43 protein-coding genes (1 of these 43 only partly in view) are annotated in these 57,671 nt (G+C 73.7%); 20 read left to right on the forward strand and 23 right to left on the reverse strand.

What is annotated here, in order from left to right; translation table 11 throughout:
• Positions 1-86: 86 nt before the first annotated feature.
• Together ACFVS9_RS25645 and ACFVS9_RS25650 are read right to left on the reverse strand one after the other, a co-directional pair.
• The gene (locus tag ACFVS9_RS25645) at positions 87-1,982 is read right to left on the reverse strand and encodes an AAA family ATPase (RefSeq protein ID WP_383117525.1); all 1,896 of its coding nucleotides are present in this window, start codon (positions 1,980-1,982) and stop codon (positions 87-89) included.
• Positions 1,983-2,349: 367 nt separating this feature from the next.
• Positions 2,350-2,964, reverse strand: coding sequence for a uridine kinase (locus ACFVS9_RS25650; RefSeq protein ID WP_383117523.1), 615 nt, complete (start codon positions 2,962-2,964; stop codon positions 2,350-2,352).
• 185 nt (positions 2,965-3,149) lie between these two features.
• Here ACFVS9_RS25650 and ACFVS9_RS25655 point away from each other — a divergent pair, with 185 nt between their 5' ends.
• The 3 genes from ACFVS9_RS25655 (at position 3,150) to ACFVS9_RS25665 (ending at position 6,509) form a co-directional block, all read left to right on the forward strand.
• On the forward strand, positions 3,150-4,508 hold the full coding sequence (locus ACFVS9_RS25655) for a peptidase C39 family protein (RefSeq protein ID WP_383117522.1): 1,359 nt from the start codon (positions 3,150-3,152) through the stop codon (positions 4,506-4,508).
• A gap of 171 nt (positions 4,509-4,679) precedes the next feature.
• Positions 4,680-5,264 carry a TerD family protein gene (locus ACFVS9_RS25660; protein WP_383117521.1) on the forward strand — a complete coding sequence of 195 codons (585 nt, stop codon included), beginning with the start codon at positions 4,680-4,682 and terminating at the stop codon, positions 5,262-5,264.
• Between the two features lie 288 nt (positions 5,265-5,552).
• Positions 5,553-6,509, forward strand: a complete 957-nt coding sequence (locus ACFVS9_RS25665; RefSeq protein WP_389935887.1) for an ion transporter — start codon at positions 5,553-5,555, stop codon at positions 6,507-6,509.
• A 270-nt stretch (positions 6,510-6,779) separates the two neighbouring features.
• Here ACFVS9_RS25665 and ACFVS9_RS25670 read toward each other — a convergent pair whose 3' ends face one another.
• The 9 genes from ACFVS9_RS25670 to ACFVS9_RS25710 form a co-directional block, all read right to left on the reverse strand.
• The gene (locus ACFVS9_RS25670; protein WP_389935808.1) at positions 6,780-8,072 is read right to left on the reverse strand and encodes an MFS transporter; all 1,293 of its coding nucleotides are present in this window, start codon (positions 8,070-8,072) and stop codon (positions 6,780-6,782) included.
• Between the two features lie 436 nt (positions 8,073-8,508).
• Complete coding sequence (locus ACFVS9_RS25675) at positions 8,509-9,165, reverse strand: molybdopterin-dependent oxidoreductase (protein WP_389935811.1); 657 nt, start codon at positions 9,163-9,165, stop codon at positions 8,509-8,511.
• A gap of 232 nt (positions 9,166-9,397) precedes the next feature.
• Positions 9,398-10,681, reverse strand: coding sequence for a methyltransferase domain-containing protein (locus tag ACFVS9_RS25680; protein WP_389935813.1), 1,284 nt, complete (start codon positions 10,679-10,681; stop codon positions 9,398-9,400).
• A 140-nt stretch (positions 10,682-10,821) separates the two neighbouring features.
• On the reverse strand, positions 10,822-12,771 hold the full coding sequence (locus tag ACFVS9_RS25685) for an ABC transporter permease (protein WP_389935815.1): 1,950 nt from the start codon (positions 12,769-12,771) through the stop codon (positions 10,822-10,824).
• A 76-nt stretch (positions 12,772-12,847) separates the two neighbouring features.
• Entirely contained in the window at positions 12,848-13,657 is an 810-nt protein-coding gene (gene modA / locus ACFVS9_RS25690) for a molybdate ABC transporter substrate-binding protein (RefSeq protein ID WP_383117516.1), read from the reverse strand.
• Between the two features lie 98 nt (positions 13,658-13,755).
• Entirely contained in the window at positions 13,756-14,151 is a 396-nt protein-coding gene (locus tag ACFVS9_RS25695) for a molybdopterin-binding protein (RefSeq protein WP_383117515.1), read from the reverse strand.
• Between the two features lie 177 nt (positions 14,152-14,328).
• The gene (locus tag ACFVS9_RS25700; RefSeq protein ID WP_383117514.1) at positions 14,329-14,820 is read right to left on the reverse strand and encodes a molybdopterin-dependent oxidoreductase; all 492 of its coding nucleotides are present in this window, start codon (positions 14,818-14,820) and stop codon (positions 14,329-14,331) included.
• Positions 14,821-14,944: 124 nt separating this feature from the next.
• Complete coding sequence (locus ACFVS9_RS25705; RefSeq protein ID WP_389935818.1) at positions 14,945-17,707, reverse strand: molybdopterin-dependent oxidoreductase; 2,763 nt, start codon at positions 17,705-17,707, stop codon at positions 14,945-14,947.
• Positions 17,704-18,528, reverse strand: coding sequence for an FAD binding domain-containing protein (locus ACFVS9_RS25710; protein WP_383117512.1), 825 nt, complete (start codon positions 18,526-18,528; stop codon positions 17,704-17,706). Before ACFVS9_RS25710 ends, ACFVS9_RS25705 begins: the two co-directional genes overlap by 4 nt.
• Before the next feature lie 240 nt (positions 18,529-18,768).
• Between ACFVS9_RS25710 and ACFVS9_RS25715 the strand changes: the two genes are divergently transcribed.
• Positions 18,769-20,289, forward strand: a complete 1,521-nt coding sequence (locus ACFVS9_RS25715) for a helix-turn-helix domain-containing protein (RefSeq protein WP_389935820.1) — start codon at positions 18,769-18,771, stop codon at positions 20,287-20,289.
• Between the two features lie 101 nt (positions 20,290-20,390).
• Here ACFVS9_RS25715 and ACFVS9_RS25720 read toward each other — a convergent pair whose 3' ends face one another.
• The 4 genes from ACFVS9_RS25720 to ACFVS9_RS25735 form a co-directional block, all read right to left on the reverse strand.
• A complete protein-coding gene (locus ACFVS9_RS25720) occupies positions 20,391-20,798 on the reverse strand; it encodes a molybdopterin-binding protein (RefSeq protein ID WP_389935823.1) in 408 nt (135 codons plus the stop codon).
• 203 nt (positions 20,799-21,001) lie between these two features.
• Complete coding sequence (locus tag ACFVS9_RS25725) at positions 21,002-22,021, reverse strand: hemolysin family protein (RefSeq protein ID WP_383117509.1); 1,020 nt, start codon at positions 22,019-22,021, stop codon at positions 21,002-21,004.
• On the reverse strand, positions 22,018-23,355 hold the full coding sequence (locus ACFVS9_RS25730; RefSeq protein WP_389935826.1) for a hemolysin family protein: 1,338 nt from the start codon (positions 23,353-23,355) through the stop codon (positions 22,018-22,020). The genes ACFVS9_RS25725 and ACFVS9_RS25730 overlap by 4 nt, the downstream gene beginning before the upstream one ends.
• Before the next feature lie 772 nt (positions 23,356-24,127).
• A complete protein-coding gene (locus ACFVS9_RS25735) occupies positions 24,128-25,393 on the reverse strand; it encodes a glycoside hydrolase family 18 protein (RefSeq protein ID WP_389935829.1) in 1,266 nt (421 codons plus the stop codon).
• A 353-nt stretch (positions 25,394-25,746) separates the two neighbouring features.
• Here ACFVS9_RS25735 and ACFVS9_RS25740 point away from each other — a divergent pair, with 353 nt between their 5' ends.
• On the forward strand, positions 25,747-26,919 hold the full coding sequence (locus ACFVS9_RS25740; protein ID WP_383117506.1) for an acyl-CoA dehydrogenase family protein: 1,173 nt from the start codon (positions 25,747-25,749) through the stop codon (positions 26,917-26,919).
• Positions 26,920-27,391: 472 nt separating this feature from the next.
• On the opposite strand, the gene ACFVS9_RS25745 is transcribed toward ACFVS9_RS25740, so the two are convergent.
• Positions 27,392-27,811, reverse strand: coding sequence for a hypothetical protein (locus ACFVS9_RS25745; protein WP_383117505.1), 420 nt, complete (start codon positions 27,809-27,811; stop codon positions 27,392-27,394).
• Between the two features lie 203 nt (positions 27,812-28,014).
• On the opposite strand from ACFVS9_RS25745, the gene ACFVS9_RS25750 reads away from it, so the two are divergent.
• The 4 genes from ACFVS9_RS25750 (at position 28,015) to fxsA (ending at position 32,130) form a co-directional block, all read left to right on the forward strand.
• The gene (locus ACFVS9_RS25750; protein WP_033304241.1) at positions 28,015-28,455 is read left to right on the forward strand and encodes an Lrp/AsnC family transcriptional regulator; all 441 of its coding nucleotides are present in this window, start codon (positions 28,015-28,017) and stop codon (positions 28,453-28,455) included.
• A gap of 66 nt (positions 28,456-28,521) precedes the next feature.
• Positions 28,522-30,162 (forward strand): amidohydrolase, encoded by a 1,641-nt coding sequence (locus ACFVS9_RS25755; protein WP_389935832.1) that lies wholly within the window; start codon positions 28,522-28,524, stop codon positions 30,160-30,162.
• A gap of 534 nt (positions 30,163-30,696) precedes the next feature.
• The gene (locus ACFVS9_RS25760) at positions 30,697-31,464 is read left to right on the forward strand and encodes a polyprenol monophosphomannose synthase (RefSeq protein ID WP_383117503.1); all 768 of its coding nucleotides are present in this window, start codon (positions 30,697-30,699) and stop codon (positions 31,462-31,464) included.
• A 66-nt stretch (positions 31,465-31,530) separates the two neighbouring features.
• Positions 31,531-32,130 carry an FxsA family membrane protein gene (gene fxsA, locus ACFVS9_RS25765; protein ID WP_383117502.1) on the forward strand — a complete coding sequence of 200 codons (600 nt, stop codon included), beginning with the start codon at positions 31,531-31,533 and terminating at the stop codon, positions 32,128-32,130.
• A gap of 95 nt (positions 32,131-32,225) precedes the next feature.
• Here fxsA and ACFVS9_RS25770 read toward each other — a convergent pair whose 3' ends face one another.
• From ACFVS9_RS25770 to ACFVS9_RS25785, 4 genes are all read right to left on the reverse strand, one after another.
• A complete protein-coding gene (locus ACFVS9_RS25770) occupies positions 32,226-32,600 on the reverse strand; it encodes an RNA polymerase-binding protein RbpA (protein WP_014044757.1) in 375 nt (124 codons plus the stop codon).
• Positions 32,601-32,863: 263 nt separating this feature from the next.
• On the reverse strand, positions 32,864-34,228 hold the full coding sequence (locus tag ACFVS9_RS25775; RefSeq protein WP_389935836.1) for an MFS transporter: 1,365 nt from the start codon (positions 34,226-34,228) through the stop codon (positions 32,864-32,866).
• Between the two features lie 46 nt (positions 34,229-34,274).
• Positions 34,275-35,039 (reverse strand): glycerophosphodiester phosphodiesterase, encoded by a 765-nt coding sequence (locus tag ACFVS9_RS25780; protein ID WP_389935890.1) that lies wholly within the window; start codon positions 35,037-35,039, stop codon positions 34,275-34,277.
• Between the two features lie 38 nt (positions 35,040-35,077).
• Positions 35,078-35,701, reverse strand: coding sequence for a YitT family protein (locus ACFVS9_RS25785; RefSeq protein WP_383116908.1), 624 nt, complete (start codon positions 35,699-35,701; stop codon positions 35,078-35,080).
• A gap of 101 nt (positions 35,702-35,802) precedes the next feature.
• Here ACFVS9_RS25785 and ACFVS9_RS25790 point away from each other — a divergent pair, with 101 nt between their 5' ends.
• Positions 35,803-37,302 carry a PLP-dependent aminotransferase family protein gene (locus ACFVS9_RS25790; protein WP_389935839.1) on the forward strand — a complete coding sequence of 500 codons (1,500 nt, stop codon included), beginning with the start codon at positions 35,803-35,805 and terminating at the stop codon, positions 37,300-37,302.
• A 35-nt stretch (positions 37,303-37,337) separates the two neighbouring features.
• Here ACFVS9_RS25790 and ACFVS9_RS25795 read toward each other — a convergent pair whose 3' ends face one another.
• A complete protein-coding gene (locus ACFVS9_RS25795; protein ID WP_389935842.1) occupies positions 37,338-38,939 on the reverse strand; it encodes a hypothetical protein in 1,602 nt (533 codons plus the stop codon).
• Between the two features lie 37 nt (positions 38,940-38,976).
• Positions 38,977-39,171 carry a hypothetical protein gene (locus ACFVS9_RS25800; protein ID WP_056787333.1) on the reverse strand — a complete coding sequence of 65 codons (195 nt, stop codon included), beginning with the start codon at positions 39,169-39,171 and terminating at the stop codon, positions 38,977-38,979.
• A gap of 323 nt (positions 39,172-39,494) precedes the next feature.
• Between ACFVS9_RS25800 and ACFVS9_RS25805 the strand changes: the two genes are divergently transcribed.
• The 9 genes from ACFVS9_RS25805 (at position 39,495) to ACFVS9_RS25845 (ending at position 55,962) form a co-directional block, all read left to right on the forward strand.
• A complete protein-coding gene (locus tag ACFVS9_RS25805; RefSeq protein WP_383116911.1) occupies positions 39,495-39,887 on the forward strand; it encodes an ankyrin repeat domain-containing protein in 393 nt (130 codons plus the stop codon).
• A 242-nt stretch (positions 39,888-40,129) separates the two neighbouring features.
• Entirely contained in the window at positions 40,130-41,548 is a 1,419-nt protein-coding gene (locus ACFVS9_RS25810; protein ID WP_389935846.1) for a HEAT repeat domain-containing protein, read from the forward strand.
• A gap of 133 nt (positions 41,549-41,681) precedes the next feature.
• Positions 41,682-42,812 carry a glycosyltransferase family 4 protein gene (locus ACFVS9_RS25815; protein ID WP_389935849.1) on the forward strand — a complete coding sequence of 377 codons (1,131 nt, stop codon included), beginning with the start codon at positions 41,682-41,684 and terminating at the stop codon, positions 42,810-42,812.
• A complete protein-coding gene (locus ACFVS9_RS25820; RefSeq protein WP_389935852.1) occupies positions 42,809-43,960 on the forward strand; it encodes a glycosyltransferase in 1,152 nt (383 codons plus the stop codon). The genes ACFVS9_RS25815 and ACFVS9_RS25820 overlap by 4 nt, the downstream gene beginning before the upstream one ends.
• Positions 43,957-44,964 carry an SGNH/GDSL hydrolase family protein gene (locus ACFVS9_RS25825; protein WP_389935855.1) on the forward strand — a complete coding sequence of 336 codons (1,008 nt, stop codon included), beginning with the start codon at positions 43,957-43,959 and terminating at the stop codon, positions 44,962-44,964. The genes ACFVS9_RS25820 and ACFVS9_RS25825 overlap by 4 nt, the downstream gene beginning before the upstream one ends.
• On the forward strand, positions 44,961-48,575 hold the full coding sequence (locus tag ACFVS9_RS25830) for a hydantoinase B/oxoprolinase family protein (protein ID WP_389935858.1): 3,615 nt from the start codon (positions 44,961-44,963) through the stop codon (positions 48,573-48,575). Before ACFVS9_RS25825 ends, ACFVS9_RS25830 begins: the two co-directional genes overlap by 4 nt.
• 57 nt (positions 48,576-48,632) lie before the next feature.
• Positions 48,633-50,159, forward strand: a complete 1,527-nt coding sequence (locus ACFVS9_RS25835) for a hypothetical protein (protein WP_383116917.1) — start codon at positions 48,633-48,635, stop codon at positions 50,157-50,159.
• 67 nt (positions 50,160-50,226) lie between these two features.
• Positions 50,227-51,138 (forward strand): hypothetical protein, encoded by a 912-nt coding sequence (locus ACFVS9_RS25840; protein ID WP_383116918.1) that lies wholly within the window; start codon positions 50,227-50,229, stop codon positions 51,136-51,138.
• 75 nt (positions 51,139-51,213) lie between these two features.
• On the forward strand, positions 51,214-55,962 hold the full coding sequence (locus tag ACFVS9_RS25845) for a hypothetical protein (protein WP_389935863.1): 4,749 nt from the start codon (positions 51,214-51,216) through the stop codon (positions 55,960-55,962).
• 21 nt (positions 55,963-55,983) lie between these two features.
• Here the strand turns inward: ACFVS9_RS25845 and ACFVS9_RS25850 are convergent, their stop codons facing one another.
• The gene (locus ACFVS9_RS25850) at positions 55,984-56,454 is read right to left on the reverse strand and encodes a hypothetical protein (RefSeq protein ID WP_383116920.1); all 471 of its coding nucleotides are present in this window, start codon (positions 56,452-56,454) and stop codon (positions 55,984-55,986) included.
• 508 nt (positions 56,455-56,962) lie between these two features.
• Here ACFVS9_RS25850 and ACFVS9_RS25855 point away from each other — a divergent pair.
• On the forward strand, positions 56,963-57,671 hold the beginning of the coding sequence (locus ACFVS9_RS25855) for a nitrate- and nitrite sensing domain-containing protein (RefSeq protein ID WP_389935867.1). Its footprint extends 2,033 nt past the window's final position; 709 of the gene's 2,742 nt are visible here — the first part of the coding sequence; it begins with the start codon at positions 56,963-56,965; its stop codon lies off the right edge, out of view.

Here is a 57,671-nt window from a genome sequence, read left to right on the forward strand (position 1 = left end):
GCCGCACGGTGGCGGTGCCTACGGCCTTGGCCCCGGTGGCGTGACCCCCGCCGCGGGGGGGTCCGGGGGTCCCGCCCGGCGGCGCCTCACAGGGCGCCGGGCTCCTGGGTGCCCCGGTCCATGGGGCCGCGCCCCGACAGGACCTCGCCGTACGCCTGCATCAGGTCCGGCAGCCGCAGGGTGGCCAGATCGCTCCGCGTCGGCGCCACCGCGTAACCGGAGAGCCGCAGATCGCGGTAGGCACAGCTCTTCTCGTACAGGGTGCGCAGGAAACGGCCGTTGCCCAGCTCGTCGATCCAGCCCTGGCCCACCACGTGCCCGCTGATGCTGCGCAGCTCGTCGAGGGACTCCTCGTCCCACACGTCGTCGTTGTCGGCGGCCAGCACCCCGCCGATCGCGGTGAGTTCGAGGGGGCGGTAGCTCGGGAAGTCGACCCGCGTCGTGAAGCGCGAGGAGAGGCCCGGGTTGGTGGAGAGCAGCCGGTCCATGCCCTCCGGATAACCGGCGAGGATGACCACCAGGTGGTCCCTGTTGTCCTCCGCCCGCTTGAGGAGGACCTGGAGGGCCTCGTCGCCGTACGCGTCGCCCTTGCTGTACCCCGAGTTGGAGAGGCTGTACGCCTCGTCCACGAACAGCACCCCGCCCAGCGCCGAATCGATCAGCTCGTTCGCCTTCACCGCGGTCTGCCCGAGGAACTCGCCCACCAGGTCCGACCGCTGCGCCTCCACCAGATGGTCGCCGCCCAGCAGACCGAGCGCGTAGAACACCCGGCCCAGGATGCGGGCGACCGTCGTCTTGCCCGTCCCGGACGGGCCGGAGAAGACGAAGTGGCGCTTCGGCGGCTGCACCGGCAGCCCCTGCTCCGCACGCAGCCGCGCCATGTTGAGCTGCGCGGACAAGGCCTTGACCTGGCGCTTCACGGGTTCCAGCCCGACCATGCGCTCAAGCTCCGCCAAGGCCTCCGCGAGCATCGCCGGATCGCTCGGCCCGGCGGGGAAGACCGCCCGCGGCGCCCCCCGCTTCTCCCGCGCCCCGCCGCCTGACGGAGGTGTCACCGCCCCGGGCAGGACCTGCGGATCGCCGCCGAGCCAGGGCTCACGGCCGTCCCCCGGATCCGTGCCGAGCGCCGTGTCCCCGTCCGTCCGCGCCTCCACCCCCGTGCCGTCCGCGCCGAAGCCCGCCAGCGAGACCGGGGCCAGATCGACGGACTCGTCGTAACCGTCCCCCTCGGAGATCGCCGCGAGCCTCGCCGAGGTGTCCATGAAGGCCGGGTCCACGCGGTGCACGGCCCGGTACAGCGGCAGGGCCGCCGCGCTGCGCCCGGTGCCCTCGTGGGCCCGCGCCAGCCAGTAGCGCAGCTCCTTGCGCTGCGGCTGCTCGCTGCGGCACCGCATCAGCGCGGCGGACAGGAGGGGCTCCGCCTGCCCGTACATCTCCAGGCGCACCCGGGCCATCCCGCCGAAGAGCCCCGCCTCGATACCGAGCAGCGGATCGTCGATGAGCTGCTCGGTGGTGCGTACGAGCTGCTCCCAGTCCTTGATGAGGTAGGAGCGGCAGGCGTGCAGGAAGCGCACCTGGGGATCCGCGTCCACCGGCGGCAGACCCGCGAGCGCCCGGTCCAGCTCGGGCACATGGCGGCCGTCCAGCCAGTGCGAGGCGTGGGCCAGGAGCAGATCGCGCGGGCTCTCCAGCACCGGCTGCACCCACCAGCCCAGCCAGTACCAGGAGTTGAGCGTGCGACGGTGGCGGGCGCGCTGCTCGCCGAAGCGCTCGCGGTGGCGGTACATGCGCAGCAGCGCCGTGGTGGTGTCGATCCGCAGCGCGTGCAGTCCCAGCCAGCCGTCGGCCATGCCGGGGTCCAGACGCACCGCGGTTCTGAACTCCTCCTCGGCCTGCGGGTACGCGCCCATCGTGTAGGCGTCCACCCCGCGCAGCCAGGCAAGATCGGCCGGGGTCTGCGCGCCCGGCGTGCCGATGTCCATCAGGTCCCCCACAAACCGTGCCCCCAGAATGTCCCGCCCGCACAGCATGCCCAGCTCGGCGCACCTAATCACCGTGCCGGGGACGGGAATTGACCACATCCGGGACGCATCGTACCTGTACGGGGAGTGAGCGGTTAAGTACGTAACCGGCGCTTCGGCCACGGTGACCGAGGGTGAGCGAAGGGCCGGCCGGGCGGGCACGGGAGGGCAGAACGAAGCCCCCGGTCACGGGGGAACGACCGGGGGCTTCGCGTCTGAAGGGGCTCCGAAAAGCCGCACATTGAGAACGTAAGACCTGTACGGGCCCCCGGTCAAGCCGAGTTGGGGAGCCCGTGGGGGCTTTTTGCGGCTGCCGGTGCGGCGGCCCTCAGGCCTGACGCTCCGTGACGGTCCGACTCGTCCCCGCTGCCGGGCGGGGCCCATCCAGCCACCCGTATCCCGTGGGCATCCGCCGTATCACCGCGTCCGCGAAGGGGTACGAGGGATCACGGGCGAAATGCCGCCGCTCGGCGACGGTCCAGCCGTCCCAGAACTCCGCGAGCCCGGGACCGTCGCGGAGCCTGCCCCGCTCCCAGGACGTCTCGCTGTCCCCCTCGATCCACAGCAGCGCCGCGAGGAAGGGCCGCACCGCGGCACGGCCCGCCCCCACCCCTTCGACCAGGACCACGGGCGCCGGGTCCAGCGTCCTCGGCGGCCCGAAGCGCCGGGCCGTCCAGTCGTACGGGGCGTAGCGTGCGGGCTCCCCCCGCGACAGCGGGTCCAGGACCTGCTCGCGCAGCCTGCCCGTCCAGGCGAAGAGCTCCTCGTGCGTGGCCAGGTCGTCCAGGCGCAGGACCGGGCAGTCGTCGAGGGCCACGGCCAGGCGGCCGGCGAACGTGCTCTTGCCGGATCCCGCGTGGCCGTCGACCGCGATCAGCCGCACCGGCCCGCAGGACGGCGCCAGGGAGCGCAGCCGGTGCGCGTGGTCCGCCAGGTCGTTCATGCCCCCAGCGTACGAGAGCGCGCCGGTACACCCCGGGCCCCGCGCAGGTCACATCAGTGGTCCAGACCCATATTGGCGGCGCGGCACGAGGCGAATCACTGGCCGGAGCCGGTCCCGACCCGCGATAGTTGGCCCACCGATCGGCACCCGCAGTCCCATCCGCTCAACGACCGGGGGTCCCGCCCATGACCAGACCGACTTCACGCAGGACCGTGCTCACCGCCGCGCTCGCGGCGGCCGGGGCGGGCGCCGTGGCCGCCGCCGGCCCGTCGAGCGCCGCCCCCTCCCGTACCTCCTCATCCCCGGCGGCCGCCCCACTCGTGGAAAACCGTTTCTGGACGACGTACACCGACTGGCGCTCCGGTACCCAGGCCGGGACCCGCGCGGTCGCCGGCCGACGGCCGGGGCTGGTGATCGCCGCCCCCGCCGGGAGCACCGACTACACCGATCCCCACACGGGCACGACCACCGCCTGGGAGTACGCGACCTGGACCTCCCCGGTCCACCGCTCCGCCGTCCCCGCCACCGAGGTGATCGCGTCCTGGAACGCCGACACCCCGCAGGGCACCTGGATCCAGATCGAGCTCCGGGGCGGCTACTCGGACGGCACGGACACGCCCTGGTACGTGATGGGCCGCTGGGCCTCCGGTGACGGCGACATCCGCCGCACCTCCGTGGACGACCAGACCGACGGCAGGAGCACGGTCTGGACCGACACCTTCTCCCTGGACGACGCGGCGAGCGGTCTGCGGCTGGTCTCCTACCGCCTGCGGCTCACCCTCCACCGGCTCCCCGGCACCCGCCTCACACCCACCGTCCACCGGGCCGGCGCGATGGCCTCGGACGTCCCCGACCGCTTCACCGTCCCCGCCACCGCACCCGGAGCCGCCCGGGAGCTGGCGGTGCCCCGCTACTCGCAGAACATCCACGTGGGGGAGTACCCGGAGTACGACAACGGGGGCGAGGCCTGGTGCAGCCCCACCTCCTCGCAGATGATCATCGAGTACTGGGGCCGCGGGCCCACCCCCGAGGACCTGGCCTGGGTCGAGCCGGGCCTCGCCGACCCCCAGGTGTGCCACGCGGCGCGCTCCACCTACGACTACCAGTACGAGGGCTGCGGCAACTGGCCCTTCAACGCCGCCTACGCGGCGGCCTACAAGGACATGAGCGCCACGGTCACCCGGCTCGCGTCACTCACCGACGTCGAGAAGCTGGTCGGCGCGGGGATCCCGGTCATCACGTCGCAGTCGTTCCTCAAGGGCGAACTGACGGGCGCGGGATACGGGACGTCGGGCCACCTGATGACGGTCATCGGCTTCACGGCCGGCGGAGACGTGATCGCCAACGACCCCGCGTCCCCGTCCAACGACGCGGTCCGCCGTGTCTACCCGAGGCGCGAGTGGGAGAACATCTGGCTCCGCACGAAGCGCTACGACGCCAACGGAGCCGTCAGGAGCGGCACGGGCGGCGTCTGTTACGTCTACTGGCCCGCCGAGCCGACATCCGCCCAGCACCGCGTCCTGCGGTCGCTCGGCCTGGCCTGAGCACCCGAGGACCCACGGCCGCCCCGGCGCCCGGACGGCAGCGCACCCGGCCGTCCCTGCCCTGAGGCGGCCGTGCCGGTCCGCGGTGACCGGGGACCCAGCGCGCACAACTGGGGCGGCGCCAGGCAGACTCTGCGTATCGTAGTTCGCTCAGCAGAGGATGACGCACGCATGATCACGCTCAGCAAAGAAGACGGACCCGCGGACCTGGACGGAGTCACCCACCTGTCCATCGGCGTGTCCTGGGACCCCACGGCCGGCAGCAGCGGAGGGGTCATGGGCATGCTCCGCCGTAAGACGGGCACCGACCTCGACCTGATCGCCATCGCCATGCAGGGCGCGGACCCGGTGCGCCTGGCCGGCCTCGACTCGCTGGACCCCATGGGCAACGGCTCCCTGGTGCACAGCGGTGACAACCAGACGGGGCGCGGCGACGGCGACGACGAGACCGTCACGGTCGAGTTCGCACGCGTCCCCGCCAACATCACCTCGATCGTCTTCGTCGCCGCCGCCTTCAAGAAGAGCAGTTCCTTCCAGAAGGCCCGCAACATCAGCTTCAAGGTCTACGACGCGACCGGCGGCACCACCCAGCAGGTGGCCGACATATGGCCCAGCCTGCTGACCCAGGACAACGGCTGCGCGGTGGCGAAGGCCGTGCGCGTCGGCGGCGCCTGGAAGCTCGAGGTGATCAACGTGACGGGCAAGATCAAGCAGGGTGACGAGCACGCCCTGATGCGCTTCGCCATCAGCAAGTAGGGACCGGCTCCCTCGCGCGGTCCGCGCCCGGGCCCTCCGTCCTCCGCTCTCCTGCGGTGGATCACGACGGCCGGCCCGGGGCGTCGAACTTCCCTCGGTACGAACGATGTTCGCCGCTCTCCGTCGCGCGGTCCGGACGGCCGGTCGGTCCTTGGCGGGACCGTCCGGCGCCGGCCGCGCCCATCCGGCGGACGGGGTACGCACCGCGTGGGCGCGCCCCCTCGGCGCCGGGACCACGGCGCCGCCCGTCGCGCGTCGTCCGGCGCCCCTCGGGGCCCGTAAGATCCAATTCCCGTGAGCACCAACCCGATTCGCTCAGTTCCCTCCGCCAGGCGTGCCTCCGTCGCCGCGCGCTGCCGTGTCGTCACCGAGGCGCGCTGGTTCGCCGTCACCGTCTTCGTGCTGATCCTCGCCAACGCCACCGTGCTCGGCGTGGAGACCTACAGCGGGGTCACGGACCGGTTCCACGACGAGCTGAAGCTGGTCGAGCACGGATTCCTGGCGGTCTTCACCGTGGAGATACTCCTGCGGATCGCCGCCCACGCGGACCGGCCGAAGGAGTTCTTCCGGGACCCCTGGAACCTCTTCGACCTGGTCGTCGTGGCGTGCGCCTTCCTGCCCGCGGTGCGGGAGAACGCCACGGTCCTGCGGCTGCTCCGCCTCGCACGGGTGCTGCGTGCCGCCCGCTTCCTGCCCCAACTGCGCATCGTGCTGGTCGCGGTGGGCCGCAGCCTGCCCGGCACGGTCAGCTTCCTGCTCGTGGGCGGACTGCTGCTGTACGTGTACGCCATGGTCGGCTGGGTCTTCTTCGCCGCCGCGGATCCGGAGCACTTCGGCTCCATCGGCCGTGCCGTCCTCACCCTGTTCCTGCTGATGACACTGGACGGCCTCGGCGACGCGGTCCGCGCGGGCCTGGAGATCTCCCGCTGGAGCATCCTCTACTACGCCTCGTACGTCCTGATCGCGTCCTTCGTCCTGGTCAACGTCCTCATCGGTGTGGTCATCACGTCCCTGGAGGAGGCACGCGCGATGGAGGAGGAGGAGTCCGGGGGGCGGGAACCGGTGCCGGCCGTGCCCGTGCCCGTGGTGATCCCGATGCCGCCCGAAGAGGTGCGGGCCCGTATCGCCGCGGCGCGCAGGGCCCTCGACGAACTGGAGGGGAGTCTGGCGGCGCCGCCCCTGCCCCGCCCCCGTGACGTGGGTGCGGGCGTCCCGACGGGGAGTACCCGGTCCGGACCGGTGTGACGCCTCGGGCCGGGAACCCGGGCCGCTCGCGGTGGCCCCGGCGCCCGGCCCGACGGCAGGGCGCGGGCACGACGCCCCTGCGGCGAACGGCTGCCGCGTGCCCACCGGAGGGCCTCATGGCTGACTGCTGTCCGTACCGCATCGTGACCGGGGCTCCCGGGACCGGCCCGCGCGCGGTGGGACCACGCGTCGCGGTGAAGGCCCGCGCGCGGTGGGACCACGCGTCGCGGTGAAGGCCCGCGCCGGTGGTGCGCGCGTGCCGCGGACCGGTCACGCCGTCTCCGGCTCGCCCGTCGCGGCGGCGTGGGCCGTGCGGCGGCGACAGGCGTCCTCGTCCGTCCGGGCGTCGTAGGTGAGCAGCTTGGGCAGCGCGGCGGCGAGCAGGCCGACCGAGGCGACACAGGCGAGGCCGCCCGTCCAGATCGCCGGGCGCGCGCCGGTCCATCCGGCCATCGCGCCCGCGCGGACCTGGCCGAGCTGGGGTCCGACGCTGTAGGAGAGGACCTCGATACCGGCCAGCCTGCCGCGCAGTTCGTCGGGGATGGTCTGGTTCCAGATGGTCGACCGGCCCAGCCCGCTCAGCATGTCGCCCGCGCCGGCCAGGGCCAGGCACACCAGTACCACCCAGACGTTCGACACCCAGCCGGCGGCCGCGATGGCCAGGCCCCAGCCGGTCGCGCCGAACACGACCAGCAGCCCGTGCCGCTGGGTCCGGGACACCCAGCCGCTGGTCAGGCTCACCAGCACCGAGCCGACCGACCCGGCCGTGTACATCAGGCCCAGGGACCAGTCGGCGTCCAGCTCGTCGGCCAGGAAGGGGAAGATCGTGTTCGGGAAGGCGAAGAACATCGCCGCCAGGTCCACCGCGTAGGTTCCCAGCAGCACCGGGCGCGACCAGGCGTACCGCGCGCCCTCCGCGATGCCCCGCAGCGACGGCTTCCCGGCGTTCTCGGCCGGAGGCACCGGGGCGAGCCGGAGGCACAGGGCCACCGACACGGCGAAACAGGCCACCGTCGTGCTGTACGCCGGAACGTTGCCCGCGTACGCCACGACCAGGCCCGCCAGCGCGGGGCCCGCGATGGCACCGGCCTGCCAGCGGAACGCGTTCAGCGCGGCGGCCGCCGCCAGCTGGTCGTGCGGGACGATCCGGGCCAGCAGCGAGTCCAGCGCGGGCCGTTGGAGCCCGGCCAGTGCCGCCACCCCGGCCGCCACCACGTACAGCGGCCACAGCATCGGCTCCGGCAGCATCGCGTTCACCAGCAGGACGCCCGCCAGCACTCCGAGCCCGGCCTCGGTGAGCAGGATGACCTTGCGCCGGTCCACCGCGTCCGCGAGCGCTCCGCCGTACAGCCCGAAGACCACGAGCGGTACCAGCTCGACGGCGCCCATCGCGCCCACCGCGAGGGGCGAACCGGTCAGTTCCTTGATCTGGAGCGGCAGGGCGACCAGCGCCATGAAACTGCCGAAGTTCGTGATCAGCCCCTGGACCCACAGGAGCCGGAAGTCACGGGAGGACCGCCAGGGCGAGAGGTCGGGCAGGACGGCGGAGAGCTTCGAGGTCACGGGGTGCGGCCTTCCGTCGGCCCGGGAGCGCAGATCCGGCTCCCCGTGACCCGTGGTGACGCGGCGGCCGACGGCCCCGGACGATACGCATGCATGGCCGAACTCCACAGTTACGGGTGCCCGAGGGTGCCGGTCCGTCCACGCCCGGGCACCGGGATGGTTCGTGGAGCATCCAAAGCAAGGTTAGGTAAGGCTTACTTCGCGTTCGTGCAGTGTAGGAGAGGGCTCGGCGGTGTCGCAATCGAGTAAACGGGACACCGCGCGTAGAGATCGGGACAGGCCGGACGCCGGTGGACGGACCGGGATCCGTGCGTGAAGGACGCCGGAGCGGTCCGGCGGGCGCCCTCGTCCTGTCGCGCCGTGCGCGGGTTCCCGGGGGCGCCCGCGTGTGCCGGGCGGCGGGTCCACCGGGCGCCCGTCCCCCGGCCGCCGGTGATCAGTGCGGCCGGTGAGCCGCGGGCGCCGCTCCGTCCTCCTCCTGCTCCTGGTAGGAGTAGCGCTGCTCCTGCCAGGCGTCACCGACGGTGTGGTAGCCGCGTTCCTCCCAGAAGCCGCGGCGGTCCTCGGTCAGGTACTCGACGGCCCGCAGCCACTTGGCGCTCTTGTAGCCGTAGAGGTGGGGGACCACCAGGCGCAGCGGGAAGCCGTGCTCCGCGGTGAGGGACTCGCCGTTGTGGTGCGTCGCCAGGAGCGTGCGGGGGGTGGCGAAGTCGCGCAGGCGCAGGTTGGCGGCGTAACCGTACTCCGCCCAGGCCATCACGTGCGTGACGTCCGGGGCGGGCGGGACCAGGTCCAGGACGGCCCCGGCGGGGATCCCGTACCACTCGTGGTCCGTGGACGTCGGGCCGGTGGCGCAGTGCAGGTCCGCGGTCATCGTGACGTGGGGCAGCGCGCCGAGTTCGCCGAGGGTCCAGACCTGCTCGCGGCCGGTGGCGGTGGCGCCGTGGACGCGGAGGTTCCAGCGTTCGGGCCGGAAGCGGGGGACGGGCCCGTAGTGCGAGACCGGCCACCCGTGCACACGGTGCTGACCGGGGGGAACGGGGTGGGGTGTACGGGGTGTTCCGCCCGGTGCCCCGGGGTGGTCGCTTCCCATGCGGGCTCCCTTGTCTCCGTCGGATCTGCCCCGCGCTCGATCCTCCGGACGGCGTCGGCCCGCTCCTCCACGACGTCTCGCGCTCGGGCAGCGGAGGAACGTCAGGAACGAGGCATACCGCACACTTTACATAGCAGCTGCGACGGGTTCGATCGCGCATGCCTCGTGAATGTGAGAAGCGATCCCTGTGTCTGAGGAGTTACTCCGCCGCGCCGGACGGTCCGTGGGCCTCTCAGCGGGTCAGAGCCGCCAGGGCGAGGAAATGGCCCTCGGCGTCGTCGTACTCCACCAGGTCCCACCCGGCCGCCTGGAGCGCCGGCTCCAGGCTGGGGCGGGCCAGCGGGTCGTCGGCGCTCGGTGTGCGGCCGTGGCGGGCGGCGCGTTCCACGCGGCCCGAGGGGTGGAAGACGGCCAGGGTGCCGTCGGCGGTCGCGACCCGGGCCCATTCCCGGAGCGCCGTTGAGGGGTCCGGCAGGTGGTCCAGCAGCCCCGCGGCGAAGATCCCGTGGACCGAGCGGGAGGCCAGCGGCAGACGGCCGCAGTCCGCGAGCAGGAGGTGCGCCAGCCCCGAACGCCCGGTGCGGGCCGCCGCGCCCAGCATCGCCTGGGTGACGTCGACGCCCAGTACCGTGCCGTCCCGCAGGACCTCGGCCCGCAGCGCCGGGAGCGCGCGGCCGGTGCCGCAGCCCAGGTCGAGGGCCGTCTGACCCGGCTTGAGGCCCATGCGGGCCACTGCCGCCGCGTACGCGGGGGCCTGGTGCGCGAAGCGGTCCTCCCACGCCCCGGCCCTCGGCGTGAAGAAGGCGCGCGTCGCCGTGCGGCCGGAGCGTGCCGCCACCAGCGCGGCGAACCGGCCCAGCACCCGGTCGCGGTGCGGTCCCAGCGCGGCCAGGCTCCCCGGCGTGTCGGGCAGGAGGCCGGGCGCGTGTGCGGCGTCCTCGGGGAAGGCCCGGGCGAAGGCCTCGACGGCCGTGGCGTCGACCTCCAGGTGGAACTGGAGGCCCCACGCACTGCCGTTCACCCGGAACGCCTGTACGGGATAGCGGTCGCACGACGCGAGCAGGACCGCCCGGTCGGTGAGGTCCATGGTGTCGCCGTGCCAGTGCAGCACCGTGAGCCGCTCCGGAAGGCCCGCGAACAGCGGGTCCGTGCCCGCCGACGGGGAGAGGCCGATCCCGCCCCACCCGATCTGCGTCCCCGTCCCGGTCCGGGCCGCTCCGCCCGCCGCCACCGCGAGCAACTGGGCGCCGAGACACACCCCGAGCACCGGGACGTCCGCCGCCAGGGCCGCCCGCAGCAGCGCCAGTTCCGCCTCGCGCGTGGGGAACCCCGCGTCGTCACGGGCCGACATCGGCCCGCCCATCACCACCACCGCCTCGACCCCGGTGAGGCCGTCCGGTACGGGATCGCCCTCCCACAGTCGGCACAGCCTCATGCGCAGCCCCGCCGACTCCAGCGCGGCGGCGATCGCGTACGGACCCTCGCCGGGCACGTGCTGCAGGACTACGACGCTCATCGATCCATCCTTCGTTCGCGCGATCCACGCATGCGAGCGATCCGGCGCGCACACATGGCATCTGCGAATCCTACGAAGGATCTGCCTCGCAGACGGGTGGTTCCGGCCCGCGAGGGGGCCGCGTGGGCACCGGAGGCCGCTCAGACGGCGACCACGGTCGCCTCCGTGGCCTTGACGCTCGTCCAGACGGACGTCCCCTCGGCGAGGCCGAGATCGGCGACGGCCTGGGGCGTGATCTCGGCGACGAGGTCCGGTGCCAGGTCCGACGTGATCAGCACGCGCAGTCGGCTGCCACTGGTGGTGATCTCCCGTACGGTGCCCGGCCAGACGTTGCGGGGACTGCCGGTGGGCCTCTCCCGGTGTACGGAGACGGCCTCCGGAGCGATGACGGCGAGCGCGTCCGTGCCGGGCGTGAGCGGGTCCGCGGCCACCAGGGTTCCGCCGCCGGTGAGCCGAACGCCGTCCTCGGTGGCGGTGCCGGGCCAGGCGTTGCGGCCCAGCATGCGGGCGACCCAGGGGGAGCGGGGGTGGCGGGTGACCTCGGCGGGCGGGGCGTCCTGGAGGGTCCGCCCGTCGTCGAGGACGAGGACCCGGTCGGCGAGCGCCACGGCCTCTACGGGGTCGTGGGTGACGATGAGGCAGACGCCGCCGAAGCCGTCGAGATGACGGCGCAGGGTGTGCCGCACGTGGGCCCGGGTGGTCTGGTCGAGGGCGGCGAGCGGTTCGTCGAGGAGGAGGAGCCGCGGCCGGGCCGCGAGCGCCCGCGCCAGCGCGACACGCTGGGCCTGGCCGCCGGAGATCTGTGCGGGCCTGCGCTCCGCGAGATGGCCCACGCCCAGGCGGTCGAGCCACGCCCGGGCGCTGCGACGGGCCTCGGCGCGGGGGACGCCACGCGCGCGCAGACCGTACGCGGTGTTGGCCAGCGCGTTCATGTGGGGGAAGAGCGCGCCGTCCTGGGGGACCCAGGCGACGCCTCTGCGGTGCGGCGGGAGCGCGGTGACATCCGTGTCGCCCAGGCGGAGTTCGGCGTGGGCCCGGGGGGTGAGGCCGAGGAGCGCGCGCAGCAGGGTGGTCTTGCCGGCGCCGTTGGGACCGACCACGGCGATGGTGGTTCCGCCGTCCGCGTCGAGGGTGAGCGTGTTGAAGCCGGTGACGTCCGCGTGGAGCGGCCAGTGCTCCCCGGCCCCTTCCGCTTCCGGCGCGGCCTCGGGGGTGATCCGCCCGTCCTCCGGCGTGGCGGGGGCGGTGTCGTCCCCCGGAGCCGTCGGCCGGGCGGCGGCGGCGCGAGGCGTGCCCGTCCACCGACCGCGCAGGGCGACGAGCACGGCCATGGCGATGACGAGCAGGAGCAGGGAGACCGAGGTGGCGGCCTCCGGGCTGTCCTGGAGCAGCAGGTACACCTGGAGCGGGAGGGTCTGCGTGGTACCGGGGAGGTTTCCGGCGAAGGTGATGGTCGCGCCGAACTCACCGAGCGCCCGCGCCCAGGTCAGCGCGGCTCCGGCGGCGAGACCGGGGGCGACCATGGGCAGGGTGACGGTGAAGAACACCCGTACCGGCGAGGCCCCGAGGGAGGCGGCGGTCTCCTCGTAACGGGGACGCAGCCCGCCCAGCGCCCCTTCGAGGCTGATGATGAGGAACGGCATGGCGACGAACGTCGCGGCGAGGACCGCGCCGGACGTGTGGAACGGCAGGGTGAGTCCGAACGTGTCCTCCATCCAGGGGCCCAGCAGTCCGCGCCGGCCGAAGGCCAGGAGGAGGGCGACACCGCCGACGGTCGGCGGCAGCACCATCGGCAGGAGCACGAGGGAGCGGACGAACGCCTTCCCGGGGAAGTCGACACGGGCCAGCAGCCAGGCCAGCGGCACACCGAGCACGAGGGAGATCCCCAGGGCCCAGCCGGAGACGATCAGGGACAGCTTCAGCGCCTCGGTCGTCCCGGGGCTGGTGAGATGGGTGCCCAGGTCGGCCCACGAGGTGCGGGCCAGGATCCCGATCAGCGGCATCAGCAGGAAGGCGATGGCCAGCAGTGCGGGGATCGCCAGAGCGATCGGGGCGCGGGGGCCGGTGGTACTGCGGCGGAGGCGTCTCATCGAGGGTCCCTGATGCTGGAGGTGCCCGCGGGCTGCCGGGTCGGGGGACCGGGCAGCCCGCGGGGGGTGACGGCTGTTACGGCTTCTGGAAGCCCGCGCCGGCGAGGATCTGCTGGGCCTCGGGGCTGGACAGCCAGGTCACGAAGGCGGCCGCGGCCTCACTGTGCTTCGAGGTCTTCAGCGTCGCCGCCGGGTAGGAGGCGACGGCGTTCTGCGCGTCCGGGATGTCGACCGTGTCGACCTTGTCGGTCGCCGTCGCCGCGTCCGTCTTGTAGACGAGACCGGCGTCCGCCTCGCCGAGTTCGACCTTGCTGAGGACGGCGCGGACGTTGGGCTCCTGCGAGACCGGCTTCACGACGATCTTCTGGGCGTCGAGGATCTGCTTGCTGTAGCGCCCGACCGGGACCTCGGGGGCCGCGAGGACGACCTTCAGCCCGGGGTCGGCCAGGTCCTTCAGGTCCGCGACCTTCTCCGGGTTGCCCTCGCCCGTGGCGATCACCAGACGGTTCTTCGCGATGACGGTCGGCGTCCCGGTGTCGGCCTTCAGGCCGTCCATCGTCTTGGTGTCCGCGGTGACCAGCGCGTCGGCGGGCGCGCCCTGCTTGACCTGGGCCGCGAGCTCCTGCGAACCGGCGAAGGAGAACGTCACCCTGGTCCCCGGGTTCTTCTTCTCGTAGGCCGCGCCGGCCGTCTTGAAGACGTCGGTCAGCGAGGCGGCGGCCAGGACCGTCAGGTCCGCCCCCGGCGCCCCGGACGCCGACCCGGTGCCCGTGCCGCCCGAGTCCTTGGCCTTGTCGTCGTCGCTGCCGCAGCCGGCCAGCGGGACCAGGAGGGCCGCGGTGAGGATCGCGGCCGAGGTACGACGGCGGGTGAAGATGTGGGACATGAGGGTGGGACTCCTTGGGGACGCGGTCGGCCGGTGCCGTCCGAGCGGATGCTGGAAGCCGCGCCGGGGACGGCGACGCCGCTTTGTGGAGCGGTGGTTCAGGTGCGGTCGATGTGCACGCTGGTCGACTTCACGCGGGCGGTGGCCCGCATGCCGACCTCCAGTCCGAGTTCCTCGACCGCCTCCCTGCTCAGGAGGGAGACGAGCCGGTGCGGGCCCGACTGGACCTCCACCTGGGCCGCGACGTCGCCGAGCCTGACGGCGGTGACGATGCCGGGGAACGCGTTGCGCGCCGAGGTGCGGGACACGCCGTCCTCACCGGGTCCGCCCCGGGCGACCTCGACGGAGAGCGCCGCCAGGTCACGGCCGTCGATGAGCCGGCGCCCGCCCTCCTCGCGGTGGGTCGCGACCCTGCCCGCGTCGGCCCAGCGCCTCGCGGTGTCCGGGCTGACGCCGAGCAGGCGCGCTGCCTGCCCGATGGTGTAGGACTGCATGTGCGACAGATTAGAGGAACTGAGCTTGTATTTACAAAGGTTAATACGAACATCCATGGTAAATGCGCCCGCTGATGGAGGATGGTCCAAGATCCGTCGCCCTCCCGGGCCGGACTCCCTGGTTCCGTCCCCGCCCGGCGCGGTGCGAGCGGGGGTGCGCCCGGCAGTCGCCCGGCCTCAGTCCGGCCGCCCGGCATCCGGCCACGCGCCGACCCGTACATGGGTGATGGCGCTGACGTACCGCGCCCCGCACCGGTCCACCGGCACCACCAGCTGGCTTCCCGCCGCGTCCAGGTCCTCCCCGTCCATCCGGGTGGCCAGGAGGACGGGGGCGTCACCGAAATCGGCGTCGATCTCCGCCCAGGCCAGCACCGTGCGGTGACCGTCCCCGCCGGACACCGCGAGGACGAAACGGGAACGGTCCTTGCGCCGGCGGACGTCGAACAGCGGCTGCGCCTCCAGGACCACCTCGCGCAGCAACGGCCCTTCGTACCGGTGCCGCTGGGGACCGTTGGTCGCGCAGTCGAAGACCACCTCGGCCCGGTGCTGCTCCCATCCCGTCCGCAGATCCGCCACCGTCAGCCTGGCCGGGCGGACGACGTCGCCGAGTACGGCGAACGAGGCGGACCGCGCGGGGGAGGAGCGGGGTCGCGCACTGAGTCGGCTCATGGGATCCCCCAGTCGAACGGCCCGCGGGGCGGCTGTCAGAAGGTATGCCCAGCAGCCGCCCCGAGGAACCGTGACTGCGAGGCGATACCCCTGCCGTGCCTGGCGTCCGGGAGCCTCGGCAGGGCTATCGGGCCGGATCCGCCCGCCCGCCGTCGCCGCCGCGCGCCCGCCGGTCGAGCGCCAGCCAGACCCGGTCGCGGGTCAGGGGCAGTTCGGTGAACCGGATCCCGGTCGCGTCCCGCAGGGCGTTCGCGAAGGCCGGCGCGACCGGGTTGAAGGGGCTCTCGCTCATCGACTTCGCCCCGAGCGGCCCGATCGCGTCGGAGGTCTCCATGAAGTGCACCTCCGTGCGCGGGATGTCGGCGTACTGCGGCAGCCGGTACTGGCGGAACGTGGTGGTGGTGACCTCACCGCGCTCGTTCAGACGGACGTTCTCGAAGAGGGTGGCCCCCAGCGCCTGCGCGATACCGCCCTCCACCTGGCCGCGGCACTGCATCGGGTTCATGACCTTGCCCGCGTCCGCCGCGTGCACGCTGCGCAGGACCCTGATCTCACCCGTGCCCGGGTCCACGGCCAGCCGGAACCACTGCGCGTTGAAGGCGACGGAACGCGGTGTTCCGCCGAAGTGCCCGTCCGCCACGAGGTCCTGGCCGGCCGAACGGGCCGCCGCGTACAGCTCCTTCAGCGGGACACGGCGGCCGCGGTACCCGACCCCGCCCTCCACGAGGGCGCACTCCTCGCGCCGCACGCCGAGATGCCGTGCCGCGAAGCCCAGGATCCGGTCGGCGAGGGTCTGCGAGGCGCGGAGGGTCGCCTTGCCCGCCACCACGGTTCCCGTCGACCCGAAGGCCCCGGTGTCGTGCTCGACGAGGTCGGTGTCCGACTGGCGCACGGTGATCCGGTCCACGGTGGTGCCCAGCTCACCGGCCGCGATCTGCCGGTGCACCGTCGTGGTGCCGTTGCCGAACTCCGCGGTGCCCACGGCCAGGTCGTAGGTGCCGTCGGCCCGCAGGCCGATCCGGACATCGGCGATGTGCCCGCCGGGCGGCCCCGTCGCGATCATGGACAGCGCCGTCCCCTCGCCCACGAGCCAGCCCCGCGGGGCCACTTCGGCGGGCTCCGCCCGCGCCTCGCGCACGATGGACAGGCACTGGCCGAGTCCGTAGCTCGCGATGTGCAGGTCCTCCTCCTCACCGCCCGGGCTGACCAGGGCCTCACCGGGTCCGATGACGTTCCGCTCCCGGAACACCAGGGGATCGATGCCGAGCATCCGGGCCAGCTCGTCCATCACGGACTCCACGGCGAAGACGACCTGCCCCAGCCCGTAGCCGCGGAACGCGCCCGCCGGTACGGCGTGGGTGTAGACGGAGTACCCGTCGGCCCTCTTGTGCGGAGCACGGTAGACGGCCATCGACTCACCGACACTGTGGAACATCACCGCCGGCCCGTGGTTCCCGTACGCCCCCGTGTCGGCCACCACGCGCAGCTGGATCGCCGTCAGCGCCCCGTCCTTCCGGGCGCCGGCCTTCACACGCACGGTGAACGGGTGCCGGGTGGTGGCGCCGTAGAACTGCTCGGCCCGGGTGTACTCCAGCTTCACCGGGCGGTTCAGACGCATCACGGCGAGGACCACGACGTCCTCGACGATCATCTCCTGCTTCCCGCCGAACCCGCCGCCCACCCGCCCGGCCACCACGCGGACCCTCTCCAACGGCAGGTCGAACAGCGCGCACAGGGCCCGCCGGGTGAGGAAGGGGGTCTGGGTGCTGGAGCGTACGACGATGCGCTCGGCCCCCTCCTCCGTCCGCTCGGGCCAGGCGACGGCGCCGTGCGTCTCCAGGCTCGCGTGCTGGACCCGCTGGGTGCGGAACGTCTCCTCGTACACCACGTCGGCCTCGGCGAACCCGGTCTCCACACAGCCCGTCTCCCCGTGGACCTCGCCCACCACGTTGTCCCGCGGCCGCGCGATCCGCGCCGTGCCCGCGTCCTTGGCGTGCACGACCGGCGCGCCGGGCAGCATCGCCTCCTCCGGGTCGAACACCGCGGGCAGCACCTCGTACGTGACCTCCACCCGCCGGCAGCCCTCCTCGGCGGCGGCCTCGCTGTCGGCGACCACGGCCGCGACCCGCTGGCCCACGTAGCGCACGGTGTCGTCGAGGAGCCGGGTGTCGTCGGGATCCTCCGTGGGATGCTCGTGCCGCGCGGTCGAGTAGTGCCGCTCCGGGGCGTCCTGGTGCGTGAGGACCAGGCGCACCCCCGGCACCCGCAGCGCGGCGGCGGTGTCGACGGCGAGGACACGGGCGTGCGGGTGCGGGGAGCGGAGCAGCTTCATGTGGAGCAGACCGGGAACGTCGATGTCGAAGGTGTACCGTGCCGTCCCGGTCACCACCTGCGGTCCCGCGGGCGCCGGGAGGCTGCGGCCCACGGCGGCACCCGCGCACGGGGCCTCGACGTGCTTCACCCCGCGTACGGCGTCCTCGATGGCGCGGTAGCCGGTGCAGCGGCAGAGGTTCCCCTTGAAGGCGCGCGGCAGGTCACCGAGCTGCTCCTCGTCCAGCGCCACGGTGGTCATCAGATAGCCGGCGGTGCAGAAGCCGCACTGGAACCCCTGGGCGTCGAGGAACCGCTGCTGCACCGGGTGGAGTTCGCCGTCCCGGGCCAGACCCTCCACCGTGGTCACCGACCGCCCGTCGGCGCGCAGCGCGGGGTAGAGGCAGGAGTGCACCGGCTTCCCGTCCACGTGGACCGTGCAGGCTCCGCAGTCACCCGCGTCGCACCCCTTCTTCACGCCGAACCAGCCGCGCTCGCGCAGATAGGTCCGCAGACACTGCCCCGGCCGCGGCTCGGCGTCGAAAGGCTGCTCGTTGACATGGATCCCGAAGCTCATCGGACGCCCTCCGTGGTCAGCTCGCTGCGGATCTCCTCGGCCAGACGCAGCGCCATGTGGCGCCGCCAGGCGGGCAGTCCGTGGATGTCGTCGAACCAGCCGGCGTCGCCGACGGTGCCGTCCAGGACGCCCCGCAGCTCCCGGGCGTCCGGCGGCAACGGGAACCAGACGCGGAAGGGACGGACCGTGGCCGCCGTCACCGTCACCGCCAGGGAACCGTCCCAGGGGTCGAGCACCCCGATGACCAGGACGCCGGAGCGGCCGAGGCCGTAGAGGGACGCCTGGCGGAAGGCGGTCCGCGAGGCCATCGACCGGGCGGGGAGCGTCACGGAACGCAGCAACTCCCCTTCGCCCAGGTCCTTGAGGCCCGCACCGATGACGAAGTCGGCCACCCGCACCCGTCGCAGCGAGCCGTCCTGCGCCCGGAGCAGGCACTCACCGTCCAGGGCGGCCGTCAGCGAGATCATCGGCCCGGCCGGCAGCCCGTTGCAGAGGTTCCCGCCGACCGTGGCCTCGTTCCAGATCTTGAACGAGGCGAGGAACGCCCCGCAGCACTGCCCGAACAGCGGTGCCGCCCGCTCCCCGCACTCCCGCCCGTAGCGGAACAGCTCCGCGACGGTGCAGGTCGCGGCGATCTCCAGGGAACCGTCGGGGGTCCGCCGGACCGGTTCCCAGCCCATCGCGCCCAGATCCACCAGCCGCCGCACGTGCGGCTGTGGTTCGGAGAACAGGTAGGTGCCGCCGGCCAGCCAGGCGTCGCCCGGCTCCCAGGGGGCACCGGCGCGGGCATCGCGTACCTCCCGCACGGTGTTCAGGTCCATGGCGCACTCCGCTCCGGCCGAGGTGCTCGGCCACCGTCGAGCTCAGTGAAGCAACGGGGCGGCCTCGCTCACGACTGGTGCACCACACGAAAAAGCACGAGTCGCCGCCCCGCATGCTAGAGGATCAACCAAGAGATATACCGCTCACTCAGCCTGGCATTTACGATGACCTGACTCGTGTTCGCCTCGTTAATGTGAGATGACGGGTTCCAGGCCGCCGGCCGCGCAAGGAGCAAGACCATGCACGTCGAAAACCTCCTCCAGCTCGAAGCGCTCGACCTCACCCTGCTGTGGGGCGAAGGCCCCCTCCTGGCCCGGGAGATCAGCGGTGTCACCGCCACCGACCTGGAGGACCCGACCCGTTTCCTCCAGCCGGGCGAGGTCGTCCTCAGCGGCCTGGTCTGGTGGGATCCCGCCGACCGCCCGGGGAAGGCGGACCGCTTCGTCGCGGCGCTCCGGGCGGCGGGCGCGGCGGCCCTCCTCGCCGGCGAGGAGACGCACGGCACCGTGCCCGGCGCCCTCGTGGACTCCTGCCGCGCCCAGGGCGTCGCCCTCCTCGCCGTACCCGCGCACACCAGCTTCCGGGCCGTCACCGAGGCGGTCTACCTCATGCAGTGGGGCGACCTCAGCCGCCGCCCGGCCCGCCACCACGCGCTGCCCGAGAACGTACGTGACGAACTCAGCTCCCTCGTGGCGTCCGGCACCGACCCCGGCCGGCTGCTCGACCGCGCCTTCGCGCACCTGGGAACCCCGGCCGCCTACCTCCTCGGCGCGAGCGGCCGCACCGTCGCCCGCACCTCGCCGGCGCCGCCCCTGACGGCCGGACAGGGCGCACAACGCCTGCGGGCCACCGCGGGAACCACCCTGCGGGTCGAGTCGGACGGCACCCCCTACGACGTCTGGCACCTCCACCTGCCCGACCCCGCCGCCGCCCCGCCGCGCGTCCTGCACGAGATAACCGACGTACTGGCCCAGCACCGCCACCACGGCGCCCGGGGCGAACGCGCGGCCCGCGACAGGGCCCGCGCGCTCGTCCGCCTGATCGAGGCGCCGGGCACCGACGCGGTGTCACTCGGGTCCGCGCTCCAGGAGTGCGGCCTGCCCGCCGAAGGCCCCTACCAGGCCGTCACGGCCCGGCTGGCCGGGCACGACGACGACCGCACGGCGGCGGACGCCCTTACCGAGGCGCTGCGCCACGGCCCCGCCCGGCCCTTCGCCGTCGCCGGACTCGACGGCGGCGAGGCGGTGGCCGTCCTCCAGGGCGGAGCCGCCGACGGCGAGGACTGGTCCGGGACGGTCGGCCCGGTCCTGCGCGCGTGCGACCCCTCGGCCGTGCTCCACACGGGCTCGGGGGCGTACGCCGCGGAGCCCGGGGGACTCCGCGGCAGTCTCGTACAGGCCCGGCACGCGCGGGCCGTGGCCCGCGCGACGGCTCCCGAGGCGACCTGGCCGGCCTCCGTGGAGGACCTCACCACCCTGCACGCCCTCGTCGCGGGAATCCCGCAGGCCGTGCGCGAGGTCTACAGCAGGCGCACCCTGGGTCCCCTGGTCGAAGGGGACGGGCCCTCCGAACGCATGCTCCTGGAGACCCTGGAGGTCTTCCTCGCCCACAACGGCTCCTGGGCACGGACCGCCGAAGCCCTTCACCTGCACGTCAACACGGTGCACTACCGCGTCCGGCGCATAGAGAAGCTCACCGGCCGGGACCTCTCGCGGCTCGGCCACAAGCTCGACCTGCGCGCGGCCCTGCTGTGCCGCTGACCGGGACGGGCCCCCGCAGCACCTGGGCCCCGGTCCGGGCTCCCGCAGCTCCTGGCTCCCGGTCCGGGCTCCCGCAGCACCTGAGCCCGGTCCGGGCTCCCTCAGCTCCTGGCCCCGGGCCGGTCGATGTGCACGTTCGTCGACTTGACCCGGGCCGTCGCCAGGACCCCGACCTCCAGGCCCAGTTCCTCCACGGACTCGCGGCTGATCAGCGACACCAGCCGGTGCGGCCCCGACTGGATCTCCACCTGGGCCACGACGTCGTCGACGGTCACGGCGGTGACGATCCCGGCGAACGAATTGCGCACCGAGGTCAGGATCTCCCCGGGCACGGGATGCAGGCCCGCCGCCCGCTCCGTGGCGAAGCCGGCCAGGCTGACGCCGTCGATCACCCGGTTCCCCGAACCGCCGCGATCCATCGCGAGATGACCACCGTCCGCCCAGCGGCGAACGGTCTCCGGACTGACGGCCAGCAGCTCCGCGGCCTGGCCAATGCTGTACGAGGGCACCTGGGCACTCTAGGGCCTCCCGCCCCGTTCGCACCGGGCCCCGGTGCGGCGGTGGGCCGGCCGGCGGCCCGGCTCGCACGAGCGCCTGGCGGTGGACCGGTCGGCGGCCCGGCACGCACGAGCGCCTGGCGGTGGACCGGTCGGCGGCCCGGCACGCACGAGCGCCCCGGCCGGAGCCGGGGCGCTCGCGGTCAGCCGCTCCGCTACACCGTCTGCGGCTGGAGGAAACGGGCCAGCAGGTCGTCCAGACTCACCATGCCGGTGAGCTGCCCCGAGGCGTCCCGGACGACGGCGAGCGAGGCCCTGCGCCGGCGGAGCAGTTCGATCGCCTCGGCGACCGTGGCGTCCTCGGTCAGTTCGGGCACGGGACGCGCCAGCTCACGCGCCACGGCGGCCCGCCCCTGGGCGCGCGCGACCAGCACGTCACGGGCGTGCACCGACCCGAGGACGGCGCCCTGCCGAAGGACCAGCAGCCGGGTGCGGTCGGTGTCCGCCGCCAGGCGCAGGATCTCCCCGGCGTCCGCGTCCCCGTCCACGGCGGAGATGCCGGAGGCCGGGATCTGGAGCTCGCGCACCGGGGTCTCCGGCTCGGTCAGCGAGCGCGTCAGCAGTTCCGAGTCGGTCTCGCTGATCAGGCCGAGCCGCTCCGACTCCTCCACCAGGTGCGTGAGCTGCTCGCGGTTGTGGACGGAGGTCAGCTCGTCGCGCGGAGCGACCCGGCACAGCCGCACCAGGCCGTTGCTCAGCCTGTTGAGGGCCCAGATCAGCGGGCGTACGGCCTTCACCACGCTCCGGAAGGGCGGGGACAGCAGCATCGCGGAGCGCTCGGGATGCGCGATGGCCCACGACTTGGGAGCCATCTCGCCGAGCACCATGTGCAGGAAGACCACCACGATCATCGCCACGGCGAACGCCACGCCGTAGCTGAGCGCAGCGGGCAGTCCCAGCTTGTGCAGCAGCGGGTCGAGCTCGTGGGAGATCGCCGGCTTGGACACCGAACCCAGGCCCAGCGTGCACACCGTGATGCCGAGCTGGGCGCCGGCCAGCATCAGTGACAGCTCGCGCATGCCGGCCAGCGCCGCCCTGGCGCCGCGCCGTCCCTCGGCCACGGCCTTCTCCAAGCGGTGCCGCTTCGCGGCCACCAGCGCGAACTCGGCCGCGACGAAGAAGCCGCTGCCGATGAGCAGCAGTACGGTGACGAAGATCGCCAACGGGAAACTCATGCCTGCTCCTCCGGCTGCTCGGCCAGACGCTCGATACGGATGCGCTCCGGCACGTGCCGGTCGAGGGCGCGTACGTCGATCACCGCGACCGCGTCGTGCGCCAGGGCCACCGTCAGACGGTCGCCGATGGCCGGGAAGCGGCCGAGCCGGTCGATGATCAGGCCGGCCACGGTGTCGTAGTCCTCCTCGGCGGGCAGCTCGATCCCGGTGGTCTCGGCCACCTCGTCGAGGCGGCGCCCGGCATCCACGATCCATCCGCCGCCGTCCGCGACGGCCACTTCGGTGACCCTGTCCGACTCGTCGGCGATGTCACCCACGAGCTCCTCCGCGATGTCCTCGTAGGTGACGACCCCGGCGATGCCGCCGTGCTCGTCCAGGACCACGGCGAACTCGTCGTCCCGCTCCCGCATCCGCTCCACGGCGCCCGGCAGCGGCAGGGTGTCGGGCAGCAGCAGCGCCCCGCGCGCCACCGCGCCGGCGGTGGCGGAGGTGAGCCGCTCGGCGGGCAGCCCCATGAGCTCCCGCACTCCCAGGACGCCCGCGACGTCGTCCGGGTGGTCACCGAGCACCGGGTAGTTGGAGTGGCCGTGCTCGCCGATGAGGCCGATCGCCTCGGCCGCGGTGGCGTCCTTGCGGACGAAGACCGCGTCGGCGCGCGGCACCATCACCGCGTGCAGGGTCCGCTCGGAGAACTCCAGGGCGTGGTCGAGCAGCTCGGCCGTCCCGCGCGGCAACTGCCCCTGTTCGTGGGACTCGCCGATCAGATGGCCGAGCTCCTCCAGGGTCGCCCCGTGGTGCAGCTCCTCGACCGGCTCGATCCCGGCCTTGCGCAGCAGCTTGTTCGCCGCCCCGTCGAAGATCCGCACCACCGGCCCGACGACCTTGAGGTACGCCAGCGTGGAGCCGGACAGCGACTTGGCGAGCCGCTCCGGAACGGCGATGGCCAGGTTCTTCGGCGCCAGCTCTCCCAGCACCATCTGCACGACGGTGGCCAGGACGAACGCGAGCACCACGGAGATGCCGCTCACGGCGCCGTCGGGGATGCCGAGGCCGGTGAGGGCGGGGCGCAGGAGCGCGGACCCGGACGGCTCGGCGATGAAGCCGACGACCAGACCGGTCACGGTGATACCGAGCTGCGCGCCCGAGAGCATGAAGGACAGCCGGCCCAGCACGGTCAGTGCCCGGGCGGCCTTCTTGTCACCGGCCTCGGCCTCACGGGCGAGGGCGAGCCGGTCGGCGGAGACGTAGGCGAACTCCTGGGCGACGAAGTAGCCCGTTCCCGCGGTCAGCACGAACACGGACAGCACGCCCAGCCAGGCCTGCAAGGCACTCATCCGACACCACCCCGCCGTGTGCCGTGCTCAGAAAGCGCTGGGCGGGATGGCCGGGGACTGCATCCCGAAGGGTCCGTCGATCTGGCGGACAAGCGAGGGCTCCTCATGTAGGCGTGCATACACAAAACGATTCTGACCGGAAAGGGGTTCCCGGCCACCGGACGCACCGGACGCACCGGACGCACCGGACGCACCGGACGCACCGGACGCACCGGACGCACCGGACGGGTGCTGCGCCGCCGTCCGTCCCGGCCGGCGGCCACCTGGGGTGGGCACCGGCGCCGGGGCGGAGTCCGGCGGGCCCGGAGCGTCGGTCCGGTGATCCGGAGCGCGCCCCGGCCCGCGGGGGCAACTCTATGCTTCTACGCTCTTGTAGAAGTTGCCTGGCCCCGGCATCGATCCCGCCCGCCCGGGCCCGGCCAGGGCGTCCCCGCGCTCCGCACCGCACGCCGGCTGCCTCGCGGAGGCGCTGTCCCCGGACAGCGCGGGGGCGGCGGGCGACCCCTGCCGCCCGCCGCCCCGTATTCCGATCCCGATTCCGTGCCGCGCCACCCGCACCCTGCCGGTGCGGTCAGGCCGGGAGCCCCCTCGCGGGGCCACCAGGAAGGTGATGGGGGGACGTCCGCCGCCCATCGGTCCGGGACGTACCCGCCGCGACCGGGGCGGGAAGCCGTCCCGGGCCGGCGCACCGGCCCCTCACGACGGGTGGGGTGGGGCGCCCGCCCGGCACCCCACCCCTGACCCGCCCTGCGGACCGTGTACCCCCTCAGGGCTAGTTGATGGCCCTGATGAGTTCACCGTCCACGGTGTCGCCGCTGAGCTCCCAGAAGAACGTGCCTCCCAGGCCCTGTTCGTTCTTGTAGTCCATCTTCGTGGCGATGGTGGCCGGGGTGTCGTAGCTCCACCAGTCGGTGCCGCAGAGCGCGTACGCGGTGCCGGCGACGGTGTCGGTGGCGGGGCAGCTGTTCTTCAGGACCTTGTAGTCCTCGATGCCCGCCTCGTACGTGCCCGGGGCCGCCCCGGTCGCCGTGCCGCCCGGCTCGGACTGGGTGACCCCGGTCCAGCCGCGTCCGTAGAAGCCGATGCCGAGGAGCAGCTTCTCCGCCGGGATGCCCAGTCCCTTGAGCTTGGAGATCGCCGCGTCGCTGTCGAAGCCCTCCGTCGGGATGCCCGGGTAGGAGGTCAGCGGCGAGTGCGGGGCCGTCGGGCCCTGCGCGGCGAAGGCGCCGAAGAAGTCGTACGTCATCGGGTTGTACCAGTCGAGGTACTGGGCCGCCCCCGCGTAGTCCACCGCGTCGATCTTGCCGCCGTCGGAGCCGTCGGCGGTGATCGCCGAGGTGATCAGGCTGTCGGTGCCGAACTTCGAGCGCAGTGCCGACAGGAGCTCGCCGTACGCGTCACGGCCGCTGGTGTCGCACGTCAGCCCGCAGGCGTTCGGGTACTCCCAGTCGATGTCGATGCCGTCGAACACGTCGGCCCAGCGCGGGTCCTCGACCAGGCTGTGGCAGGACTCGGCGAACGCCGCGGGGTTCTGCGCCGCCTCGCCGAAGCCGCCGGACCAGCTCCAGCCGCCGAAGGACCAGATGACCTTCAGGTCGGGGTGCAGCTTCTTCAGCTTGCGCAACTGGTTGAAGTTGCCGCGCAGTTCCTGGTCCCAGGTGTCCGCGACGCCGTCCACCGACTGGTCGGCCGTGTAGGCCTTCTCGTAGTCGGCGTAGCTGTCCCCGATGGTGCACTTGCCGCCCTGGACGTTGCCGAAGGCGTAGTTGATGTGGGTGAGCTTGTCGGCCGAACCGGACGTCTCGATGTTCTTGACGTGGTAATCACGCTGGTAGACGCCCCAGTTGGTGAAGTATCCGACCACCTTGCCGCCGGCTGCGGTGGGCGCGGCCTCGGCGGCCGCCGGCGCGGCGGCGGTGGGGGCCGCGCCCGCCGACGACGTGCCGGCGACGCCCAGGAGGGCGGCTCCCAGCGCGGCCGTGCAGAGGGTGGCGGCGAGCGCCCGGAGACGGGCGCGGGGACGGTGAAGTCCGTTCATTGTGGCTCCTCGTGGGGGAGGGCTTGGAGTGTGGGGGGTGGCTGCCCCGTCCGTCCTGAATTGGCATGGACGCGATGAGGCGTTGGAGGAGACCGTAGAAGGACTAGACCAGTTGGGTCAATGGTTCGGACCAATTTCGCCGATCAAGGCTTCCGCTACCCGGTGACGCACGCGCTCCGATCGGGCATACTCGACGCGCCACAGCCGCTGGCCAGCGCCTCCCGTGATCCGGGAAGGCAGGATCGGCTGCGGAGCCGTAGATTTCCGGGCATCGCCCCGGGACCGTCCGGCGGTGCCGCGCACACCCCGCGCGGGCGTCCGCCGTCATGCCCGACAGGGAGGAGAGCGCCGTCATGTCCGACCGTGCCCCGCAGCCGGTGGAACGCCGTCTGCCCAGCGAGGAGTCCCGGCAGCTCGTCGAGCTCGTACGCGACATCGTGTCGAAGGAGATCGCTCCCCGGGCGGCCGAGGAGGAGGAAGCGGGCCTCTTCCCGCGCCAGGTCTTCACCCTGCTCTCCGCGTCCGGTCTGCTCGGCCTGCCGTACGACTCCGCGCACGGCGGCGGTGACCAGCCCTACGAGGTCTACCTCCAGGTCCTCGAAGAGCTGGCGGCGGCCCGGCTCACCGTCGGCCTCGGCGTCAGCGTCCACTCGCTCGCCTGCCACGCCCTCGCCGGGTACGGCACCGAGGAGCAACAGGCGGCCCACCTCCCCGGGATGCTCGCCGGCGGCCTGCTCGGCGCCTACTGCCTCTCCGAACCGTCCTCGGGCTCCGACGCCGCCTCCCTGCGCACCAAGGCCGTACGCGACGGCGACGCCTGGGTCCTCACCGGCACCAAGGCGTGGATCACCCACGGCGGCATCGCCGACTTCTACACCGTGCTGGCCCGCACCGGGCAGGACGGCCCCCGGGGCATCACCGCCTTCCTCGTTCCCGGCGACGCGGAGGGCCTCAACGCGGCCCTGCCCGAGAAGAAGATGGGCATGAAGGGATCGCCCACCGCCCAACTGCACTTCGACGGCGTACGGATCCCCGATGCCCGCCGCATCGGTGACGAGGGGCAGGGCTTCGCCATCGCCCTGTCCGCGCTCGACTCGGGGCGGCTGGGCATCGCCGCGTGCGCCGTCGGGGTCGCGCAGGCGGCCCTGGACCAGGCGGTCGGATACGCCACCGGGCGCCACCAGTTCGGCCGTCCCATCGCGGACTTCCAGGGGCTGCGGTTCATGCTCGCCGACATGGCCACCCGGATCGAGGCGGGCAGGGCGCTCTACCTGGAGGCGGCACGGCTGCGCGACGCGGGCCTGCCCTTCTCCCGCCAGGCCGCGATGGCCAAACTCTTCTGCACCGACACGGCCATGCAGGTGACCACCGACGCCGTCCAGGTGCTCGGAGGCTACGGCTACACCCTCGACTACCCGGTCGAGCGGCTGATGCGCGAGGCCAAGGTGCTCCAGATCGTCGAGGGCACCAACCAGATCCAGCGCATGGTCATCGCCCGTCACCTCGCGGGTCCCGAGACGCGCTGACCCGCATCGCCCGGCCGGTCCGAACGTGCCGTCATGACCTAGCGCGGTCCCAGGTCATGACGGTACGTCAGGCATGGGGTCAGGTCCGGGTCCGTCCGACGCGGCGGCACGGCCCGGTGGACGGGCGGCCCGGCGGAGTCCGCACGGGACCGCCGTACGGGCCCGCCGGAGCACGCGCGGACCCGCCCTACGGGCTCACCTGTCACTGTTCCCGTCCCGGTTCCCATCCCGCCGGGGCCGGGGAAACGGTTCTTCTGGCGGCGTTGCGGCGTGGCGGCGTACGGGGTCCCGCCGCCCGGATGCGGCGCGGTCGCACGGGCCCGACGCCGTTCCCGAGGCCCGGGACGCCCTCCGGCCGGTTCGTGCCCGTCACCCCGGTGTCACGGCCACCGGCCGTGCGGTGGGCTGTCCGCACCACGCCGGGCCGGCCGTCGTGGTGCGCGCGGGGGCGCCCTCCTCGGGGCGCGGGGCGTCAGGCGGCGAGGCGCCGCGCCTGCGGCACGTACCGCAGGGGGCGGGAGCCGGGGCCGCCGGCGTGCGAGAACGGCTGCATCCGCCAGTCAAGCCCCTGAGGGAGCGTCAGCAGCAGCGCCGTCTCCTGCTCCTGGGCCTCCAGCGACGCGTCGGCCGGGAGCGCCCTGGAGGCGTCGCGGTTCGTACCGGGGCACACGGTGAGCACGAACGGGTTCCACGGCGTGGGGCACAGCGCGTGCTCGGGGAGCACGTCCTCGTCCGACAGCAGGGCGATCGGCTGGGAGCAGTCCGGGCAGATCACCCGGTACATCTCGAACGTGTCGTACGCGTCGAGAACGGTGTCCTCGTCCTGGGCCGGATACGCGCTGTCGTCGTCGTATTCCGGTTCGGGACGTCCGGTGAGCTTCAGGCTCTGCATGGGTCTTTCCCCCCTCGGGTGGGCCGGTGAGGCGCCACGGCCTCGGCCACAGCAAGCACTTCCCGTCGGAAGTCGGCCTCAACCGCGAGCCTGTCGGCTACCCACCCGTAAACCTGTGGCATTCGTCACATGCCCCTCGAACGCGCCCCTTGCGGGCCCCCACGACTGTGCCTGGAGGGACCCGGGGCCATAGGTTGATCCGCATGGAGGAGCTGGACCGTCAGATCGTGGAGTTGCTCGTCAAGGACGGGCGGATGAGCTACACCGACCTGGGCAAGGCCACGGGCCTGTCCACCTCGGCCGTTCATCAGCGCGTCCGCCGGCTGGAGCAGCGCGGGGTGATCCGCGGCTACGCCGCGGTCGTCGACCCGGAAGCCGTCGGCCTGCCCCTCACCGCGTTCATCTCGGTGAAACCCTTCGACCCGAGCGCCCCCGACGACATCGCCGAACGGCTCGCCGGGGTACCGGAGCTGGAGGCCTGCCACAGCGTCGCGGGCGACGAGAACTACATCCTCAAGGTGCGGGTCTCCAGCCCCCTGGAGCTGGAGCACCTGCTCACCCGCATTCGCACGCTGGCCGGCGTCTCCACCCGGACGACCGTCGTCCTCTCGACGCCCTACGAGGCCCGCCCGCCGCGCATCTGAGGCGGCGCGCCACGGAGCGGAGGGGGCGGCGGAGAGTCCGGCCCCGGCAGGCGCGAGACTGGTCCCATGACCGAGAGCACCGCCCCCCAGAGCGAACACCGCACCGTGCTGCTGCGCGGTGGAGACGTCCACAGCCCCGCCGACCCGTTCGCCACCGCGATGGTCGTCGAACGCGGCCATGTCGCCTGGGTGGGATCGGAGGGGGCGGCCGACGCCTTCGCGAGCGGAGTCGACGAGGTGATCGACCTGGAAGGGGCCCTGGTCACCCCCGCTTTCACCGACTCCCACGTGCACACCACGTCGACCGGGCTCGCCCTGACCGGGCTGGACCTCTCCGGCGCCCGCACGCTCGCCGAGGCCCTCGGGCTCGTCCGTGCGTTCGCGAACACGCGCGCCGCGGGCGGGGTGATCCTGGGACACGGATGGGACGCGGCCCGGTGGCCCGAGCAGCGGCCGCCGTCCCGCGCGGAGCTCGACGGAGCGGCGGGCGGCAGGGCCGTCTACCTGCCCCGTGTGGACGTCCACTCCGCCGTCGTGACCACGGCGCTCCTGGACCTGGTCCCCGGTGTCACCGGGATGACCGGCTACCACCCCGACGCCCCCCTCACCGGGGACGCCCACCACGCGGTGCGGGCGGCCGCCCGCGGCGCCGTCACCCCGCGGCAGCGCACCGAGGCCCAGCGCGCCGCCCTCGCGCACGCCGCCTCGCTGGGCATCGGCACCGTGCACGAGTGCGCGGGGCCCGAGATCTCGGACGAGGACGACTTCACCGGACTCCTGGAGCTCGCCGCCGGACTGCCCGGCCCCCGGGTCTTCGGCTACTGGGCGGAGCCCGTCGCGGACGCCGAGGGGGCCCGCCGCATCCGCGAACTCGGCGCCGTGGGCGCGGCCGGCGACCTGTTCGTGGACGGCTCGCTGGGCTCGCACACCGCCCTCCTGCACGAGCCGTACGCCGACGCCCCGCACACCGGGACCGGCCACCTCGACGCCGCCCGGATCGCCGCCCATGTGACGGCGTGCACCGAGGCGGGGCTCCAGGCCGGTTTCCACGCCATCGGGGACGCGGCCGTCTCGGCCGTGGTGGAGGGCGTCCGGGCCGCCGCCGGGACCCTCGGGCTCGCCCGGGTCAGGGCCGCCAGGCACCGGGTGGAACACGCCGAGATGCTCACCCCCGAGACCGTCGCCGGTTTCGCCGAACTCGGCCTCACCGCCTCGGTGCAGCCGGCCTTCGACGCGGCCTGGGGCGGCCCCGACGGCATGTACGCCCGGCGCCTGGGCGCGGAGCGCGCCGCGACCCTGAACCCGTACGCGGCCCTGGTGCGCGCGGGCGTCCCGCTCGCCTTCGGTTCGGACAGCCCGGTCACCCCGCTGGACCCCTGGGGGACCGTGCGGGCCGCGGCCCATCACCGCACGCCCGCCCACCGTGTCTCCGTGCGCGCCGGGTTCACCGCCCACACGCGGGGCGGCTGGCGGGCCGTCGGGCGTGACGACGGAGGCGTACTCGTCCCCGGGGCCCCCGCCGACTACGCCGTCTGGCGTACCGGTGAACTGCTGGTCCAGGCCCCCGACGACCGGGTGGCGCGCTGGTCGACCGACCCCCGCTCCGGTACCCCCGGCCTGCCCGACCTCACTCCGGGCGCGGACCTTCCGGTCTGTCTGCGCACGGTGGTTCTCGGACAAACTGTCTACGTACGGCCGAACGAGTGACGTCACGGAATTCCGTACCGCCGATCGAAGGCGCGGGCGCCCCGGCGCCCTCGTCGGCTCCTCGGCGCTGACCAGGCCTTTTCGGGAGAAACAGCAGGTCGGGCGACTGTTGACAGAAAGCGCCCACCGGCCGGTAGGTTCGGCCGGGTCCACCACTGGACGTCCGACCGGGCAGACCTCCACGCAGTCGTCGAACGCCGCTGGGTCATGAGGTGGTGCGCCGTACCGGCGCGCCACCACTGACAGCCAGGTTCAGCGCCCGCGCCTCGGGGGCGAGGGAAGGTTTCGTCCGGACGGCAGGTGCGACCCGGGTGGGGCCCGGAGGTTCAGTAGACAACGGCTCTCGGTCGACCCGCAGCCAGCGGATCCCAGGTCGGCCCGAAGGACACCGGGCCCCCACCCGCAGTGCTGACCTTCTGTCCGCAGTTCCGCACTTCTGTCCGGGCGGCACACGCCGCCCCGCCACCGTGTCGGAGTCCGGCCCCTCCGCGCTGGATATGGTGTGCACCTGCGTACGGACTTTAAGGGGCAGTAGTGAACGACGGCGGTCAGAGGCAGTTCGGCCCGCTCGGCAGGGTTTTGGTGATCATTCCGACCTACAACGAGGCCGAGAACGTCAAGCTGATCGTCGCCCGGGTGCGCGCCGCGGTTCCCGACGCGGACATCCTCGTCGCCGACGACAACAGCCCCGACGGCACGGGCGAGGCCGCCGACGAACTCGCGGCGGCCGACAGCCAGGTGCACGTCCTGCACCGCAAGGGCAAGGAAGGGCTCGGCGCGGCCTACCTGGCGGGCTTCCGCTGGGGTTCCGAGCACGGCTACGGCGTCCTGGTCGAGATGGACGCGGACGGCTCGCACCAGCCCGAGGAACTGCCGCGCCTCCTCACCGCCCTCAAGGGCGCCGACCTGGTCCTCGGCTCGCGCTGGGTCCCCGGCGGCCGGGTGGTCAACTGGCCCCGCCACCGCGAGATGATCTCGCGCGGCGGCAGCCTCTACTCCCGGATGCTGCTGGGCCTCTCGGTGCGGGACATCACCGGCGGCTACCGCGCCTTCCGCACGGAGACCCTGGACGGCCTGGGCCTCGACGAGGTCGCCTCGCAGGGCTACTGCTTCCAGGTCGACCTCGCCCGGCGGGCCGTCGAGGCCGGCTACCACGTCGTCGAGGTGCCGATCACCTTCCTGGAACGCGAGATCGGCGACTCCAAGATGAGCCGCGACATCCTCGTGGAGGCCCTCTGGCGGGTCACCGGCTGGGGCATCACCGGCCGGGCCAACAAGGTCCTGGGGCGCAAGCCGTCCTGACGGCCCCGGCCGCCCCAAGATCACCCCCGTACGCCGTTCGCGCGCCCGTACAGGCACACTGGGGGCATGACGACCGGCACACCGCCTCCGACCCGTCCACGGCGCTCGCGCGCCCGAACCCTCCTGCCGCTGGGCATCGCCGCCTGGCTGGTGCTGGAGATCTGGCTGCTGACGGTGGTGGCCGGCGCGTCGAACGGCTTCACCGTGCTGCTGATCCTGGTCGCCGGTGCGGTGCTCGGCGCCGCGGTGATCAAGCGGGCGGGCCGCAGGGCCTTCCGCAACCTCACCGAGACCCTCCAGCAGATGCCGGGGCAGCCCGGCGCCCCCGCCGCTCCGGCCGAGCCCCCGGCCGGCAGCAAGGGCAACGGCTTCCTGATGCTGGGCGGGCTGCTCCTGATGATCCCCGGAGTGATCTCGGACGCGGCGGGGCTGCTGCTCCTGCTGCCCCCGGTCCGCTCCGTGCTCGGGCGCTACGCGGAGCGTTCCCTGGAGCGCCGGATGCGTGCGGCGACGCCGGGAGGCCTCTCGGACGCCTTCCAGCAGGCCCGTATCCACCGGCCGGACGGCAAGGTCGTCCAGGGGGAGGTCATCCGCGAGGACGGCCCGTCCGCCCGCCCCGGCCGTGACGACGGCCCGGGGGACGACCGTCCGCCGCTGACCCGCTGAGCACCCGCACCCGATCCGGCGCGGAAAGAGCCGCGGGCCGCGACACATGTTCTGTGTCGCGGCCCGCGGCTCTTGATCTGTGCGGTGTCAGGCGGTCAGGCAGACTTCCTGCTGTCCCGCGGGTGCACGGCGATGTTCATGGCACCGGAGCGCAGAACCGCCAGCCTCTCGGCCAGCACCTCTTCCAGCTCCTCGCGGGTGCGCCGCTCCATGAGCATGTCCCAGTGCGTACGCGCCGGCTTGCCCTTCTTCTCTTCGGGGCCATCCCCGTCCACCAGGAGTGCCGTGGCGCCGCACGCCTTGCACTCCCACTCCGGCGGAATTTCCGCCTCTACCGAGAACGGCATCTCAAATCGATGGCCGTTCGGGCATGCGTACTCCACCGCCTGGCGCGGGGCCAGATCGATGCCGCGGTCCGTCTCGTAGCTGGTAACCACGAGTCGCGTGCCGCGGAGAGCTCGCTCACTCATGAATCGTGCCTCCCGGGCTTGTCGCCCACAGGACAGGTGTCGCTGTCGTCGTCATCCGGTCAACGTCCGGTCGGCGGCAAAGATTCCCGTTGCCGGTCATGCGTCGCCCGTCGTGCCGCTGCTTGGTCTGGGTCTCTTACCCACGGGTGCCCGGTTTGTCACCGCTGGTCGAAGTTGTCACCCAGTGGTTCTACTCTTCCACTCGCAGTAACGGTCCTCCGGGCAGGCCAAAGGCGTACACTACCGGCCTTTCACTTCGACGTCTAAATCCGTTCCGGAACAGGGTTGCCCGCGGCGGCCACCGCGGCCCGCACGGGCACCCTCGCGAGCAGCACCGCGCCGAGCGCGAAGAAGAGCACCAGGGACAGGATCGCGTCCCGGTAACTGCCGGTGAGCTGGTAGCCGAGGCCGAACACCAGGGGCCCCAGCCAGCTGAGTCCCCGGTCGCTCATCTCGTAGGCGGAGAAGTACTCCGCCTCCTTGCCACGGGGTACGAGGTGCGAGAAGAGGGACCGGGAGAGGGCCTGGCTGCCGCCCATCACCAGCCCGATCGCGGCCGCCAGGACGTAGAAGAACACGGGCGCGTCGGAGGGCAGCACGTACGCCGCGGCGAGGATCACCGTCCAGACGGCCAGCGAGCCGAGAATCGTGTGCTTCGCCCCGTACGCCCGGGCGAGTCGTCCCATCCCCAGGGCCCCCGCCACCGCGAGCACCTGTACGAGCAGCACGGCGGTGATCAGCGTCGTCTGATCGAGGCCGAGCTCCTCGGAGCCGTACAGCGAGGCCTGCGAGATCACCGTCTGGATGCCGTCGTTGTAGACCAGGTAGGCGAGCAGGAAGGAGAGGGTGAGCGGATGGCGGCGCATGTCGCGCAGCGTCGCCCGCAGCTGGCGCCAGCCGGAGCCGACCGCGCCGTCGCCGCCCGGCGCGACCCGGCGGTCCCGCAGCCGCCGCAGCGGTACGAGGGTGAAGGCGCCCCACCACACCCCGGCGGAGGCGATGCAGATCCGGACCGCGTCGGACTCGGACAGCCCGAAGGAGTCGTGGCCCGTGTAGAGGACGAGGTTCAGGACGAGGACGAACGCGCCCGAGGTGTACCCGAAGGCCCAGCCGCGCGAGGAGACCGCGTCCCGTTCCTCCGGGGTGGCGATCTGGGGCAGGTACGCGTTGTACAGGGCCATCGACACGGAGATCGAGGCGTTCGCCACGATCAGCAGGAAGGCGCCCAGCAGATAGCGGTGGCCGTCCAGGAAGAACATGCAGGCCGTCGCCGTCGCACCCGTGTACGCGGCCGCCGCGAGCAGCGGCTTCTTGCGCCCCGTGCGGTCCGCCGCCGCGCCCACGACCGGCATGACGATCACCGCCACGACGATGGACACCGAGACGGCGTACGCGAAGAGCGACCCCGCCCGGACGGGTATGCCCAGCGGGTGCACGAACCCGTCCGCGTCGGCGGCCGCCTTGGCTATGGACGTCAGATAGGGGCCGAGGAAGACGGTGAGGACGCTCGTGGAGTAGACGGAGCACGCGAAGTCGTAGAAGTACCAGCCGCGCTGCTCCCGTCCGCGGCCGGCGTCCCCGGCCGGCGTCCCGGCCGGATCCGTCTTTCCCGCAGTGCCGGTGCTCATGCCGCGCCCCCTCGTCCGTCCCGCGCGCACGCGGCAGGTACCGGCATCAGGCCCAGGCCCCCCGCTCGCTCAGCACCGTGCGCAGCGTCTCGATGTGATCGGTCATGATGCCATCCACCCCGAGGTCCAGGAGCGCCGCCATCCGCTCCGGTTCGTTGACCGTCCAGACATGGACCTGCAGGCCCCGGGCGTGGGCCGTGCGGACGAAGCGCCGGTCGACGACGCGGATGCCGTTCTGGCTCTCGGGGACCTGCGCGCAGACCGCGCCCGCCCGGAGCGCGGCCGGGATGCCGTACGAGCGCAGCCGCAGGCCGAGCACGCCCCGCACCCCGTAGGAGGTGGCGAGGCGGGGACCCGCCAGGCGGTGGGCCCTGGCCACGCGCGCCTCCGAGAACGACCCCACGCACACCCGGTCCCAGGCACCGGTCCTGCGGATCAGGCCGACGAGCGGTGCCAGGGCGGGCTCCGCCTTGATGTCCACGTTCCAGCGGGCGTCGGGGAACTCCTCCAGCAGCTCCTCGAAGAGCGGCAGCGGTTCCCCGCCCGCCACCCTCGCCCGGCGCACCTCGCTCCAGGGGAGCCCGGCTATCCGCCCCCGTGAGTCGGTCACCCGGTCCAGCGTCGGGTCGTGGAAGGCGACCAGCCGGCCGTCCGCCGTGGCGTGCACATCGGTCTCGAAGTAGCGGTAGCCGAGGCCGGCGGCCCGGCGGAAGGCGGCCGAGGTGTTCTCCAGGCCGTCCGCCGCACCGCCGCGATGGGCGAAGGGGATCGTCGAAGGGTGGTCCAGATAGGGGTGGCGCCCCGAAGTCACTGCGGTCACCGCGGAAGTATCACCCCTCCCGGTGGCCGTCAGGCAACGGCCGCGGTGCGGGCGTCCGGCGCGCGGAGGTCGAAGACGCGCAGGAAGAACTGGGCGAGCGGGCCGATGGCCAGGGCGTACAGGACCGTTCCGGCCCCGAGCGACCCGCCGAGCAGGAAGCCGGTCACGACCACCGCCACCTCGATCGCCGTGCGCACCAGCCTGATGGAACGGCCCGTGAGCCGGTGCAGACCCGTCATCAGGCCGTCGCGGGGCCCCGGGCCGAAGCGCGCCGATATGTACAGGCCCGTGGCGACGCCGTTGAGCACGATGCCCGCGGCCATCACCGGGACCTGCGCCCCGAGGCCGTGCACATCCGGTACGAGGGCCAGCGTGCCGTCCATCGCTATCCCGACGGCGAAGACGTTGGAGACGGTGCCGAGCCCCGGGCGCTGCCGGATCGGGATCCACAGGAGCAGGACGACGGCTCCGACGATGATCGAGACGACCCCGATGGAGATGCCGGTCCGTTCGGACAGCCCCTGGTGCAGCACCCCCCACGGTTCGAGTCCGAGTCCGGCGCGGACCAGGAGCGCCGAGCTGGCCCCGTACAGCGCCAGCCCCACGTAGAGATGGGTGAGCCGCCGGACGGGCCGGGCGGTGGTCTCGGACAAGTGGTGCCCCCTGTGTGGTGATGGTGGACTGCTGCGTGTCACTCTGTGGCAGGGGTTCGGCCACCAACTACGGCCAATCCGGGAAAGGTGGACTGATTCTCATGGCGCAGTGGACTTCGACCGTCGGCGCGGCGCAGCTCGCCCGCCAGCTCCAGGGCCAGCAGCGCCGCCCCCTGGCGCCGGGAGCCCGTAAACCGCCCGCCTACCGGGCCCTGGCCGACGGGGTGCGCCTGCTCGTCCTGGAGGGCCGGGTCCCGGTCGCCGCCCGGCTCCCCGCCGAGCGGGAGCTCGCGCTGGCCCTGTCGCTCAGCCGGACCACCGTCGCCGCGGCCTACGAGGCGCTGCGCGCGGAAGGGTTCCTGGAGTCGCGGCGGGGAGCCGGGAGCTGGACCGCCGTCCCGGCAGGCAATCCGGTGCCCGCCCGTGGCCTGGAACCGCTGCCCCCGGAATCCCTCGGCTCGATGATCGACCTCGGCTGCGCCTCGCTCCCCGCCCCGGAACCGTGGCTGACCCGGGCCGTGCGGGGCGCGCTGGAGGAACTGCCGCCCTACGCGCACACCCACGGCGACTACCCGGCCGGCCTGCCCGCGCTCCGCCGGACGATCGCCGACCGCTACACCGCGAGCGGCATCCCGACGATGCCGGAACAGATCATGGTCACCACCGGGGCGATGGGGGCGATCGACGCCATCTGCCACCTGTTCGCCGGGCGCGGCGAGCGCATCGCGGTGGAGTCGCCGAGCTACGCCAACATCCTCCAGCTCATGCGGGAAGCCGGCGCCCGGCTCGTACCCGTCGCGATGGAGGAGGGCCTCGGCGGCTGGGACATGAGCCGCTGGCGCCAGGTCCTGCGGGACGCGGCACCGAGACTCGCCTACGTCGTCGCGGACTTCCACAACCCCACCGGCGCCCTGGCCGACGAGCAGCAGCGCCGCGACCTGGTCGAGGCCGCCCGTTCGGCGGGAACGGTCCTGGTGGTCGACGAGACCATGAACGAGCTGGACCTGGACGCCGATGACGCGATGCCCCGCAGGGTCTGTGCCTTCGACCCCGCGGGCAGCACCGTCCTGACCGTCGGATCCGCCAGCAAGGCCTTCTGGGCCGGGATGCGGATCGGCTGGGTCCGGGCCGCGCCGGACGTGATCCGCAGCCTGGTCGCGGCGCGCGCCTACGCCGACATGGGCACCCCGGTGCTGGAACAGCTCGCCGTCAACTGGCTGATGCGGACGGGCGGCTGGGAGCAGGCCGTCGCCGTCCGGCGTGAGCAGGCGCGGGAGAACAGGGACGGCCTGGTGCGGGCGCTGCGCCGGGAGCTGCCGGATTGGGAGTTCGCGGTGCCGCGCGGCGGCCTCACCCTCTGGGTGCGTACCGGGGGGCTCTCCGGCTCCCGGCTCGCCGTGGCGGGGGAGCGGGTCGGTGTCCGCGTCCCGTCGGGGCCCAGGTTCGGGGTCGACGGGGCCTTCGAGGGCTATGTGCGGCTGCCCTTCACCGTGGGGGGCGCGGTGGCGGACGAGGCGGCGCTGCGCCTGGCGGCCGCCGCGGAGCTGGTCGCCTCCGGCGCGGGCGCGGGAGCCGAGGCGCCACGGTCCTTCGTCGCCTGAACCGGCCGGGGCGGGCCCCTGGTCCGCCCCGGCCCTCACCCCTCGGCGGCGGCCGGCGTCCCGATCAGCTGGTCCTTGTGGGTCCTCACCGGCTCGGACGCGGCCTGCTCCACCGCCTGCTCCACCGCCGGGGCCCCGCCGGGCAGCAGGCCGAGCACCGCCCTCCGGTGCGCCTCGCTGGTCGCGCCGTCGTACGGGTCGGGGGTGGCCGGCACCTGGAGCCGCAGGACGGGCCCGCTGCCCAGCCGGGCGTAGCCGCGCCCCGGCGGGACGTCGGGGACGGGAGTGGTGTGCGGCCGGGTTCCCAGGAAGGCCTCGACCTGTTCGCGGTCCGCCGGGCCGAGGACCACGCGTGCCCTGGTGTGGTTCCAGACGGCCCCGGTGAGCGAGTCCAGGCCGTCGAACTGGTCCGCGACGACGACCGTCACTCCGGCGGCGCGGCCGTGCCGGAGCGGTACCTGGAGGAGTTCCTGCGGATCCTGCCTGCCGTCGGCGGCGGCCAGGTGGCCCAGCGTGCTCGGCCGGTCCAGCAGGATCCAGAGGGGGCGCCGGACGTCGTCGGGTTCCGGGTGGCCGGACTGGCGGGCCCGGTTGGCCGCGATCAGCCGCCGCTCGGTCTCGGTCGCCGCCCATTCGAGCGTCGAGAGGGCCCCGGCCAGCCCGCGCTCCACGGCCAGTACCCCGTCCCGGCCGGCGAGGAAGCCGTACTCGCCGTCGCCCCCGCCCTCCACGACGAGGACGTCACCGTGCTGGAGTGCCTGAAGGGCGAGGGAGCGCAGCAGGGTCGTGGTGCCGCTGCCGGGGTGTCCCGCGATCAGCAGGTGGGGTTCCGTCGAACGGGCGCCGGTGCGCCAGATCACCGGGGAGGCGTCCCGGGTGACGTCACCGTCCTGGACCGGGACCGTGCGCGGGACCGCGTCGGGGTCGGTGAAGCCCAGCACCGCCTCGCCGGGGGCGGTGACGAACCGCTGGGCGGCGATGGTGACGGGAAGGGCGGCGAGCACGGTCATGAGGAGTTGGTTGTGCTCCTCGTCCCAGGCGAAGTGGTACTCGCGGCCCCGGCCCGACTTGGCGTGGAGCACCTGCTCGACCCGGGCGCGGGCGGTGGGATCGCCGTCGGTGAAGTACGCCGGGTAGTCGATGCTGAGCCGGGTGAGGCGCCCGTCGTCGTCGAAGACGTACGAGGTGCCGAAGGTCTTCTCCCAGTCGCCGCCGTGGGAGAAGAGCGGGCCGGGGTCGTCGGCCACGGAGAAGTGCGGGACCAGGGCCTCGTACAGCGCCCGGAGCCGTGCGGCCCCCGCCTCGTCCGGGCCGGTCCTGGCGGGGGTGCGGTCGTGCCCCCGCCACGCGGCGGCGCCCATCACCGCGATGAGGGCCATCAGGGGCCCGAAGGGGATGAGCGCCACCGCCGCCACGCAGGCCGCGACGAGGAACAGCACGTGCCCGCGCCGGTCCCTGGGTGTCGCGGCCCACTTCTGCCGCCCCGCCCCCGCCAGCAGCCGCATCCCACGCGTGACCGTGATCAGCGGATGGAGGACGTCGGTGGCGTTGTCGGCGGCCGTGCGCGCCATCTCGCGACCGCGGGTGATCGAAGCGCTGCCGCGCTGGAGGATGCGGGGGAGTGGTCGCCGGGCCACGTCGGTCTCCTGGAGGGGTGGGAGCGGTCTCGGGGCGTCAGAACTTGATCCCGCCCAGCATGCTGGCGAGGCTCGCCCCGCCCGCGGTGATGCTCGGGGCGATGGCCGTGCCGGCCAGGTAGAAGCCGAACAGGGCGCAGATGAGGCCGTGGGACGCCTTGAGCCCGTCCTTCTTGAAGAACAGGAAGGCGATGATGCCGAGCAGTACCACGCCCGAGATGGAGAGGATCATGTGCGGTTCTCCTGGTTGAGGGGACAGTCACCATGAGTACTTCCAGGATCACAAGATGTTTCTATACGATAAAAGGTGCAAGTGGGTGAGTATCTATCGATTTCACTCGACCGGTGGGCGAAAAGTGGTTGCCCCGGAGCGCCGTCGGGCACCGAACGGTCCGATCCCGCCGGGAAAGTGGCACCCACGCCGTGATCTTCCGCCGCTCCTGGGCAGGCTGACGACTGCCCCGAGCAGTACTCTGTCGATTCACTCGTACGGCCCCCGCCGTACCCCCACCAGGTCGGCAACGGCGACGAAGGCAATGGAAGGCGGTCCGTCCCATGAGCGAAACCCCCGATCCCGAGGTGGTCGAGCTGGCGACGAAGGTCTTCGACCTGGCCCGCCGGGGTGAGAGCGAGGCGCTCGCCGCCTACGTCGACGCGGGCGTGCCCGCGAACCTCACCAACGACCGGGGCGACACCCTGCTCATGCTCGCCGCGTACCACGGCCACGCCCCCGCCGTCGTCGCCCTCGCGGGCCGTGGCGCCGACCCGGACCGGGCCAACGACCGGGGCCAGACCCCGTTGGCCGGAGCCGTCTTCAAGGGCGAGCGCGAAGTGATCGACGCACTGCTCGCCGCCGGGGCCGATCCGGCCGCCGGAACGCCCTCCGCGGTGGACACCGCGCGCATGTTCGGCAAGGACGACCTGCTGGAACTCTTCGGTGCGCGCTGAGACGCGGTCCGGGCCGCCCGCCGGCCGATCCGCCGTAAATGTGGTCGCGTCGGCGAAATGGCTGGGTCATCATGACGTCGCGGGTCCGGATCGGGCCACCGACGAGAGGCAGAGGAAGATGAGCACCAGGCAGAAGACGGCGGTCGGCCGATCATGTTGCTGCGCGGCCTAGGGGATGTCACCCCGGCACATGGAACAGCACAGTCCCGGTTGCGTCGACAGCTTGATGTGAGGCTTTCCCCATGTTCGATCCGTTCATAGCGCCGAGCGGCACCCTGCTCGGCCTGCTGCAGAGGGGCCGCGGCGACGGCACGCTCCACGCACTCGCCGCCCCGCGCCCCGAGGCCCTCGCGGCCCTCAACCACTGCGTCCTGAGCGATCCGCGTCACGACTGGCAGGTGGAGAACCGCTCCCTGTACTACGCGCGCCTCTACCTCGATCTCGACGGTGGCACCGAGGAGATCGCGCGTCACCTGTGGGACCCCGAGGACCACCTCGACACCGACGACTCACGCACGGGCCTCGCGCTCGCCGTCCTCGGGCACCTCGCCTCCTACGGGCGCGACGACGCCCTCGTGCTCCTGCGCCGCTACGCCGCGACCGGCGCCAACTGGGCCTGGGCCCTCGACGAGCTGGCCCTGCGCGACGACGACGCCGGGCTGCGTTCCCTCGCGGAGCCGGTGCTCGCCCGCTTCCCCGCCACCGAGGACGGCGCCGCCGGCCTGGCCGCCGCCGTACGGGACTCCTTCGAGCCCCGCCCCTGGCGGCTCTGGGCCGACGACCCGCGCGAGGCGGTCGGGGCCCGGGTGAGGGCCGCTTCGGAGCGGGGCTCCTTCGACCGGTGGCAGCGGCAGATGAGGCCGGGCGGACCGCGCCCCGGCTGGAGCGTCCAGGCCGTCTTCGACTGGGCCCAGGAAGGACTGGACCGCGGCAACGCGCTCCACGTCCCCGCGGCCCGCTGCCTCTCCGCCGTCGCCGGGACCGAGGACCGCCCCGTGATCGTGGAGGCCGCCCGCGGCGGCCCCGAGGGCGCGCGCTGCGCCTCCCTGCACTACTTGGCCGAGGCCCAGGACCCCGCCGTCCTCGATCTGGTCGAGCTCGCCGTCGCCGGCCCGTCCCGCACCGTCGCCGAGGCCGCCGTGGCCGCCTTCGAGCGCATGTGCGGGGAAGAGGCGGTCGGCCGCGCACGGCGCTGGGCCCACCGGCCCGACGCCCTCGGGGCCTCGGCGGCCGGCGTCCTGGCCTGCCGCGGCGCCGCACAGGACGCCCCGCTCGTCCTCGCCGCACTGCGCGAGGCGGTCAGGGGCGAGGGCCCCGACACCCCGGGGCTGTGGACCCTCGTCGACGGCGCGGGCCGCCTCGGCATCGTCTGTGCCGCACCCGTACTGCGCCACGTGTACCGGGAGACGTCCTCCTCGCACCTGCGCGGCCGGGCCGCACGGGCGCTGGCCGCCACCGACCCGTCCTTCGCCAGCGGGTTCGCCGTCGAATGCCTCTGGGACTGCGAGGAGACCACCCGGGAACTGGCCGCGCACCACGCGGAGACCGGTGACATCAGGGTCGCCGAACGGCTCAGGCGGCTCGCCGCCGACCCGGCCGAGGAGGCCGAGGTCCAGACCGCCGTACGCAGCAGGATCGGGCCGGACGCGCCCGCCGTCTGAACCGGCGCTCCGACGACCACCGGAGCCCCGATGCCGCGCGCCGGGGGCGCGCGGCGCAAACGCTCATAGGACGTTCCCCGGACGGAAAGATCCAAGTCGGCGGGGGCACGCCCGGCGCGGTGACAACAGCCCTATGCGTGTCGTCATCGTCACCGAATCCTTCCCGCCCGACGTCAACGGTGTGGCCCACTGCACCCTCCAGACCGCCCGGCACCTCGCCGCCCGCGGCCACCAGCCGCTCGTCATCGCCCCCGCCGGGGCGACGGCCACCCCCGACTCCGCCTCCACCGGCTCCCCCTGCCCCGTGGTGCGCGTCCCCTCGCTTCCGCTGCCCGGCTACCCGCAGGTCCGCGTCGCCCTCCCCAGCCGGAGGCTCGCCGCCGCGCTCACCGGACACCGCGCCGAACTCGTCCACCTGGCCGGCCCCTTCGTCCTCGGAGTGCGCGGCATGGCGGTCGCCACCCGGCTGGGGCTCCCCGCCGTGGCCGTCTACCAGACCGATCTGGCCGGCTACGCCCGCACCTACCTGGGCACCGGGGAGAGCGCCGCCTGGCGCCGGATGCGCGCCGTGCACAGCGCCGCCGACCTCACCCTCGCCCCCTCATCGGCCGCGCTGCGCGACCTCACCGGCCACGGTGTGCCCCGGGTGCGGCTCTGGCCGCGCGGGGTCGACACCGTACGGTTCCGCCCCGGGCTGCGGGACGACGCCCTGCGCCGCGCCCTCGCCCCCGGCGGAGAGAAGATCGTCGGATACGCGGGACGGCTCGCCCCCGAGAAGCACGTCGAACTCCTCGCCGGCGTCTGCGCGCTGCCCGGCGTGCGCGTCGTGGTCGTCGGCGACGGACCCAGCGAGGCGTCGCTGCGCCAGGCGCTGCCCGGCGCCGTCTTCACGGGGCGGCGGACGGGCGAGGACCTCGCCCGGTTCTTCGCCTCCCTGGACGTCTTCGTGCACACCGGGCCGTACGAGACCTTCTGCCAGACCGTGCAGGAGGCCATGGCGTCCGGCGTCCCGGTCGTCGCCCCCGCGGCCGGCGGACCGCTCGACCTCGTCGCCCACGGGAGCACCGGACTGCTGGTGCCCCCGCACGACGCCGGGGCGGTACGGGAGGCGGTGGCCGCACTCCTCGCGGACCCCCCGCGCGCCCAGGCCTTCGGCCGTACCGCACGGGCCGCGGTCGAGGGCCGCACCTGGCAGGCCGTCGGTGACCAGCTGCTCGGCCACTACGACGAGGTCCTCGGCGGCCGGACGGCGGTGGCCGCGTGAACGGGCTCAGGATCGTACGGCTGGCGAACTTCGTCACGCCCGCCTCGGGCGGCCTGCGCACCGCGCTGGACGAACTCGGACGCGGCTACCGGGCGGCCGGGCACGAGCCGGTGCTGATCGTCCCCGGTGCCACCGCGAGCGACGTGGACACCCCGCAGGGCAGGGTCCTTACCCTGCCGGGACCCGTGCTGCCGGGCAGCGGCGGCTACCGGGTGCTCACGGACCGGGGCCGGCTGCGCGCCCTCCTGGAGCGACTGCGCCCCGGCCGTCTGGAGGTGTCGGACCGGACCACCCTGCGCTGGACGGGGGAGTGGGCACGCCGCGCCCGCGTGCCCGCCGTCATGGTGTCCCACGAGACGGCCGACGGGGTGCTCCGATCCTGGGGCGTGCCGCGCGCGCTCGCCGAGGGGGCCGCCGACCGGCTGAACGCGCGCAGCGCCCACGCGTACGCCCGGATCGTGTGCACCACCGAATGGGCGGAGCGCGAGTTCGTGCGGATCGGCGTACGCAACGTCGTGCGCGCCCCGCTCGGAGTGGACCTGAGGCGATTCCGTCCCGGGCTGCGCGACACGGCGGTACGCGCCCGCCACCTGCGCGGTGAGGACGTCCTGCTGCTCCTCGGCTCACGGCTCTCCGTGGAGAAGCGCCCGGGCCGTGCGCTGGACGCGCTGGCGGTCCTGCGGAACCAGGGGGTGCGGGCGGCCCTGGTGGTGGCGGGGGACGGTCCGCTGCGCGCGGATCTGGAGGCCCGGGCGCGGGCCGAGCGCCTCCCGGCCGAGTTCCTGGGCCACGTACGCGACCGCGACCGCCTGGCCCGCCTCCAGGCGAGCGCCGACCTCTGCCTCGCCCCGGGGCCCGCGGAGACCTTCGGGCTCTCCGCCCTGGAGGCGCTCGCCTGCGGTACGCCGGTGGTGGCGAGCGCCTCCTCCGCACTCCCCGAGGTGATCGGCCCGGCGGGGCTCGCCGCCGCCGACACGGGCCCGGCGTTCGCCGCCGCGCTCCTGGAACTGCTGGGGAGGCCGGAGCGGGAGCGCCGCACGGCGGCCCGGGAGCGGGCCGGACTCTTCGGGTGGGACCGTTCGGTGGCGGCCTTCCTGTCCGCCCACGACGTCCCGCAGGGCTACGGAGCCCTGGAGGCGCGGCCATGAGCGGAGCCGCGGTGCCGCCCACGGCGGTCCCCGGAGGGGCCCGGTGCGGCGTCACGGCACGGGCGCCCGACCCCGGTGCTCCGGCGCCCACCGGGGCACCCCCGTCGCCCGCGGCCGTCCCCGGCCGCACCACGCTGCGGTTCGCCGCGCTCGGTGACTCGCTGACCCAGGGCATCGGCGACCCCGTCCCGGGCGGCCGGCGGGGCTGGGCCGCCCTCCTCGCCGAAGGACTCGGGGGAACGGAGCGGGACGTGGAGTTCCGCAACCTCGCCGTCGCCGGAGCGCTCTCCGCCGACGTCCACGAGCGGCAGGCCGGGGCGGCGGCGGACTTCCGGCCCCATCTCGCCTCGGTCGTGGTCGGGGTCAACGACACCCTGCGCCGCTCCTTCGACATCCGGCGCCTGGCAGCACGGCTCGACGAGGTGTACGCCCTGCTCACCGGCGGCGGCGCCGTACTCCTGACGGCCTGTCTGCCCGACCCCGGTACGGCGCTGGGGCTCCCCGGACCGCTGCGCCGCCCCCTGGAGCGGCGAGGCGAGGCCGTGAACACCGTGGTGCACGCCCTCTCGGCCCGCTACGACGCCGTCCACCTGCACGCCTCGGACCGGGCCTGGACCGAGGACCGCGCGCTGTGGAGCGTGGACCGGCTCCACCCCGCCGAGCGGGGCCACCGCAGACTGGCCGCCGGATTCCACGGGCTCCTCACCGAACGGGGCCTGGCCCTCGGGGAGGCGCCCGGCCACACACCGCGACAGCCCCCGCCGACGCGCGCCGCCGCCGCCCTCTGGCTGGCCACCGAGGGCACCGGCTGGCTGGCCCGCCGCAGCACGGATCTGCTGCCCCAGCTGCTGGGGCTCGCTGCCGCCGAGGCCGGGCACCGGGTGCGCGGCACGACCGGACACCTCGACGAACGGGCCGGGCAGGCGGTGCGCGAGGCACTGGCCGGCCTGCCGCCCGCACCCTTTCTGCGGGGGTCCGTCCCCCGCGCCAGAATGGAGGGATGACCGGACGCTGGGAGTTCTGGATCGACCGCGGCGGCACCTTCACCGACATCGTGGGACGCGACCCGGGCGGCCGGCTGGTCTCCCGCAAGCTCCTCTCGCACGACCCCGGCCGCTACCGCGACGCCGCCGTGGCCGGAATCCGGCTGCTGCTCGGCCTCGGCCCCGGCGATCCGGTCCCCGCCGACCGGGTCGCCGGCGTCAGGATGGGCACGACGGTCGCCACCAACGCCCTGCTGGAACGGCGCGGCGAGCCGACCGTCCTGGTCATCACCGAGGGCTTCCGGGACGCCCTGCGGATCGCGTACCAGAACCGGCCGCACCTCTTCGACCGCCGGATCCTGCTTCCCGAGGCCGTGTACGACCGGGTCATCGAGGTCCCCGAGCGCACCGACGCCCGGGGCGGCGTCGTGAAGCCCCTCGACCGCGCCGCCGTGGCCGCACGGCTGAGGGCCGCCGCGCGGGACGGGCTGCGCAGCGCTGCCGTCGTGCTCATGCACGGCTACCGCCACCCCGGCCACGAGCGGGCCGTGGCGGAGGAGGCCGCCGGGGCCGGATTCACGCAGATCAGCTGCTCGCACGAGGTCAGCCCGCTGATCCGGCTCGTCCCGCGCGGCGACACCACCGTCGTCGACGCCTACCTCTCGCCCATCCTGCGCCGGTACGTCGACGAGGTGGCCGGCGAACTCCCGGGGATCCGCCTCATGTTCATGCAGTCCAACGGCGGGCTGCGCGAGGCCGCGCACTTCCGGGGCAAGGACGCGGTGCTCTCCGGCCCGGCGGGAGGGGTCGTCGGCATGGCGCGTACGTCGGGGCAGGCCGGCTACGACCGGGTCATCGGCTTCGACATGGGCGGCACCTCCACCGATGTCTCCCACTACGCGGGCGAGTTCGAACGCGAGATCGGTACCCAGGTGGCGGGGGTGCGGATGAGCGCCCCCATGACGAGCATCCACACCGTCGCCGCCGGAGGCGGCTCCGTCCTGCACTTCGACGGACGGCGCTACCGGGTCGGCCCCGACTCGGCAGGCGCGGACCCCGGCCCCGCCTGCTACCGCCGGGGCGGGCCGCTCACCGTCACCGACGCCAACGTGATGCTCGGCCGCGTCCGCCCGGACCACTTCCCCGCCGTCTTCGGCCCCGGCGGGGACCAGCCCCTGGACGCCGGTCTCGTCGAGGAGCGCTTCGGAGCCCTGGCCGAGGAGGTGTCCGCCGCCACCGGCACCGGGCACACCGCCGCCGAGGTGGCCGCGGGCTTCCTGGAGATCGCCGTACTGAACATGGCGAACGCCGTCAAGAAGATCTCCGTCCAGCGCGGCCGCGACATCACCCGCTACGCGCTCACCGGCTTCGGCGGCGCCGGAGGGCAGCACGCCTGCGCCGTCGCCGACGCCCTGGGCATCGGCACCGTCCTCGTACCGCCGCTGGCCGGCGTCCTCTCCGCGTACGGAATCGGTCTCGCCGACGCCACCGCGATGCGCGAGCAGTCCGTCGAGGCCGGACTGGACGAGGAGGGCACCGGGGCCCGCGTGCGGCGCGTCCGCGACGGCCTGGCGGAGACCACCCGCGCCGAACTGCGCTCCGACGGCCTCCCCGACAGCGCCATCACCACCCGGGCCCGGGTCCGTCTGCGCTACGCGGGGACGGACGCCGCCCTGCCCGTCGCCCACGGCACCGTCGCCTCCATGGCGGAGGAGTTCACCGAGGCCCACCGGGCCCGGTACGGATTCACCATGGACAAACCCCTGGTCGCCGAGGCCGTGTCCGTGGAGGCCACCGGGACGGCGGGGCCGCACACCCCGCCCCGGACCGGTGTGCGCGCGGCGGAGGGCCCGCTCCGGCCCCTCGCCACCGTCCCGATGTTCACCGGGGACGGCTGGCGGGACGCGGGGCTCCACCGCCGCGACACCCTGCGCGCCGAGGACACCGTGACCGGCCCGGCGGTCATCGCCGAGGACGACGCCACGACCGTCGTCGACCTCGGCTGGCAGGCCACCGCCGGACCGGCCGGACACCTCGTGCTGCGGCGTACCGGACCGGGACCCGGACGGACCGCCGTCGGCACGCGGGTGGACCCGGTGATGCTGGAGGTGTTCAACAACCTGTTCATGTCGATCGCCGAACAGATGGGCGTGCGGCTGCGGAACACCGCCCACTCCGTCAACATCAAGGAGCGGCTGGACTTCTCGTGCGCGCTGTTCGACGCCGACGGGAACCTGGTGGCCAACGCCCCCCACATCCCGGTCCACCTGGGATCGATGGGGGAGTCCATCCAGGAGGTGCTGCGGCGCGACGAGGGCTCCCTGCGGCCCGGCGACGTGTACGCCGTCAACGACCCGTACCACGGAGGCACCCACCTGCCGGACGTGACCGTCGTGACGCCGGTGTTCGACGAGCCCGCCCACGGGCAGCGGGCCCGGCTGCGCTTCCTGGTGGCCTCACGCGGCCACCACGCGGAGATCGGCGGCATCACCCCGGGATCCATGCCCCCCTTCAGCCGTACGGTCGACGAGGAGGGCGTCCTGTTCGACAACTGGCCGCTCGTGCGCGACGGAACGTTCCGCGAGACGGAGACCCGGGACCTGCTCACCTCCGCCGTCCATCCCTCGCGCGACCCGGACACCAACCTCGCCGACCTGCGCGCCCAGATCGCGGCCAACGAGAAGGGCGTCACGGAACTGCGCCGCATGACACGGCAGTTCGGCCAGGACGTCGTCCAGGCGTACATGGGCCACGTCCAGGACAACGCGGAGGAGTCCGTACGCCGGATCGTCGCCGGGCTCCGCGACGGCTCCTGCCGCTACGAGACCGACAACGGCGCCGTCATCCAGGTGCGCGTCACCGTGGACCGCGAAGCACGCCGGGCCGTCCTCGACTTCGAGGGGACCTCCCCGCAGCAGAGCGGCAACCTCAACGCCCCGCGGTCCGTGGTCACGGCCGCCGTCCTCTACGTGTTCCGCACCCTCGTCGAGGAGGACATCCCGCTCAACAGCGGCTGCCTGAAGCCCCTGGACATCCGCGTCCCGGACGGATCGATGCTCTCCCCCGTCCACCCGGCGGCCACCGTCGCCGGCAACGTCGAGACGTCCCAGGCCGTCACCGGCGCCCTCTACGCCGCCCTGGGCGTACAGGCCGAGGGATCCGGCACCATGAACAACCTCACCTTCGGCAACGACCGCGTCCAGTACTACGAGACCGTCGCGAGCGGTTCCGGAGCGGGCGACGGCTTCGACGGGGCCGACGCCGTGCAGACCCACATGACCAACTCCCGGCTCACCGACCCCGAGATCCTCGAATGGCGCTACCCGGTGCTGCTGGAGAGCTTCGGCGTGCGCGAGGGCAGCGAGGGGCGGGGCCGGTGGCACGGGGGCCGGGGTGTGGAACGCAGGATCCGCTTCCTCGAACCCGTCACCGTGGCCCTCCTGTCGGGACACCGCCGGGTACCGCCGTACGGCATGGCCGGCGGGGAGCCCGGAGCCCTCGGCGAGCAGTACGTCGAGCGGGCCGGCGGCACCACCGTGACCCCCCTCCGAGGATGCGACACCGCCGACCTGGACACCGGCGACGTCCTGGTCCTGCGCACCCCGGGAGGAGGCGGCTACGGGCCTCCGTGACCGGTCGCTTCTGCGCCGTTTCGACCGTTGTCGGTTCGAGGACCTAATCTGTGCAGCGTGACTTCGCCTGCCGACATCCAGACCGCTGCGCCCCAGCTCAGCGCGGGACCGAGGCCCGCTCCGGGACCCGCCGCCGACGAGGGGCTCTCGCGTCGGCTGCGCGCGCTCGCCTGCACCGCCCCCCTGCACGACCTCGACGTGCGCAAGGCCAACCTGGCGGGCGAGTACACGGTCTACGCGATGGCCGAGGTGGCCCTCGCCGCGATCGACCTGGTCACCCTCAACATGGACTTCGACACCGGCGCCGACCACGAACAGATAGTGGCCAGACTCCTGCCCCGGATCGCGGCCCAGGCACCCCGCCGGCCCGTCACCGAACACGAACGCGTCGCCCGCTGGGTCCTGGAGAACCTCATCAACGTCGGGAGCGTGGACCGCGGCTTCCGCGCCGTGTACGGCACCTTCGGACCCGACGGCGTCTACGTCCGCCGGGACTACGACTTCAAGCTCGTCGAGGAGGTCCCGGGCCACGGCGGCAGCGTCTACCTCCGTGCCACCGACGAGGCGGTCAACGTCCTGGTCGGCGCCCTGGACACGGACGTCACCAGCGCCCAGATCGCCGCCGAGGTGAAGCTGGAGGTCCTCATCAGCAGGGGCCGTCTCGCCGACGCCCAGCTCGCCGCCGAACAGGCCCGCTACCGCACCGTCCAGTACGCCGAGACGCTCCGCAGGACACTGGAGGCGACCCGGCGCAACGTCCGGGCCGTCGACTGGCTCAACGCCGTACCCGACATGATCGCCGAGGCGCTCGACCACGTGGCCGACCGCTACCGCCACGAGAACGCGATCCTCACCAACATCCGCAAGGCCAGGGACGAGGCGGAGGAACCCGAGCACAAGCGCCGTGCCGCCGAGCTCGTCGACATCGTCAAGGACTGCATCCGGCGTCACACCCAGCTCCAGTCCCGGCTGCTGGAGGCCGGACCCCTGTTCCGCGCCGAACAGGACCGGCAGGCCTTCGCCCCGCCCACCGCCCGGGCGGGCCTCGACCTGTACGGCCAGCTCGTCGTCCCCCTCCTCCCGCTCCCCGTCGAGCAGGCCACCCGGGCCACCGACGCGTTCTTCGCGCACGGGACCGGGCTGCGCACCCCCACCTCGGTCCGGGTCGGAGACCTCGTCGACCTGCTGCTCACGCCCCCGGTGGAACGCGAGCACCTGGGCGCCGAGATGCCCGAGCCCGACCTCATCGCCACCCCGGACGACAGCCGGTTCAGCGAGGAACAGCTCGGGCACGCCATGGAACTGCTCGACCTGGAGCACGACGCCCCACGCCGGCTCTCCGGACTCCTCGCCGAGGCGCGGCTGCGCGATCCCGAACTGCCCTACCTGGTCGCCCTGCTCGCCGTACACGCCGCGAGCCCACCGGTCGGCACGGCCTACCGCCAGGGTGAGCGCCGGCTGCTGTTCGCCGTCGACGACGGCACCCCGCTGGAGGACCACGAGTTCGGCGGGGCCGACCTGATAGTGGGCATGGCCCTGCTGGACGCGGCGGGCATGGCCGCGGACCGCAAGGACGCCTCGTGAGCGTCCACGGCCCCACCCCCCACCCCCTGCCGCCCGGGCGCGGCACCCGTACCGAGGAGTCACCGAGTTGAGCGAGCAGCACGCCGAGCACCCCGACGCGTGGGGTGACCCGCCCCCCGCGCACGCGGCCGAGGCCGCCCGGCCGGCCGCTCCCGCCGCTGTCACCCCCGCCGACGCGGCCGACGCGGCACGGCTGGTCTCCTTCGGACTCCAGCCGAAGCTGATGCCCGCCCGCGACACCGAGTACACGGAGCTCCTCCGCCGCTACCGCGAGGAGCCCGCCTTCGCCCGGCTCGCCGACGCCGTCGCCACCGGCCTCGGACTCATCGTGCTGGAGGTCTCCACCCGCGCCGGGATGGCCGTGACCGCCGGAGAGGACTCGGTCTTCGCCGTACGCATGGGCGACTACGCACGCCGCGCCTCCTCCGACTCCGCCGACCGCTTCCTGCACGGCCTGGCCCACCTCGCCGTCGCCGCCATGGCCTTCCCCCGGCCCGAGGACCTGGCCGACGACTCCTACATCGGCCGCATCACGGTCAACGGCGTCGACGCGTTCGTCCGCCAGGCCTGCCGGCGGCTGGAGGAACGCGCCGAGGAGGACGGCGACAACACCGACCCCGCCACCGACGCGCCCGGCCTGGAGTCCGGCTGGCGGGTCTACTCCCGCCGCGGCTCCACCGGCGCGACCAAGGACGCCCGCAGGCTCGCCGGTTCCACCACGGGCATCATCGGCAAGGCCGTCACCTTCCTCACCGACTCGGGTTTCCTCCAGCGCACCGGGGACGAGGCGGGCGGCACCTACCGCACCACCGCCCGCTACCAGCTCCAGGTACGCGACATGGCGGGCAGCGCCGCCATGGCCGAGCTCCTCGAACTCGGCGTCGTCCCGGTGACGGACGGCTCCGCCACCCTGCTGCCCCCGCCCGACACCGAAGGCCTCGACCTGGCCGCCGACGCGGGCCTCCCCTTCCACTCCTGAGCCCACCACCCCGCCCCGCCCGCACCGGCTGCCGCCGGTGCCCGCCCGCCGCCTGAACGACGAGAGTCCGCCGCCATGTACGAGTTGTCCCGGGTCCGCCTCTACTCCATCGGGCCCGCCGGTGCGCGCTACGCCGACACCGTGCTGGACCTGCGGGGAGTCGGCGCGCCCGTGCCCAGGCCCGCACCGGCCCAGGCGGAGTTCTTCGAGGACGAGCCGGTCGGCCCGCCCCGCCGCCCCGCGCCCGCCGGCGTGCTGTTCCTGGAGAACGGCGGCGGCAAGTCCGTCCTGCTCAAACTGATCTTCTCGGTGATGCTGCCCGGGCACCGCAACACCCTGGGCGGCGCCAGCTCCGGCGTGCTGCGCAAGTTCCTGCTCGCCGACGACTGCGGACACGTCGCCCTGGAGTGGCAGCACACCCTCACCGGCGAATGCGTCGTCGTCGGCAAGGTCAGCGAGTGGCGCGGCCGTCAGGTCTCCAACGACCCGCGCAAGTTCGCCGAGGCCTGGTACTCCTTCCGCCCGGGGCCCGGCCTCAGCCTCGACAGCCTGCCCGTCGCCGAGGCCAGCTCGGTGGGCCGCCCCGCCGAGGGCGTCTCGGGGGCCCGCGGCAGGCGCCGCACCATGAAGGGCTTCCGCGACGCCCTCATGGACGCCGGCAAGTTCTACCCGCACCTCGAGGTGTCCTGGGAGGAGATCCACGACCGCTGGAACGAACACCTCGGCGACCTCGGCCTCGACCCCGAACTCTTCCGCTACCAGCGGGAGATGAACGCCGACGAAGGAGAGGCCGCCGGCCTCTTCGCCGTCAAGAAGGACTCCGACTTCACCGACCTGCTGCTGCGGGCCGTCACCGACACCCGCGACACGGACGGCCTCGCCGACCTCGTCAGCGGCTTCGGCAACAAGCTCGGCCGCCGCGCCGAGCTCACGGCGGAACGCGACTTCACGGCCGGCTCCGTCGACCTGCTGGGCCGGATCGTCGAAGCCACCGCGACCCGGGCCCGCAGCCGCGACGTGCACGCCGGCGCCGAGCGGCGCACCCGCACCCTCGCCCGCAAGCTCTCCGGCCGCGCCGCCGAGGAACGCGGCCGCACCGCCGAGCTCGCCCAGCAGGTCACCTCCGCCGCCCACACCGTCACCGAGGCCGAGGCCACCCGGGGGCACCGGGACCTGATCGCGGCCGAACTCGCCTACCGGCACGCCTCCCTGGCCCTGACCGCGGCCGAGAAGAGCGCGGCCGCCCAGCGCCGCGAGCTGGGCGAGGCGCGCACCCTGCACTCCGCCTGGCAGGCCGCCGAAGCGGTCCTGCGCCACCGTGCCGCCGCCGACCGCTCGGCCCGAGTCGCCGTCGCCATCCGGGAGGCCGAGCGCGACGCGGCCCCCGCCCTCGCCGCCCGCGCCACGGCCGCCGCCGACCTCGTACGCGCCCTGCACACCGCCGCGGAGGCGGGGGAGCGGGTGGCCGACGAGGAGGAGGAGCGCTCCGCGACCCTCCAGTCCACCGGGGAGACGGCTCACCGGGACGCCACCACCGCCGCCACCGAGGCCCAGCGTGCCCGCAGCGAGGCCGGCCACCTGCGCCAGCGCCTCGCCGAGGTCGAGCAGGAGACCGCCGAGGCCGTGCGGGCGGGCTGGCTCGACGACACCGCGCCGGACGCCGACCCCGCCCGCGCGGCCCTCGCGGCGAACGACGCCGAGAAGACCGCGGTCACCGCCTGGGACACCGCGCGGGAGGCCGCCAGAGCCACCGCCGACCAGGCCAGGGAAGCCGCGTCGGCGGAGAGCCGCACCGAACTGGCCGCCGCCCGGGCCGCCGACGCCGCGGACGCCGCCGAACAGTCCTACGAGGCCGAGCGCAGGGCCGCCGAGTCGATCGCCGCCGACCACCGCCTCGCCGACCTGCTCGGCCTCCCCACGGCGGCCGGAGCGGGCGTACCCCGCCCCCGCCGGGCCGCCACCGGCACGGACGGCACCGGGGACACCCCGCACGGAACGGCCTCCGGCGACGCGCAGTGCCTCACCGCCGAGGAGTTCGACAACAGCGCCGACGACCTGAGGGAACTCCTCGACCAGGGCGTCACCGCCGCCGAGCGCAGGCTCTTCGACCTGCGCACCGCCGCCGCCGACGACTCCCGCATCCTCGGCGCCCTCGGCGACGGCGGACTGCTGCCCCCGGGCCCCGACGTCCTCGCCACCGTCGAATACCTCGGCGAGCACGGCATCCCGGCCCTGCCCGGCTGGCGCTACCTCGCCCAGGCCGTGGACCCCGCCGACCACGCGGCGGTCCTGGCCGCACGGCCCGAGCTCGTCGACGGCGTCGTCATCACCGACCCCGACGCGCACACCCGCGCCCGCGAGGTCCTGGCCGCCGCCGCCCTGCTGCCCCGGTCGGCCGTCGCCGTCGGCACCACCGCGGCCCTCCTCGCCCCCGTGCCCGCGGCCGGCGGTCCCGGCGACGCCGACGGCGTGTTCCTCGTACCGCCGAACCCCGCGATGCACGACGAACACGCCGCCGACGAGGAGCGCCAGGCGCTCAGGGCGCGGGCCGCCGCACGCGACGAGGACATCAGGACGCTCGCGGCCCGGCTGGCCGCCGACCGCTCCCTGGCCGCCCGCATCGGGTCCTGGCGCGCCGACTGCCCGCCCGGGATGCTCGCCGAGCTCGGCGAAGCCGCCCGGTCCGCCCGAACCACCGCGCAGACCGCGGAGGCCGAACTCGCCGAGGCGCGCACCGTACGCGCGGAGGCCGACGAGGCCGCCGCCGACGCCGCACGCGTCCGCGACGAGCGGCAGGAGGCGGCGCAGCGCGCCCGCCGGGCCGCCGACGCACTCGCCGGTCTCGCCCACCGGCTCCGCGACCGGGCGGGCTGGCAGGCGCGGCTGCGTGAACTGACCGACGAGGCGGCCGAGTCCGAGGCACGCGCCTCGACCTGCCTGGACCGGGCGCGCGCCGCCGACGAGGACCGCAGGGCCGCCCAGCGCGCCGCGGACGACGCCCACCGCACCGCACGCGCCCTGCGGGCCGAGCGCGCCGAGATCGCCGGTGCCCCGGAATCCCTCCCGGAGCCCGGACCCTCCGCCACGCGCACCTCGCTGCCCGCCCTGCGGGAGGCCTACCGGGCGGCCTCCCAGCTGTACGAGAAGGTAGGGGTCGGAGCCGACCTGAGGGCCGAGCAGGCACGTGCCGAGAGCGACGAGAGCGCCGCCCTGGCCGAACTCGACCGCCTCACCAACAAGGTCCGCACCCGGGCCGCCCAGCTCCTCGAAGGCACCGACGGAGCCGACGGTCCCTCCCGCCAGGCGGCCGCCGCCCGTGCCGAATCCCTCGTCCAGCTCCTGGAGACCCGGGCGTCCACGGCCAGCGAACAGCTCGGCCGGCTGCGCGGTGAGGCCGAGCGCCTCGCCCCCGCCGACGAGGCACCCCACCACACCGAACTCCCCGACGGACTGACCCCGGCCGACGCGGACCAGGCCCAGACCCTGCTCAGGACGGCCACGGCCGAACTCGCCGCCGCCACGGCGGCGCTGGACACCGCGCGCGCGGCCCACGCCGAACTGCTGCGCGCCCACCGCACCGCCGAGGACTCCGCGAGCGGATTCGACGAGACCGCCGCGCTCCTGCGCGACCTCCTCAGGGACCACGGGCCCGAGGACGAGACCGAGTCCCCCGACCCGTACCCGGGCACCCTCGAAGAGGCCCGGCAGTCCGCGGCCGAGGCCCGCCGCTCCCTGCGCGGCTGCGCCACCGACCTGTCGGCGGCCGAGAGTTCCGTACGGGAGGCCAGCGACGTCCTCGTACGGCACGCCAACTCCACCCGCTACGAACAGGTCCGCACACCGGCCCGGCAGCAAATCCGGGAACTCCCCGCGGCCGCACTGCCCGACCACGCGGAGAAGTGGGCCGCGGCCTTCGCGCCCCGGCTGCGCGTGCTCACCGACGAACTGGCCCAGCTGGAGCGCAACCGCGACTCCATCGTCGACCGGCTCCGCGGCCTCGTCGAGTCCGCCCTCACCACGCTCCGCTCGGCGCAGCGGCTCTCCCAGCTGCCCGAGGGCCTGGGGGAGTGGTCCGGACAGGAGTTCCTCCGGATCCGCTTCGAGGAACCCGACCAGGCCACCCTCACCGAGCGGCTCGGCGAGGTCATCGACGAGGCCACGCACGCGGCCCTCAAGAAGAACTCCGACCTGCGCAGGGACGGCATGTCCCTCCTGCTGCGCGGCGTCGAGGCGGCGCTCCGGCCCAAGGGGATCGCCGTGGAGATCCTCAAGCCGGACGCCGTGCTCCGCGCCGAGCGCGTCCCGGTCGGGCAGATGGGCGACGTCTTCTCCGGTGGCCAGCTGCTCACGGCCGCCATCGCGCTGTACTGCACGATGGCCGCCCTGCGCAGCAACGACCGGGGCCGCGACCGGCACCGGCACGCGGGCACGCTCTTCCTCGACAACCCCATCGGGCGAGCCAACGCCACGTACCTGCTGGAACTGCAGCGCGCGGTCTCCGACGCGCTGGGTGTCCAGCTGCTCTACACGACCGGGCTGTTCGACACGACGGCGCTCGCCGAGTTCCCGCTCGTCATCCGGCTCCGCAACGACGCGGACCTGCGGGCGGGGCTGAAGTACATCAGCGTGGAGGAGCACCTCAGGCCGGGGCTGCCCCAGCAGGACCCCGAGGGTGAGACCGTCCACGGCGAGATCACCGCGACCCGGATGTTCAAGCGGACCGCAGAGGCGCCGGAGGCCGCGGGCGCAAGCGCCGTCCCCGAGATGCGTACGGAGATGACGGACGCGCCCACGGAGACGGCACCGGCGGCCGAGAAGCGCTAGGGCGGGCCGGGGCGCGGACGGTCAGGCCCGGGAGAGCCGGCCCTCGCCCCGGCGTCGTATCCGGGCCTCCCTGCGCGCCCGGGACCGCGCGGCACGCCTGGCCGCCCGCCGCTCCCGGCGCATGCGGCGCGCCGTGCTGCTCGGCGTGGAGACCACGCCGTGGCGCTGGTTCCACACCTGCCGGGTCACCCAGACGTCCAGCACCGACCAGGTCGCCACCACCGTGCTCGCCACGCCGCCCAGCACCATCGGGAAGGCGAGCCAGGACGAGGCCAGCGTGCACAGGAAGGCCACCATCGCCAGGATGAGGGTCAACGACATGATCAGGACCGCCCGCACGGCGGCGGTCCGCACCGGGTCCGGCATCCTCCGCCGCACCGCGGGCTCCTCCACCCACAGCTGCCGCGGGATCCGGGCACCGGCCGCCGACGCGGCGGCCGGCGGCACGCCCGTCACCGACGACGCCGTGCCCCTTCTCTCATCCGTGTCCAAGGACCTCAACTCCCCACCACCGTCCGACTCGAAGGGTGGCTGCCCGGCCCGCGCCCGTTCTACGCGGGCGGAGCCGCTCGCCTGTCGCACGTACCCCCGAGAGGTTCTTCTGCCCCGTACGTACGGACGAACGCCAGGTCGCGAAGATTCCCGCCACGGGCCGCAACTGGCCCCGAAAGGTCACGGAACGAAGACTTCCAGCCAACTGCCGTGTCCGGACACACCGCGTTCGGCCAGCGGTTCTCTGTCGCTTTCGCGAATTTCTTCGCTGGGAATACCGGGACAACTGGTGAGCAACACAGGAAAGAGCGGCCGGAAATCGTCCGGACGTGCCTTCGAGTTACCGGCGGGTCAGTAGTAGGCTCGCGCCGTTTGTTGACGGAACACCGGCCGACGTTCGCCCGACCGCGGCAGGAACACCGGAACAACCAGGACGACCGGGTAACCGGAACCACCGGGAACGCCGACACGACCACCCCCGCGGTGCGGGGTCGAGCTGGGGGAGGCCATGCGCTTTCGCGGGAAGTCCATCCGCAGGAAGATCGTGGCGTTGCTCCTCGTGCCGCTCGCCTCCCTCACCGGCCTCTGGGTCTTCGCCACCTACGTCACCGGCCGTGAAGCCGGCCAGCTGATGGGCGCGAGCGCGATCGTGGAACAGGTCGGCCACCCGCTGGAGGACACCATCCGGGCCGTCCAGGGCGAACGCCGTCAGACCCTCGTCTTCCTCGCCGACCCCCGGGCCTCGGACGCCCTCCCCCTGCTGCGCCGTCAGCGCGCCGTGACCGACCGGGTCGTGGCCGACGTCAGGCAGAACGCGAGGAGCGAGGACATCCGGGACAAGCTGAGCCCCGAGTCGGAGGCCCAGCTCGACTCGATCCTCGGCGAGATCGACGGCCTGGACACCCTGCGGGGATCCGTCGAGAAACGCACCATCGACCGGACCAGGGCCCTCGACTTCTACAACGGTCTCGTCGACCCCTGCTACCGCTTCCTGAACGGTCTCCACACGATGGAGAACGTGTCGATGGACAAGCAGGTCCGCGCCCTGGTCGGCATCTCCCGGGCCCGCGAGATGCTCTCACGCGAGGACGCCCTGATCGCCTCGGGCCTCATCGCGGGACGGCTCGGCGCCCCCGAACTCCGGGTCGTCTCCGACCTCGCGGCCAGCCGGACCCTCCTGTACGAGGTCAACCTCGAACTCCTCCCGGAGAGCGAGC

Origin of the sequence: Streptomyces sp. NPDC058008 (assembly GCF_042886395.1) — a bacterium.
In the GTDB taxonomy this organism is placed as follows: Bacteria; Actinomycetota; Actinomycetes; order Streptomycetales; family Streptomycetaceae; genus Streptomyces.

Bases quoted from the DNA above. Each gene is read 5' to 3' on its own strand.
- ACFVS9_RS25845 (WP_389935863.1), top strand. From the start codon at position 51,214: ATGTACGAGTTGTCCCGGGTCCGCCTCTACTCCATCGGGCCCGCCGGT.
- ACFVS9_RS25825 (WP_389935855.1), top strand. From the start codon at position 43,957: ATGAGCGGAGCCGCGGTGCCGCCCACGGCGGTCCCCGGAGGGGCCCGG.
- ACFVS9_RS25745 (WP_383117505.1), bottom strand. From the start codon at position 27,811: ATGCAGAGCCTGAAGCTCACCGGACGTCCCGAACCGGAATACGACGAC.
- modA (WP_383117516.1), bottom strand. From the start codon at position 13,657: ATGTCCCACATCTTCACCCGCCGTCGTACCTCGGCCGCGATCCTCACC.
- ACFVS9_RS25830 (WP_389935858.1), top strand. From the start codon at position 44,961: ATGACCGGACGCTGGGAGTTCTGGATCGACCGCGGCGGCACCTTCACC.
- ACFVS9_RS25810 (WP_389935846.1), top strand. From the start codon at position 40,130: ATGTTCGATCCGTTCATAGCGCCGAGCGGCACCCTGCTCGGCCTGCTG.
- ACFVS9_RS25815 (WP_389935849.1), top strand. From the start codon at position 41,682: ATGCGTGTCGTCATCGTCACCGAATCCTTCCCGCCCGACGTCAACGGT.
- ACFVS9_RS25750 (WP_033304241.1), top strand. From the start codon at position 28,015: ATGGAGGAGCTGGACCGTCAGATCGTGGAGTTGCTCGTCAAGGACGGG.
- ACFVS9_RS25695 (WP_383117515.1), bottom strand. From the start codon at position 14,151: ATGCAGTCCTACACCATCGGGCAGGCAGCGCGCCTGCTCGGCGTCAGC.
- ACFVS9_RS25705 (WP_389935818.1), bottom strand. From the start codon at position 17,707: ATGAGCTTCGGGATCCATGTCAACGAGCAGCCTTTCGACGCCGAGCCG.
- ACFVS9_RS25710 (WP_383117512.1), bottom strand. From the start codon at position 18,528: ATGGACCTGAACACCGTGCGGGAGGTACGCGATGCCCGCGCCGGTGCC.
- ACFVS9_RS25715 (WP_389935820.1), top strand. From the start codon at position 18,769: ATGCACGTCGAAAACCTCCTCCAGCTCGAAGCGCTCGACCTCACCCTG.
- ACFVS9_RS25735 (WP_389935829.1), bottom strand. From the start codon at position 25,393: ATGAACGGACTTCACCGTCCCCGCGCCCGTCTCCGGGCGCTCGCCGCC.
- ACFVS9_RS25655 (WP_383117522.1), top strand. From the start codon at position 3,150: ATGACCAGACCGACTTCACGCAGGACCGTGCTCACCGCCGCGCTCGCG.
- ACFVS9_RS25730 (WP_389935826.1), bottom strand. From the start codon at position 23,355: ATGAGTGCCTTGCAGGCCTGGCTGGGCGTGCTGTCCGTGTTCGTGCTG.
- ACFVS9_RS25800 (WP_056787333.1), bottom strand. From the start codon at position 39,171: ATGATCCTCTCCATCTCGGGCGTGGTACTGCTCGGCATCATCGCCTTC.
- ACFVS9_RS25790 (WP_389935839.1), top strand. From the start codon at position 35,803: ATGGCGCAGTGGACTTCGACCGTCGGCGCGGCGCAGCTCGCCCGCCAG.
- ACFVS9_RS25805 (WP_383116911.1), top strand. From the start codon at position 39,495: ATGAGCGAAACCCCCGATCCCGAGGTGGTCGAGCTGGCGACGAAGGTC.
- ACFVS9_RS25675 (WP_389935811.1), bottom strand. From the start codon at position 9,165: ATGGGAAGCGACCACCCCGGGGCACCGGGCGGAACACCCCGTACACCC.
- ACFVS9_RS25770 (WP_014044757.1), bottom strand. From the start codon at position 32,600: ATGAGTGAGCGAGCTCTCCGCGGCACGCGACTCGTGGTTACCAGCTAC.
- ACFVS9_RS25740 (WP_383117506.1), top strand. From the start codon at position 25,747: ATGTCCGACCGTGCCCCGCAGCCGGTGGAACGCCGTCTGCCCAGCGAG.
- ACFVS9_RS25700 (WP_383117514.1), bottom strand. From the start codon at position 14,820: ATGAGCCGACTCAGTGCGCGACCCCGCTCCTCCCCCGCGCGGTCCGCC.
- ACFVS9_RS25685 (WP_389935815.1), bottom strand. From the start codon at position 12,771: ATGAGACGCCTCCGCCGCAGTACCACCGGCCCCCGCGCCCCGATCGCT.
- fxsA (WP_383117502.1), top strand. From the start codon at position 31,531: ATGACGACCGGCACACCGCCTCCGACCCGTCCACGGCGCTCGCGCGCC.
- ACFVS9_RS25775 (WP_389935836.1), bottom strand. From the start codon at position 34,228: ATGAGCACCGGCACTGCGGGAAAGACGGATCCGGCCGGGACGCCGGCC.
- ACFVS9_RS25660 (WP_383117521.1), top strand. From the start codon at position 4,680: ATGATCACGCTCAGCAAAGAAGACGGACCCGCGGACCTGGACGGAGTC.
- ACFVS9_RS25725 (WP_383117509.1), bottom strand. From the start codon at position 22,021: ATGAGTTTCCCGTTGGCGATCTTCGTCACCGTACTGCTGCTCATCGGC.
- ACFVS9_RS25755 (WP_389935832.1), top strand. From the start codon at position 28,522: ATGACCGAGAGCACCGCCCCCCAGAGCGAACACCGCACCGTGCTGCTG.
- ACFVS9_RS25680 (WP_389935813.1), bottom strand. From the start codon at position 10,681: ATGAGCGTCGTAGTCCTGCAGCACGTGCCCGGCGAGGGTCCGTACGCG.
- ACFVS9_RS25645 (WP_383117525.1), bottom strand. From the start codon at position 1,982: ATGGACATCGGCACGCCGGGCGCGCAGACCCCGGCCGATCTTGCCTGG.
- ACFVS9_RS25650 (WP_383117523.1), bottom strand. From the start codon at position 2,964: ATGAACGACCTGGCGGACCACGCGCACCGGCTGCGCTCCCTGGCGCCG.